The sequence below is a fragment of the Notoacmeibacter sp. MSK16QG-6 genome (genome assembly GCF_024158145.1).
In the GTDB taxonomy this organism is placed as follows: Bacteria; Pseudomonadota; Alphaproteobacteria; order Rhizobiales; family Rhizobiaceae; genus Notoacmeibacter.
Genome location: NZ_JAMYXM010000001.1, coordinates 1,538,715 through 1,594,638, shown reverse-complemented (window position 1 = coordinate 1,594,638; position 55,924 = coordinate 1,538,715). Strand labels below are relative to the sequence as shown.

Genomic DNA, 55,924 nt, shown 5'->3' with positions numbered 1-55,924 from the left:
GATCGGCGCCGATGTGGCGACCGTGCCGCCCTCCACGCTCCACACCCTCGTCAAGCATCCGCTGACCGACAAGGGCCTCGACGCCTTCACCGCTGACTGGAAAAAAACCGGACAGAGCATCCTTTGATCCCTGCCCCTCAGGCCTTCTGATGCAATGAGTGAAGTCCGCAAACGCGCACTCTTCGTCCTGCCCCATTTCGCCGGAGGCGGGGCGGAGCGCGCGATCACGCGATACGCCAAGATATTGCACGATGCAGGCTATGAAACGGTCGCCATCACGCTGACCGACCGGAAGAATTTTCCGCCACCGGATTTCCTGCGACACATCGTCCTGCCAAAGGTGAAACGGGGACTGTTTCACCGCCGCAGAACGGCCGGGGCGATGTGGGACGCGATAGCCGATCTCGGCGGCCCGGACAGCTTTTCGATCAAGATGTCCAGCCTGCCTGTCGCCGACCGAATCGTTGCGGTTCTGCCGGAGTGCGGCTTCATCTTCCGGCTGGCCAACGACCATTTTACCGAACATCTGGAAAGCCGTCGCATCGGCCTCATGTCGCGCCGGCGGCGCTTGAAGAAGCTCTACGGCGATAAGCCGCTGCTGTGCGTGTCAGAGGCAATGGAGGATGCGGTCCGACGACTTTTCAAAAGAAGCGATCGACGCATCCGCACCATTTACAACCCGTTCGACTTCGAAGCGATCCGTACACAGTCGAGAGACGAAGATACGGCAATTCCGGATGACAGCTACATCATCCATGTCGGCCGTAGCGCACAGGCCAAGCGCCATGACATCCTGCTGAACGCCTTCAAGGCGAGCGGGACGGATCGCAAGCTGGTCCTTCTCGGCAAGATCAAGGATCACGTCACAGACCAGATCGGCGCATTAGGGCTGACAGAAAACGTCATCTGCATTCCTTATCGATCCAACCCCTATCCTCTCATCCGCAACGCAGATGCGTTGATTCTTTCATCCGAACGCGAGGGATTGCCCGGCGTCCTGATCGAATCGCTCATCGTCGGCACACCGGTGGTCAGCACAGATTGCCCCTTCGGACCGTCCGAGATTTTGCAAGGCGCACAGCGTGCTTTTCTTGTTCCGAACAAGGATGTGGAGGCCTTGGCGACGGCCATGCAGAAGATCGTGTCCGATCCGCCGCCCTATCAGGAGAATTGCATCGAAAAATTCCGGGACACCCATTTCCTGGCCGAGATCGAAGACTTCGCAACCTCTCTCGAACAAACGACCTGACCATGAAAGTCCTTATCATCGGCGGATACGGCTTGATCGGAGCGGCCTGCTTGAGGGCTCTGAGACAGGCCGGCTTTGCAGTCACAGGTGTGGGACGCGATGTCGATGCAGCACGAAAAGTCGATCCGGATGGCGAGTGGATCATCCGCGATGTCACGAAGCTCTCGGTTGAGGACTGGCAAAGGCTTACCGCCGATAAGGATGTGGTGATCAATGCATCTGGCGCACTGCAGGATGGCGCGCGCGATTCGCTGCATGCCATTCACGTCACCGCCGTCGAGCGGCTGACCGAAGCCTTGGCGGATACGTCGACGCGCCTTGTTCATATATCGGCGGTCGGCGCTTCGCAGACGGCAAAGCTTGATTTCTTTGCGACCAAGGGTCAGGGCGAGACGATCATTCGGCAATCCTCAGCCGATTGGGTGATTTTACGGCCTGCTCTCGTTATCGGCCAGGAAGCCTATGGCGGCACCGCCCTTTTGCGCGCGGCGGCGGCGCTACCCATGTTGGCTCCGCACTTCATTCCGGATGTTACCGTGCAGACCGTCTTTCTGAACGATGTCGCGCAGGCAGTGGTGCAGGCGGCAAGAGGTGAAATACCTCACGGCACTTTGGCCGATCTGACCGAGCCGGAGGGGCGCTCGCTATCGGCAACCATCCGGACCATCCGTCGCTGGATCGGATTTGCCGATCCGCGCGCTACAATTCCGGTTCCGACAGTGTTTATGTCCATTCTGGCGAAATGCGCCGATGCGCTCGGTTATCTCGGCTGGCGCTCGCCTTTGCGCAGTAATGCGCTCGCCGCCCTCGCCGATGGCATAGAAGGCGACCCGGACGCGTGGCTAAAGGCTGGAGGCACACCCTGTCGCTCCCTTGATGAAACTCTCTCCGCCATGCCGGCAACGGTTCAGGAGCGTTGGTTTGCCCGTCTCTACTTGCTGTTTCCGCTCGGAGTCGCGCTGCTTTCGGTCTTCTGGATACTGTCTGGCATCATCGGCGTCACGGAGTATGACCGGGCAGCGGCGATACTAACGACTCGCGGAATGAGCGGTGGTCTGGCTCCTACCGCAGTGTTCGCGGGATCGATTATGGACATTGCACTGGGTCTCGCTATTCTTTGGCGGCCTTGGGTGCGCGCGGCCTCTCTCGGCATGGTAATTGTTTCTCTTGGCTATCTGGTTGGCGGCTCGATGATGACGCCGGACCTCTGGGCCGATCCGCTCGGCCCGTTCGTCAAGGTGCTGCCCTCCCTCGGCCTAGCCCTTTTCGTCGCCGCAATCGCCAAAGATCGATGAGCTACCAGCTTCTCCTTTATCTGCATGTGATTGGCGCCACCGTCCTCCTCGGCACGGGCGCCGGCATCGCTTTCTTCATGGTGGTGTCCCATCGCAGCGGTAGTGCCGTCTTGATCGCGCATGTCGCTGGAATCGTAGTGTTGGCCGATATGGTCTTCACAGCCACGGCAGCGATCGCACAGCCTATCACCGGCTACCTTCTCGTTCGTGAAGCTGGCTGGTCCCTTTCGGAAGGTTGGATCGCGCTGTCTCTTGGCCTCTATTTTCTCGTCGGTGCATTCTGGCTGCCGGTTGTCTGGATGCAGGTCCGAATGCGCGATCTCGCCCGCCGGGCGGCTGATCAGGGCGCGCCATTGCCGAATGCCTATTATCGTCTCTATAGGGTCTGGTTCGCCTTCGGCTTTCCTGCCTTTTTTGCCGTGCTGGCCATCATCTGGCTGATGCTGACAAAACCCGAACTCGCCGTCTGGATGCGTTAGCGCTTCGAAGTTCAAGAGGTTTCATCAACCGATGATCGCTGCGCTCTGGCCGGTTTTCGCCCTGATTATGATTGGCTTTCTGTTGCGCCGGGCGAGCTTTCCCGATCCGGCGTTCTGGCCCGCCGCCGAAAAATTGAATTATTTTCTTCTATTCCCGGCGCTGCTCATCCTCAGCCTTTCCAAAGCTCCGCTAGACGATCCAGCGATCCTTAATCTCGGCGGCGCGATCCTCATCACGATACTCATCGTCACGGCCCTCACCGCTCTGGCAGCGCGGATTCGGGGCTGGAATGCCGCTCGCCATGGGCCGCTGCTCCAAGGCTTGATCCGCTTCAACACCTATCTCGGTCTGGCCATCGCGGGAAACATTGGCGGACAGGAGGCGATAAGCCGTGCCGCAGCGCTCCTCGCCATCGCCGTTCCGACTGTCAATGTCCTATCGGTTCTGGCGCTCGCCGGTGAACGCGGGGTTGGCGCCAAAGCGCTTGTCAGGCCGCTCCTGACCAACCCTCTGATCATCGCCTGCCTGATCGGGATCGGCCTGTCGCTCAGCCGACTTGGCATGCCGCCCTATAGCGAAGAGATTTTCGATTTTCTGGCGCAGTCCAGCCTGCCGCTCGGCCTGCTCTGCGTCGGTGCGGCGCTGAAGCCCGCTGCCGCGCGCCGCGAAACCGTGACCCTACTGACGAACAGTGTCGCGCGGCTTCTGGCCGTGCCGGCGCTGGCCTTCGCCATCGGCACGGCGATGAGCCTTGCCTCGACTGATATGCTGGTTCTGATCACCTTCACCGCCATCCCGACGGCGGCGACGGCCTATGTTCTGACGACGCAGATGAAGGGTGACGGCACGTTGATGGCGGGCATTACAACAGCGCAGACGGTGATGGCTGCCCTGACACTCCCGCTCGTGCTTTACTGGTTTGTCTGACAGCGACAGACGAAATGCATCATTCAATCCGGATCGCCCAGCGCAGCTCGCCTAGCTGTTTTTCCGTCGCTTGGCTTCCGCGATCAGTCGCTCGATACGTTTCTTTTCACTGGCATCGAAAGCGTTTTGCGCCTTTTCATGCAGACGGCCCAGCCGTTTGGTAATCTTGCGTGACTGAGCTTTCAGCGCTTCGCATGTCGGCTGCGGTGGAATGGCTTCCAACTCTTTCTCCAATAGTCGGACAAACGCTTTGGCGATTTCCACATGAGCCTTTTCATGGGCACGGGCGTAAGCGGCGAACCCCTTCCAGTTGCGCCGAAGGTTCCTGTCCTTTGTGAGCGCCTCCTCGCGCCATCGCGGTAGAGTGATGTTTGCATCGATGCCGAACTTTGCCCGGCGGATGCTGCAGCGACCGCCCCGGCGGTCGAGGTCGAGAGCCAGGGGCTTCATGCTAATGGCCGCCGTCGCAATCGCTTTGCCGCGATGCGTTTTAGGCCCTTTTCGGTCGATTTCCCTGTCGAGTTCTTCCGAACTTTTGCCGGAGATTTCGTAATAACTCGTCGAAACATTCGTTGTGGTGCAGCCGCTGACGACCAGACACAGCGCAAACAGCGATCCGGCCAGACGGAGACGATTTTTCAACATGCAGACGATGCCCCAACTGTCGACTGGCTTCCATTATCGAAGCCATAGCCGCTCGTAATTCCCTGCGCTACTTCGCCAGCACTTGCGGCGGCGCGTAATTCTTCAGCTTCGCGTTCAGCGCCAGAACGATGATCCGCGCCAGTTCACGCGCAGCATCTTCCTCGGCGTCCTCCTCGGCAGATCGCAAAGCATAAAGCTGGGTCGACCGATCATATTGCGCAAAGGCGCGGCGTTCGCCCGTGGCCACGATCTCGCCCGTTTCGATGATCGTGAGCTTGTACGTCCCGCGAAGTTCGACCTGACCGGCGAATGTCCGGCTGATCTCACCATCGGCGACCGGCGCGGTATTCGAGGTCCGTACTCTCTTGCGCAGATCGACATCGAGACGGAAAGGCGCGGCGACCGGTTGGCTGCGCCCGCCATTGATCAGAAAGACCAGTTCGTCGCGCAGCATGAAACCGGCCCGTCCGCTGATCGTCGAGACTTCGATCGGCAGTCGATTGGTGGTGACACCGCCGCCAGTTCCGTAAAGCGGCTGTGCGGTACAGGCCGCCAGAACCATCAGTCCCAAAGCGCCAAGTGCTATGCGAATGGCAGACTGGACGCGATCATACGACCACATTGACGATTCTCCCCGGCACCACGATCACCTTCTTCGGGGCGCCACCATCAAGCATCTTTTGCACGGCGTCGAGAGCAAGAGCGGCTGCTTCGACCTCTTCCTTGGGCGCATTCTTCGCCACTGTGACATCGGCGCGCTTCTTTCCGTTCACCTGCACGGGCAATGTCATCGTGTCGTCCTCGATGAGGCCGCTCTCATAGGACGGCCACGCGGTTTCGGCCACCATCTGCTCGTGGCCGAGCATCTGCCAGCATTCCTCGGCTAGATGCGGCATCATCAGCGCCAGCATGGCGACCAGCTTGTCGGCTGCATCGGCGAGCGCGGCCAGCGTCTCAGGCTTGGCTTCGCCCTTGGCTGCCGATTGCAGGGGAGCCGAAAGACCGTTCACCAACTCATAAAGCCGGGCGACCGCCTTGTTGAAGGCGAGCTTCTCGATGTCTTCCCCTACCGCTTTGACCGTCCGGTGCGCCGCCTTTGAAATATCTGCCGCCTCGCCGTCCGTCGCGGCCTTCGCCGCGACTGCTTGCAGGGCGGGAGCCGCTTCAGAGAGCAGCCGCCAGACCCGCTGAACGAAGCGATGCGCGCCCTCCACGCCGCCCTCCGTCCAGATGACATCGCGCTCCGGCGGACTGTCCGACAGCATGAAGAAGCGTGCCGTATCCGCGCCGTAGGAAGCAAGGATTTCCTCAGGATCGACGACGTTCCGCTTCGACTTGCTCATCTTCTCGATGCCGCCGATTTCGACCGCCTCGCCGGTGGCGATTAGCACCGCCTGTCGATCGTTCCCCTCGCCTTCGACGCGCACTTCGGCGGGCGTGACATATTGCCCGTCTGCCGCTTTGTAGGTTTCGTGAACGACCATGCCTTGCGTAAAGAGACCCTTGAACGGCTCTTTCAGATCCAGATGGCCGGTCGCCTTCATCGCCCGCGTGAAGAAGCGCGAATAGAGCAGATGAAGAATCGCATGTTCGATCCCGCCAATATACTGATCGACCGGCAGCCAGCGATTGGCCATCTCCGGTTCGGTCGGCGCATCGGCATGCGGCGCGGTAAAGCGCGCGAAATACCAGGATGAATCGACGAACGTATCCATCGTGTCGGTTTCGCGCTGGGCCGGCCCAGCGCATTTCGGACAGGCGACATCGCGCCAGGTCGGATGGCGGTCGAGCGGATTGCCCGGCCTGTCGAACGAAACGTCCTCCGGCAGCTTCACCGGCAGGTCCGCCTTCGTTAGCGGAACGGTGCCGCAGCTTTCGCAATGCACGACCGGGATCGGACAACCCCAGTAGCGCTGGCGCGAAACGCCCCAGTCGCGCAGCTTGTATTTGACCTGCCGCTCTGCGATCGGGCGGCCGTCCAGCGTCTCGGCGGCAAGCCTGTCGGCCACCGCATTAAAGGCCGCGTCGCTGGTCATACCGTCCAGATCGCGCGAATTGATCATCACCCCGTCGCCATCATAAGCGGATTGGGAGATGTCGGGGCTCTCGCCTCCCGGCGCGACGACCGGCGTGATCGGCAGATCGTATTTGGTGGCGAATTCCCAGTCGCGCTGATCGTGGGCGGGGCATCCGAACAACGCGCCCGTGCCGTAATCCGTCAGAACGAAATTGGCGACCCATACCGGGACTTTCCAGCTTGGGTCGAGCGGATGCTCGACGAAGAGGCCCGTATCGAAGCCTTTTTTCTCGGCCGTCTCCAGCGTCGCGACCGACGTGCCCATGCGCTTGCAGTCGGCATTGAATGCGGCGAGGTCGGCATTGTCTTCCGCCAGCTTCTGGCTGAGCGGATGATCCGGCGCGATAGCCATGAAGGATGCGCCGTAGAGGGTGTCCGGCCGCGTGGTATAGACTTCGATCTCGTCGAAACCCTCTGGCGCACTGTCGGTCAGCGCCCAGCGGATCTGCAGCCCCTCGCTCTTGCCGATCCAGTTTCTCTGCATGGTCCGGACCTTGTCCGGCCAGTTCGGCAAATCGTCGAGCGAAGTCAGCAGGTCTTCGGAGAAGTCCGATATTTTGAAGAACCACTGGACCAGCTCGCGCTGCTCGACATCGGCGCCGGAACGCCAACCCTTGCCATCGATCACCTGCTCATTGGCGAGCACCGTCATGTCGACCGGGTCCCAGTTCACCCGGCTCTTCTTGCGGGTAACAAGGCCGGCATCCAGCATATCGAGAAACAGCATCTGCTGGCGGTGATAGTAATCGACGTCGCAGGTCGCGAATTCACGGCTCCAGTCGAGAGACAGGCCCATGCTCTTCAGCTGACCGCGCATCGTGTCGATATTGGCGTAGGTCCATGTTCCCGGATGGGTCTTATTGGCCATAGCCGCGTTCTCTGCCGGCATACCGAAGGCGTCCCAGCCCATCGGGTGCAGGACAGCGAACCCCTTGGCCCGCTTATAACGGGCCACGACATCGCCCATCGTGTAATTGCGCACATGGCCGATATGGATGCGACCGGACGGATAGGGAAACATCTCCAGCACGTAATAGGTTTCGCGCGGATCGTCCTTGTCGGTTTCGAAGAGCTTTTTATCCTCCCAGGCGGCCTGCCATTTCGGCTCAACGGTTCGGGAATTGTAGCGCTCGGTTGCCATGGTCGGAGCTTTTCTATCTTTCAGTACTGGCAGATGATCGGCGGATGCTTGACCACGCTTTGCGAAAAGCGTCAACCGTCGCGGCATTTTGAAAGGGGAGCAATGACAATGAGTGAGACGGCCGAAAGGCTCGATGATGTGAAACGCGCCATGAATGCCTCTGCTGAAGAAGCAGGCCGCCCGGCGTCCGACATCACGCTCGTCGCCGTTTCGAAAACGCATGACGCCGAGACGATCCGCCCGGTTCTCGATGCCGGCCAGCGTATCTTTGGCGAAAACAGAGTTCAGGAAGCGCAGGGCAAATGGCCGGCCTTGCGTGAAGACTATCCCGACACCGAACTCCATCTGATAGGACCGCTGCAAAGCAACAAGGCCGCAGATGCCGTTGCACTTTTCGATGTGATCGAAACGGTCGACCGCGAGAAGATCGCCAGGGAACTGGCAAAGGAGATCGAAAAGCAGGGCAAGACGCCGCGTCTGCTGGTGCAGGTCAATACCGGCAAGGAAGAGCAGAAGGCCGGCATCATGCCGGAAGACGCCGTTGCCTTCGTCGCCCGATGTCGCGACGAATACGGCCTGACAATTGACGGGCTAATGTGCATTCCGCCCGTTGACGACAATCCCGGCCCGCATTTCGCGCTTTTAGACAAGCTGGCCAACGAGGCCGGGCTTTCAACGCTTTCCATGGGTATGAGCGCGGATTTCGAAACGGCAATTCGCTTTGGCGCAACCCATATCCGCGTCGGCTCCGCCATCTTCGGCGAGCGGGATTACGGCTGAACGTCCTGCTATCGGCACGTGCCGCCTCCATGAAATGGCTCGATGACGATCACCACTAACGCCCGGCCCCGATTGGCAGCGATCACGGTCCGATAATTCTCCCTTCGCCCTTGACCATCCTACTTCAATCCGACTAGACCATACTTGTTATGTTATAACATAACTAGACAACGAGGATTGGATTCCAGAAAATGAATATCGATTTCATGAAACAGGCGGGTTCGCTCGCCCTCTTGGCAGCCCTGCTCGTCGGAGCACCGGCATTTGCCGAAGACAGGAAGGCCGACGAAACGTCGGCGCATGCGCATTCCCACGATAAGAAGGATGCCAAGACCGATATCTACAAGGGCTATTTCGAGGACAGTCAGATCGAGAGTCGCACGCTCGCCGACTGGCAGGGCGACTGGCAGTCCGTCTACCCATATCTTCAGGATGGGACGCTGGATCCCGTCATGGCCCACAAAGCGGAGTCGGGTGACAAGACCGCCGAGGAATACAAAACCTACTATACGACCGGCTATCAGACGGATGTCGACCGCATCGTAATCGATGGCGAGACGCTTACCTTCTACAAGGATGGGAATCCGGCCAAAGGGCAATATGCCGATGACGGCTACGAAATTCTCAATTACGAAAAGGGCAATCGCGGCGTCCGCTACATCTTCAAGAAGACCGGTGGCGACGAGGACGCACCGCAGATCATTCAGTTCAGCGATCACCGCATCACGCCTGGCGAAGCCGATCATTACCATCTCTATTGGGGCGACGACCGGCAAGCTCTCTTGAGCGAACTGACCAACTGGCCGACCTACTACCCCTCATCGCTCAATGGCGAGCAGATCGTCGAAGAGATGACGGCACACTGATCTGGCACCGTCGGCTTTGAAGAGGCGGTTGGTGGTGCGGACAATCCGTTTCGCCAACCGCCACGATGAACGATTCCGCTCAGTGCAGTTGGATTTCCCCGGCCACGTTTGTCCATTCGCCCGGCCGGATCAGCCGACGATGACAATAACGGATGGAATGCAGCGGACCGTCCAGCTTTTCCTGCCAGAAATGAAGAAATTTCTTCATGGCCGGAAAGCGCGGCGCCACATCATATTCCTGCCAGAGATAAGTTTGGAGGAAGTCGGGATGATCCGGCATACGATAGAGAATTTCCGCCGTAGTCAGCCCGTAGCCTTTGAGCATGAGTTCCATTTCGCGCTGATCGCTCATTGCCTGCCTGCTCCTATTCTAATCGATGAATCGATTGAAAACCCGACATGGTAAACAGACTATTAATTCCCGCTAATTCCCTTTACTTGCCAGACTGTTGCTGTTCATGAAAGAAGACTGCTAACAAGCCGCATGCCAAACGGCTCATCGGTCGCCGCAACAGGTGAGAGACAGCCAATACTCACCGAATGTCCAATTGGAGAGCGGCCGGTCACGCGCTAGATGAGGCGAAGAGACCGGGGCGAAGATGAACGCCCGGCGGAGAGATGGCGGCTTGTCGCCGAAACCTGTTGGAGGGAGGAAATTCCATGAGTGACGTACAGGTGCATCCGGTTCAGGATGCATGGAAGCAGCGTGCCCTTGTCGATGCCGAACAGTATGAGGAGATGTACAAGCGCTCCATCGACGATCCGGAAGGTTTCTGGAAGGAGCACATGCAGCGCCTCGACTGGATCAAGGAGCCCACCAGGATCAAGGCGGTCGATTTCAACTACCCCGACATCTCCATCAAATGGTTCGAGGATGGCGAGCTGAACGTCTCCGCCAATTGCGTGGACCGCCATCTCAAGGACAAGGGTGAACAGACCGCCATTATCTGGGAGCCAGACAGCCCGGATGAAGAGGCGCAATTCATCACCTACAAGCAGCTCCATGCCCATGTCTGCAAATTCGCTAACGTTCTGAAAGAAATGGGTGTCGGCAAAGGCGACCGTGTCGTCATTTATCTTCCGATGATCCCCCAGGCCGCCTACGCCATGCTTGCCTGCGCGCGGATCGGCGCCATTCACTCCATCGTTTTCGCCGGCTTCTCGCCCGACGCCCTGGCCGACCGGATCAACGATTGCGACGCCAAATTGCTCATCACGGCAGATCTGGCGCCGCGGGGCGGCCGCAAGACGCCGCTGAAGACCAATGCCGACAAGGCGTTGGCCAAATGCGGCGACGACGTCAAATGCCTCGTCGTCAAGCGTGTCGGCGACGGGGTCGATATGACGGACGGCCGCGATTTCTGGCTCCATGAGATGGAAGACAAGGTCGGAAACGATTGCGAACCGGAGGCGATGAACGCCGAAGATCCGCTCTTCGTCCTCTACACCTCCGGCTCCACCGGCAAGCCGAAGGGCGTGGTTCACACCTCGGGCGGTTATCTGGTCTGGACCTCCATGACCCAGGAGATCGTCTTCGACTACCATCCGGGCGATGTCTACTGGTGCGGCGCCGACATCGGCTGGGTCACCGGCCACAGCTATATCGTCTACGGACCTCTCGCCAATGGCGCGACAACGCTGATGTTCGAGGGCGTGCCAACATATCCGGACGCTTCGCGCTTCTGGCAGGTCATCGACAAGCACCAGGTCAACCAGTTCTACACGGCTCCGACAGCGATCCGCGCGCTGATGGGCAAAGGCGACAGCTTTGTCGAAGGTCACGATCTTTCGACGTTGAAAGTACTCGGCACGGTCGGCGAACCGATCAACCCGGAAGCCTGGGAGTGGTATTTCCATAAGGTCGGCAAGGGCAAGACACCGATTGTCGATACATGGTGGCAGACCGAAACGGGTGGCCATCTCATCACGCCGCTACCGGGTGCAACGCCCCTTAAGCCCGGTTCGGCCACGAGACCGTTCTTCGGCGTCAAGCCGGTCATGCTGGAGGCGGAAAGCGGCAAGGTGATCGAAACCACCGAAGCGGAAGGCGTCCTCGCAATCGCCGACAGCTGGCCGGGCCAGATGCGCACGGTCTATGGCGATCACGAGCGCTTCGCCAACACTTATTTCCAGCAATATCACGGCTATTACTTCTCCGGCGATGGCGCCCGCCGTGATGCCGATGGCTATTACTGGATCACCGGCCGCGTCGATGATGTCATCAACGTTTCCGGCCACCGCATGGGCACCGCCGAGGTCGAGAGCGCTCTTGTCTCTCATCCGAAGGTCTCCGAGGCGGCCGTCGTCGGCTATCCGCACGATGTTAAGGGTCAGGGCATCTATTGCTACGTCACATTGATGGCCGGCGAGGAAGGCAGCGACGAATTGCGGAAGGAATTGCGCAATCATGTCCGCGAGGAGATTGGTCCTATTGCTTCGCCCGACATGATCCAGTTCGCCCCGGGCCTGCCAAAAACTCGCTCCGGCAAGATCATGCGCCGCATCCTGCGCAAGATCGCCGAAGACGATTTCGGCAGCCTCGGCGACACCTCGACACTTGCCGAACCGGAAGTCGTCGATGATCTGATCGACAACCGGCAGAACAAGAAGAGCTGAGCTTCTTTGTCGAGTGAATAGAAGGCGGGCAGCGGCCCGCCTTTTTCATTTCCACAATCGAAATCCGGTTATGCCGACGTCGGGCGGGCCGTTCGGTTTCTGGCCTGCCCCGCCATTCGAGATAGTCCAGCAGGCTAAAATCGGCTCGATATCGACAGAAGCGACGAGCGCGAATAGCGCTCTTGATCATAAATAGCATGCTGTTTATATTTTAAATAGCGCGCTATTGAAAAGGCTTATTGCATGTTCGATAAACATTACTCGGCGGGTTATCTGGCCAGTCACATGGCGCGTCTCTTCGCGATTGCCCTGCAACGCCAGATCGCCCCGCTCGATCTGGCCCCAGCCCAATTCATGACATTGCTGGAATTGTGGGAGGAGGACGGTCTAACGCAGGTCGAGCTCGTTAAGCGGCTTGATGTAGAGCAGGCGACCATGGCCAATACCCTCAAGCGCATGGCGCGCGACGGGCTGATCGAGCCGAAGCCGCACCCGAAAGACAATCGCGCTCGACAAATCTGGCTGACCGAACGGGGGCGCGAGCTTCGAGAAGCAGCCACCGATGCAGCGTCAGTCGTCAACGAGACCGCTCTTGCAGGCCTGACCCAATGGGAGCGGACAGCCCTTATCGAACTGATGCGCAACACCATCGCCAATCTGCAAAAGGCGCAGCGGCCATGAGCGCTCCCTATCCGGAGACACCCGACGGACGATATTTCGTCGCCAAGGGCCGGCTATGGCGGAAATCGGACCCGCACCTTCCCGAGGAAGAGCGGCAGGCGGCGGTCAACGATTTGATGGCAGCCCGCCGCGCCGTTCGCGATGCGCGCGACGGCGATGCCAGACACGCAGCACGCCAACGGGTCGATGCCGCTAAACGCCGTCTCGGTGAACGTGGTCCGGTCTGGTGGAACGATGACGCCCCTGACGAGACTCGCAAAGCCCCGTGGAATACCTCTTACGCCGATTGGTGGAACGCGCTGACCACCGAGGAAAAAGCGAAAGGCAACCCGCAACGCTGATCCGACGCCGAGGCGCGCTCGACCGCGGGCGTGTCGCGCAAACCGATCAGTGCCTAAAGTGGCGCATCCCGGTCATCACCATGGCTATGCCATGCTCATCGGCCGCCGCGATCACCTCGTCGTCGCGCATCGAACCGCCCGGCTGGATCACCGCCGTCGCACCGGCTTCCACTGCAGAGAGCAAACCGTCCGCGAAGGGGAAGAAGGCGTCTGAGGCAACGACCGAGCCCTTCGAAAGCGGCTCGGAAAGGCCCGCTGCCTCGGCGGCGTCCGCGCTCTTGCGAGCCGCGATGCGGGCGCTGTCCACCCGACTCATCTGCCCTGCCCCGACACCCACCGTCGCGCCATCCTTGACGTAAACGATGGCGTTGCTCTTCACATGTTTGGCGACACGGAAGGCAAAACGCAGATCGGCCATTTCCTGCTCGCTCGGCGCACGTTTCGTCACCACCTTCAGATCGAGATCGTCGATCCGCCCGAAATCCCGATCCTGTACCAGAAGGCCACCGGCGACGCTCTTTACCATCGCACCTCGCGCGGCGGGGTCCGGTAGCCCGCCTGTCAGAAGCAGGCGCAGATTCTTCTTCGCCGCGATGATGGCCTTCGCCTGATCATTCGCGTCCGGCGCGATAATGACCTCGGTGAAAACCTTGACGATCTCCTCGGCGACCTCGGCGTCGAGCGCCCGGTTCAGCGCGACGATACCGCCGAATGCCGACACCGGATCGCAACGCAGTGCCTTGCGATAGGCGTCCACGAGCGTCTGCCCCTCCGCGACGCCGCAAGGATTGGCGTGCTTGATGATGGCGACGGCAGCGGTCTTTGCCGGGTCGAACTCCGCCGCCAGTTCGAAGGCGGCATCCGTATCGTTGATATTGTTGTAGGAGAGCGTCTTGCCCTGCACCTGGGTGGCCGTTGCCACACCCCGCCGGTTGGTGCCGTCACTGTAGAATCCGGCGCTCTGATGCGGATTTTCGCCGTAGCGCATAACGGCGGCCAGCCTGCCGCCAAATGCGCGATATTCGGGCGCGTCGATCTCCAGCGTCTCTGCGAACCAGCCGGAAATTGCCGCATCGTAGGCCGCTGTACGCGCGAACGCCTTGCCAGCGAGCCGCTGGCGAAACGCATAGGTCGTCGCGCCTTCATTCTCGGCCATCTGCGCCAGAAGCGGCGCGTAATCGGAGGGGTCCACAATGATGGAAACATAAGCGTGGTTCTTGGCCGAAGCGCGTACCATGGCCGGCCCGCCAATATCGATATTTTCCACCGTCAGCCCGTACTCACCGCCAGCGGCGCGCACTTCCTCGAACGGGTAGAGATTGATGATCGCCAGATCGATCGCGCCGATCCCGTGCTCGTCCATCGCGGCCTTGTGATCGGCATCGTCGCGGATCGCCAGCAAACCGCCATGCACATTCGGATGCAGCGTCTTGACGCGGCCATCCATGATTTCGGGAAAGCCGGTGACCTCCGACACATCCTTCACCGCGATCCCGGCCTCGCGGATCGCCTTGGCCGTACCGCCGGTCGACAACAATTCCACGCCGCGCCCCGCCAGCGATTTGGCCAGATCCAGAAGCCCCGTTTTGTCAGAAACGGAAAGAAGGGCGCGGCGGATGGTCACCCGATCGGGCGGAGTGATGGCTTTTGCGGCGACGGCCATGGAGCGGATCCTGTCGATGATTCTGCGAGCTGGAAAGGCGGGCTTGCTTGGCGTTCAGATGGAGATGGCGCGCCCTAGCACGATGCCCGTCCAATGGCGAGGCAGGTTTATTCGACCATCACCAGTTTCTGCCAAACGGCCTCAGCCCTCATAGACGAGGCCCCACTCTATCGTCAGCGGTGCCGCCGCATCGGCAATCGCGATCTCGATCTGACGGGTGGCAACAGGACCACCGCTCCTGCCGAGATAGAGACTGTCGGTCAGCGCAGCCTCTTGGCCATCGACGACGAAGCGCCAGCGACAGCCGCCATTCACCGCAAGCGTTATGGAGCCATCGCGATCCTGCCAGGCATTCACCGCCGGATGCAGATGGAACCGGAGTGTCACCGGCGCGCCGATCTCGATGGAAGGTTTCTGACTGGACGGCAGGAGTCGATCGATCCCGCCGAGAGAGCGGCCATCATTGGCCAAGACCAGCGAACGCTCATGCAGAACACCAAACGGCTCCGCATAACCGTCGTGGCGCATCGCCGCCGCATAAGCGCCCTTGCGCTCCACCGTCACGTGGATAGGTCCGATCAGCGGCCGGCCTACCCATTCCAGCAGTCGACCCGCCTGCGCGAATTGCGCCGAAGAGCGGTCGCCGACTGTCAGCGTCGAATGCGCTGCGGTCACGCGCGACAGGCCGAAGACCGTGGATTCCGGATCACGCGCTGCCCCGCAATTGACGATCAACGGATCGCCATCGACAGAAAACTCAAAGGAAAGCGCCCCGGCGTGGGCGTGACCGGCAAAGTTCAGCGGCGGCGGCCCGCCGACATCGGCCAGAAGCACGCTGCCGCCAGCCGACAGGCGAAGATAATGAGATGCGGCGGCGAGCCCTGCTGGCTGGCCCTCTACATCGTCCTCCGCCAGAAGCGCGCGAATCCAGGCCGGATCGACCCAACCTCCGCCATTGAAGCGGGCCAGCCGCCCGTCTCCCATGTCGAAGAAACGCAACAGGACGAACAGGCGTTCGATGGCTTCATTGATCGCCTGAGGCGGCGCGCGTCCCAGATTGCCGTAAGCCTGACGGAGCAGCAGTAGGTCGTCCAGAACAGCCGGCAGAGCGGATGGATCGCGGCTGACGTGACCGCCATCGGCGAGCATCTGCGCATTCAGTTCGGAGATGAAATTCTTTTGCGCTTTTTCAAGCCGTCTTTTGCCATCGGAAAGGCAGAGTGCGAGCGCTAGAAGGGCGGCGCGACCGCGCAATCGGTCGAAGGGCTCTGGCGCCGGTGAGATTGCCCGGCGCAGCCATCGGCCATGACGGACAAAGCCGCGCCCCAGAACAGAAGCAAAGCGGGAATCGGCGCCGCGGAAAAGGAGCGGCGCGCTTCGCAGCCATTGCAGCACGCGTTCCGCGGCGATCCCCACATTGCGTCCGTTTCTCGTCATGAAAAGAGGGCGCGAAAGATAAGTCTCGACGAGGAGCCGCGACTGCGCGGCCGCCAGATCGCTGTTGGCCGCCTGAAAATCTGCAAGCCAGCCGAAACGCTCCAATTGGCGCTGCCACGCATCCGGCACATCGGGCTGGTCGAACGGCCCGTCCGCGCCGACCGCTATGGTATGGCCGGCCAGTTGCCATTCGCCTGAATAATAATCCCGCGCCTTCACTGCATCGCCTTTAACGAGCCGGACGGGCGAAAACAGAATGGCAGGCGGATTGGAAACGGGTCGCAGCGCGCGGATGCGGGCGAGCCTGCCGGTTCGCAAGGGACTGGTCAGCTGCCGGCCGGCAGCATCCGCAAAGAGGTGAAGCAGCGATCCGAAATTCCCGCTTATGGCCAATGCCCCATTTTCTCAAAATTCTCGATACAATGCGCCGTTTTACGCCGTCGCGCGGCTCACTACCAAGCGCTGCCGGTGGATAACTGCTTCAAATCCTGCGGAATCGTGCCGCGAAAAACCCATCGACACCACCGAGCGACGCCCAGTCGTCCGGCGTCGTACGCACCCAGCCATCAGATGTAACGGCGAATTCGAAACCCGGAAGCTCTTCTGCGGTCACGGGAACAGGCTCGATTTCACCACGCCCGGCGAAAGCACTGGCCACTGCTTCGCCTTCCCGATGATCGAGCGAGCAATTGGAAAAGACGATGATTCCGCCCGGTCTGACGAATTCCACACACCGTTCGAGAAGCTCGCCCTGCAATGCCGCCATTCTCTCCACCACGGCGTCGGATTTGGTCCACGGGATATCCGGGTGGCGGCGCGCCGTTCCCGTTGAGGAACAGGGCGCATCGAGCAGCACGGCGTCGAACGGTTCATCCGGCTGCCATTTGCGTAGATCCGATTGCGCGGCTTGAACGGAAAAGCCAAGCCGATTCAGATTGGCGTCCAGACGCCGCAGACGCGAAGCGGAAAGATCCACCGCCGTGACATTCGCGCCGGTCAGGGCGATCTGCGCCGTCTTGCCGCCCGGCGCCGCGCAAAGGTCCGCAACCCGCATTCCGGAAGACGCGCCTAGAAGACGCGCTGGAATGGTCGCGGCGGCGTCCTGCACCCACCATCTGCCTTCTTCAAAACCCGGCAATGTCGGAATTGGCGAAGTCTCCGCCGGCAGGCGCAGCGAACCGTTGGGCAGCAGCCGCGCGCCAAGACGGCCTGCCCAATCGGCTTCATCGCCCTTCAACGTGATATCGACCGATGCCTCCGCTCGATGGGCGGCGAGGATAGCAATCGCTTTGTCCATACCGTAATCGCGCCGCAGAGCCTCGGCGAACCAGTCCGGCGCATCGGTCGCCGCGGAGGCGATACGGTCACGCCTTTCCGCCGGCATTCTGGCCAGACCGCGCAACACGGCATTGACCAGAGACGCGAACCGCGACAAGCGCGGATCGGCATGAGCGGCCGTTACAGCGAGATCCACCGCAGCGCTATCGGGCACCGACAGGTGCACGATCTGCGTTGCCCCGACATGCAGCAGATGATCGAGCGCCCGTGCATTCGGCGGCAGCGGCCGGTCGAGCTTTGCGGCGATCAGGGCGGCGAGACTGCCTCGATAGCGAAGCGCGGTCAGCAGGATGGCGCGACACAGCGCCCGGTCACGCGCTTCGAGCGCCAGATAGGCCGGATTGCCGTTTTCGTCGTCGGTCAGCGCATCGAGCGGCGTGGCCTTGTCGACAACGGCCGCGAGCAACCGTGAAGCCGCAAGCCGAACGGCCAGACCCGGTTTGGCCGAAGGATCGGGCCGTTCTGACAATATGTGTGAATTCTTACGCGGTTTGGACCGGTTAACGGGCTTGGTGTTCACGTCCAGGGACCGCGGCGTTTCGCGCCGCCCCAAGGGCTCTGTCGGCCCGCGCCGGTCGGTACGCGCGCGCCTGCCCTTTCGATACCGGCGCGAGAAGCCGGCCCCGGCACACTCATCTCACCGGCCATTTCCTGAAGGGCGGCGACGCGATTGGCCGTCGCTGGGTGGGTGGAGAACAGATTGTCCATCCGCTCGCCTGATAGCGGATTTATGATGAACATATGTGCCGTCGCGGGATTGCGCTCCGCATCCATATTCGGAATGGCCTTTGCGCCGCCGGCAATGCGTTGCAGAGCGCTGGCCAGAGCGAGCGGGTCGCCGGAAATTTCAGCGCCGCGCCTGTCGGCGGCATATTCGCGTGTGCGGCTGATCGCCATCTGCACGATCATCGCAGCGATGGGCGCGACAATCATCGCAACCAGCATGCCGATAACGCCGAGCGGATTGTTGCCCCGGTTGCCTCCGAAGAAGAAAGCAAAATTGGCCAGCATGGAGATCGCGCCGGCCAGTGTCGCCGTAATGGTCATAATCAGCGTATCGCGATTTTGCACATGCGCCAGTTCGTGCGCCATGACGCCCGCCACTTCACGCTCGTCGAGCTGACGCAACAGTCCTGTCGTGGCGGCGACGGCGGCGTTCTGCGGATTGCGGCCCGTGGCGAACGCATTCGGCTGGTCGTTCTCCATGATGTAGATTTTGGGCATAGGCAGGCCGGCATTTTGCGAGAGCTGCTCGACCATTCGGTAAAGGCCCGGCGCGCTCTGGGCATCGACCTGTTTGGCTCCGTGCATCTTGAGCACCAGCTTGTCGGCATTCCAGTAGGAAAAGAGATTCATCGCGACCGCGACGCCGAACGCGATCATCATGCCGCCGCGTCCGCCGATTAGAAAACCGACGCCCATGAAAAGCGCGGTCATGAAGGCGATGAGCATCGCCGTCTTCACGTAATTCATCGAACCGGCCCGTCCTTTCTAGAGGGATGCACAGTGCTGTTGCAGGGATTATATGGGAGGCAGCAGTGAATTCATCAATCGAGGGCGCCATGACCGAGACAGGACAATCGAACGAAAAGGATGCGAGGCTTACGGAGAACGCAAGCCAGGCGCGCCGTTTCGAGGATCTACCCCCCGCCGCCCAACGCGCGTTGCAGGAAGCACAAAAGCGCCGGCAAGCCTTCGATGCTTTCGAGGACAGCATGCCGCGTGAGATCGACGGGCGCGGCGGTCGCGAGCCGGTTCGCTATGGCGACTGGGAGAAGAAGGGCATCGCTGTCGATTTTTGACGCCGGTCCGCATTGCTGTCAAAGCGTTGCGCATTGGTGACAGCCATAAGGAATATCTTCCGCTAGAACCCGTATCAGCCTGAAGATTCGCTGTGAAAAACGGATCGGGAACAACGCAGAGATTGGTACGGCATATCCATGTTTAGAGTCATGCTTCTGGCGACGGCGCTCGGAATTTCATCGACAACGGCCTTCGCGGCAGATGCGGTGGTTTACGATCCACCCGTGATGGAAGAAGGTTTTAGCTGGTCTGGACCCTATGCCGGCCTGCAACTGGGCTATGGTTGGGCCGATACGGACTGGACCTATCAGACTGGTGGCGACACCGTCGATGTCGATCCCGATGGCGTCTTTGGCGGGCTCTATGCCGGTTACAATTATCAGTTCGGATCGCTGGTTGCCGGTGCGGAAATCGAGGCGAATATTGCCGATATCGATGACGAGACAGATTGCCCTTCCGCCGCGTTCGACTGCCGTGGCGAAGTCAATGCCTTCGGTTCGCTGCGCGCCCGTTTCGGTTATGCCGCAGACCGCTTTCTCGCTTACGGAACCGGCGGCCTTGCGCTCGGTCACATGAAAATCGAAACCGAGGATCTCACCGGAAACGTCAACAATGAAGGAAAAGTCCTTCTCGGCTATACGGTCGGCGGCGGCGTAGAGACCTTGATCGGTTCCAATGTCGTGTTGCGCGCAGAATATGATTACTACAATTTCGAGGACGAAGATTTCACCGTGGACGGCGGCAACGAGATCGAAACCGACCTCGATATGCATACGATACGCTTCGGCCTAGCCTACAAGTTTTAGAGCCGCGAACCTATTCCGCGGGCGCGCCATAAACAACGATGGCGAGCCCCGTCACGGCAAGTACACAATAAAACGCCGCGAGGGCATGGCGCTCCTCGCGTCGTGCCCCCAGCGCCGCGATAGCGGATTGAATCGCGTAATAGAGAGCAAATCCGCGCGATGCATAAGCGATGATCTCGAACACGTCGAAGGCCCAGGTAAAGACGAGCCCGACAGCCACAAGCAGCACATAGGCCATACGGATTGAGACCCGGCCACCGCTCAGTTCTGCAACCAGCCCACCCGATCCGCCCGTATCGGCCACGGCAGCGCTGAACTGCGCGGCAAGCGCCGCCGCAGTCAGCAGGATCGGCAGAATAGGCGCAACGATTGCCATCAGTTGAATGATCGCGGTTTCGCTGAGCGGCACGGCGTCGGGCCGAAAAACATAGGCAATAAGCAGAATATAGATCAGATAGATGATTGTGGAGATGATCTGCGCCAGCCGCATCGAGCGGATACGGGTCGCCGCATCGTATTCATCGCCAAGGTAACGGGACGTTTCAAAACCCTGGACGGTAACGATCAGGCCGAAGGTCAGCGCGATGGCCGGCCATCCTGTCACCGTCGGCAGACTGACAATGAGGCCGCCAGTCGTGGCTTCGCCCACGAAGAACCAGGCAAGGCCTGCCAGCAGGCCGGCTATCATCGCAAGCTTCAATGATACCGAGAGCGTTTCCAGCCGCTCAAGCGCGCGAAAGCCCCAGATCCAGCCGACCGCGAGAATAACGAGCAGCATCGCACTGGTAAGAAGCCGCGCATGAGCATCGGAACGCCACGGCGTCAGCTCGGTGCCGAATGCGCCGAACAGATTCAAATAATAAGCGACCGAGATAAAATAGGCGAAAGCCAGAGACCACGACGCCGCCGTCTCCATCCATCGCTCATACCGGCTGCGGTCGCCTGTCGCCCGTCTTGCGATATTGAACCGAATGGCGCTGCCGAAACCCCACGCGCCCGCGCATAGCACCGCCATGACGAACGGCGCGTACCATCCGAACGAAACATGCAGGATGGGACCCAGCACCAGAAAACCGCTGCCGATGATAGACGCCAGCGGCGTGATAGTCGCGCGCCAGAGCGTCGCCCTTGCGATGCGTGGCCAGAACAGAAAGGCAGCGGATGCGGCGACGGCCAAAAGAATCACGATTGTGATCATGGTCCGATCCTTAGAACCTCTACCCGCACAGGAAAACTGTCTGACGGACAGAGGGCCGACGGCCGGGTCAGCGACCGCGTGGCTGACGCTCGGTCAACCCGCATCAGGCCCCTACCGGAACATTCGGGATTCACGGTTTATACAATCAGAGATAGAATCGTCTCATGCGATTCGCCTGCATGATCCTCTGCGCTATGGCGCTCTGCCCAGATGCGACGGCTGGAGATATCGTCTCCGGTCCGATTACCGTTTCGGTGGTCAATGTCATCGATGGCGACAGCTTCGTTGCCGATGCGCTGGTCTGGCCGGGCATGCGTCTTCGCTACACGGTCCGCGTCAAGGGCATGGACACGCCCGAAACGCGACGCGCCGGTTGCGAGGCAGAGAAACAGGCTGGCCTCGCAGCGACCCGACGCGCTGAGACCCTGCTACGCTCTGCGCCCATCACGCTCATCAAGGTGGAGGCGGACAAATATTATGGCCGCGTGCTGGCCGATGTGCGGATCGGCGGCGGTCGGGATATGAGCGATATCATGATCGATGGGCGCTACGCCCTGCCCTATCACGGCGGCAAACGCATCGACTGGTGCGGCGGCGGCGCAACCGCGGCGCGTGTGATCGACCGTATCGTCGTTGGCGCGACCGACTGATTTCTTCGAAGATCAGGCAATTTTCTCCGGAATGCGCGGCTTGTCCATGCGGGCCACCATCGACCCGTTGCCCGAACGTTCCTTTTGCAGAGCCGGCGCGGTCGCTCTCCTTTTCAGACGGCCCAAGAATTCCAGCCAATAGACAAGAGCAAAGAGCAGCGCACAGCCGGCGATCACCAGCAAAGCGTCCAGAACCGGTGCTGGCTCAACCACCATCCGCAAGGGCTGCAGCACCATGGCCAGCAATGTGCCGGCGATGAAAACCGGCAGCGCGTGCCGGCCCATAATCGCCAGCGGGTTGGCGAGCGGCCGGCGAAATAACTGCGAAAGCGGCGCGATGGCGACGATCAGATAGGCCGCTGCCAGCACATGAACCAGCCGGAAGGTCGAAAGAAAGGTCTTGTTGAACCCGGTCAGAACCTTGGGCAGGCCGAACGAAACGTCCACACCCCACAGCGGTATCCGCACCCATAGAAGCGAAAGGATCAGATAGCCGGCCGCCAGTCCGATCAACGCCGGGTGACGGGGCAAGGAGCCGCCGGCGCGGATATGCAAAATCGCTGCGACACCGATGAAGAAAAGAAATTGCCAGGAGAGCGGGTCGAGAAACCAGATCCCTTCCATCGGCCAGTTGGGCGGGCCGATCTGCAGCAATCCGCAGACGAGCCAGATCGCAAAACTGAGACCGAGCATGGCGCCGACATTACGCTTTCCAAGCAGCATCATCGGCGGCAGCATCAGCAGCATGACGACATAGATCGACAGAATGTTGTTATAGCCGAGCTGATGGGTCATCAGAACGATACCCGCAAAGGCTTCCGCGGGATGCTCCATGACTGGCCGGATGGCGATCTTCTCCATCAGATCGGGCCGGGTCCAGAGCGCGGCGAAGAAGCCGAAGCTGCCAAGCGTAAAAAGGGTCGTGCAGAGCTGCGAGACGTACAGCACCCCGGCGCGCCGCCAGGCCTTGATCGTCGCGGCCAATGCTTTGCCCGTCTGAAATTTGGAGGAATAGGCCATGCCTGCCGACAGGCCTGAGATCAGCACAAATGCCTCGGCCGCATCCGAAAACCCGAAATTCTTGTGCGTCAGGAACTCCAGCGGATTATGGGGGACATGATTGATGAATATCGAAAGAAGGATCAGCGCGCGGATCACATCGATCCGCGTGTCGCGCATTGATGGCACGGAAGGGGTCATGGAATATCGGTCTTTAATCCGTGGGATATGATGATCGGGCATGGCGCTTTGAAGGGCAAAAAAGCATCCATACCGGCCCTTCCCAAATGCAGTCCCTTGCTTGAGAGGTCATTTGCTAAAGCACTCTCATCATGGCGGCACAATGGCCCAGCGGGTGAAAATGCTTGGCGCAAAGAAAAAGGGCCCGCTTTTCAGCGGGCCCCGTGTTTCCGTTCATGGTGCGGTCGTCAGCCGGCCGATCGAAGTCGGCGAGGGCCGCACGTCATGCGCTGTCAGCGGGAAGACTGCTTCCCGTGAAGGCAATCCGCCGAGACCACATCACGGAACTGGTAAACACTCGACATCAGATCACCTCCTTTCATTCGTTGAACACGAATCGGAGTGTGGGGATTTTTGTCGCGCTGTGCAAGAGGCTGCAATCGCAAGGCCGACATGAAAAACCCGCCCGGATGGACCGGACGGGATGTTCTTGTTTCCTGTGATCGGAATGTCAGTGGTCGGTCGCGACACCAGCGCCGCGAGGCGTCCGGACACTTTCCACCAATTCCTTGATATGTGCCGGTACATCGCCCGTCATCTTCGAAACGACGATGGCGACGACGAAGTTGATCAGTGCGCCCACGGCGCCGACAGATGTCGGAGCGATACCGAACAGCCAGTTTTCCGGAACATCGGCGAGCTGATTGGTCTCCGGAATGAAGAACCATCCCTTGTAGACGAAGATGTAGATCACCGTGGACAGAAGCCCTGCCAGCATGCCGGCAATGGCTCCGGAACGGTTCACCGTCTTGGAGAAGATACCCATCATCAAAGCCGGGAAGATGGAAGCTGCGGCCAGACCAAAGGCAAGCGCCACCGTTTGAGCAGCAAATCCGGGCGGGTTGAGCCCGAGATAGGTGGCGACGCCGATCGTCACCGCCATGGCCACGCGCGCCCACATCAGCTCGGCCCGCTCAGAAATCGTCGGATTGATCGCGCCCTTGACGAGATCGTGACTGACCGCCGAGGCGATGGCGAGCAACAGACCGGCCGCCGTTGAAAGGGCCGCGGCGATGCCGCCTGCCGCCACCAGCGCGATCACCCAGCCCGGAAGCTGCGCAATCTCCGGATTAGCGAGAACCAGAATGTCGCGGTTGACGTCCAACTCGTTGCCTTGTGGCGAACCGGCGAGCGCGCCAGCCGCTTCCTCATTGGCGTCGTTGTAATAGTTGATCCGCCCGTCGCCATTCTTGTCCTCGAAGGTCAGAAGACCGGTGATCTCCCAGTTCTTCATCCATTGCGGACGCGCCTCATATTCCAGCGCCTCGGCCTGCGTGCCGTTCGGATAGACGGTGTCGATGAGATTGAGCCGCGCCATCGCTCCGACCGCCGGAGCGACCAGATAGAGAAGCGCGATGAACACCAGCGCCCAGCCGGCCGAATAGCGCGCATCGCGAACCCGCGGCACGGTGAAGAAACGGATGATCACGTGGGGCAGACCCGCCGTGCCAATCATCAGCGCCAGCGTGAACAGCACCATGTTGAACATGGAAGAGTTCAGCGCCGTATATTCCTCAAACCCAAGATCTGTCACCACCTGGTCGAGCTTGACCAGAAGCGACGTGCCATCGGACACTTCTCCAAACAGGCCGAGTGGCGGCAGCGGATTGCCGGTCAGTTGCAAAGAGATGAAGATCGCCGGCACCGTATAGGCGAAGATCAACACCACATATTGCGCCACCTGCGTGTAGGTGATGCCCTTCATGCCGCCAAACACGGCGTAGAAGAAGACGATGGCTGCGCCGATGAACAGCCCGGTCGCATTGTCGACCTCGAGGAAGCGCGAGAAAGCGACACCGACGCCTGTCATCTGACCGATGACATAGGTCAGCGATATAACGATCAGGCAGAAGACGGCGACGAGCCGCGCGGTTTTCGAATAGAAGCGGTCGCCAATGAATTCCGGCACGGTGAACTTGCCGAACTTGCGCAAATAGGGCGCCAGTAGCATGGCGAGCAGCACATAACCGCCGGTCCAACCCATCAGGAACGACGAATTGCCGTAGCCGGTAAAGGCAATGAGCCCGGCCATGGAAATGAAGGACGCGGCACTCATCCAGTCGGCGGCGGTAGCCATGCCGTTGACCACGGGATGCACGCCCCGGTTCGCGGCGTAGAACTCGGAGGTCGAGCCGGCCCGCGAGACCCAGGCAATAACGATGTAGAGGATGAACGATCCGCCGATGAAAATCAGGTTTAGCGCGTACTGGCTCATCGAACTTACTCCTCGTCGAAATCGTATTTGCGGTCCAGCGCGTTCATACGCCAGGCATAAATGAAGATCAGTGCGATGAATGTCAGAATTGATCCTTGCTGGGCGAACCAGAAACCGAGGTCTGTTCCTCCGATTTCAATACTCGAAAGCAATGGCCGCAAGATGATGCCGAATCCAAAGGACACCAGCGCCCATATAACAAGTAGGATGACCATTAGACGCTTGTTCTCAGCCCAATAGGCATCCGCTTTGGATGATTGTTCACTCATGAAAGCCTCCCCTCTTCGCTCATTGCGCCGATAAGCCGTGCTCCCACAGGCATCGGTCGCTCCACGAGCGCCACGATTGCTCTTTAACCGAAGCTGAGCGAAGTAGACCAGTCTTTTCGACCGATCTTAGACCATGTGTTGAGCCCGGATGGGTCTGCGCACGGAGGTTTTTTTGTTCGACTGTCAGGATCGGATACGCTGTCTGGCGCGCAAGCGGAAAGCTATGGCATAGCCTCCGTTTCCGAAGCTTCGCGCTCGCCGATCGACTGTCAGACCATCCCGCATGGCAGGAAATTTCAGAAGCTCTCGGCAACCGGACCGCCCTCTTGGCGTTGCTCTTTTATACGAAGAGATCAAAGGACTTTTGCCCCGATGGATATTATCCGTGTTCTTCTCGCCATTCTCGTGCCCCCGCTCGGTGTCTTCCTCCAGGTTGGCATTGGCCTGCACTTCTGGCTGAACCTGTTGCTGACCCTGCTTGGCTATGTGCCCGGCATCATCCACGCTCTGTGGGTTATCTTGCGTAAATAGGTCGGCGAGAGAAACTGATCGTCAAACTGTCATGATGGCGCAATAGCGCTGTCACGAGGTTCGGGAATCCTTACGGCGTTTTTCGCCAAAGGAGTCGTCCATGAACCGTATCAATCGCCTGACGCGCCGTCACTTTCTGGCTTCTGCCGGAGCTGGCGGCGTTGTCGCCGCATCGGGCCTCGCGCTGCCATCGTACCTCCGCGCCAATCAGGCGCCCACCTTCACCCATGGTATCCAGTCCGGCGACATCTCGTCGTCGTCCGGGATGGTTTGGGGGCGAGTCGACAAACCGGCCCGGATCCTTTTCGAGGCATCGACCACCGAAAGCTTCTCCAACCCAATCGCGATGGCGCCGCTTAATGCACTGCCGGACAGTGATTATGCGGTGAAGCGAATGATGACCGATCTGCCGGTCGATCAGACGATTTTTTATCGGATGAAGGCCGCTGACCTTTCCGACATCAACATGGTTTCCGAACCCATTACCGGGTCCTTCCGGACCGCTCCCACTGAGAAACGCGACATCCGCTTCGTCTGGTCGGGCGACACGGCCGGGCAGGGTTGGGGCATCGACGAGACCGGCATGAAAACATACGCCACCATGGCCAGGCACGAGCCGGACTTCTTCATCCATTCCGGCGACACGGTTTACGCGGACGGACCGATGAAGGAGAGCGTCGATTTGCCGGATGGCCGCGTCTGGAAGAACGTCATCCTTACCGACGAAAAGCGCAAAGTTGCCGAAACGCTGGACGAATATCGCGGTCAGTGGAAGTACAACATGATGGACAGCCATTTGCAGGCTTTCAACGCCGCTGTCCCGACCTTATTCCAATGGGACGACCACGAGGTAGTCAACAACTGGTCTTCCGCGAAGAATCTATCTGCCGACGACCGCTACAGCGTCAAGGATATCCATGTGCTGGCCGCCCGCGCCAGCCGCGCCTTCCACGAGATGACTCCGATCTCCTACGCGCCGGCCGAGCCTGGCCGCGTCTACCGAACGATCAATTACGGCCCCTCGCTCGATATCTTCTTTCTCGATCTTCGATCTTACCGAGACGGCAACAATACCGGCCTGCAGAACGCGAAAGGCGACGGCACGACCCTTCTCGGCGAAACGCAGATCGCCTGGTTGAAAAACGCGCTAAAGCAGTCGACCGCGACCTGGAAGGTGATTGCCTGCGACATGCCGATCGGCCTTCTGGTGTGGGACACGATCAACGAAACGACGAAATATGTCGAGGCGGTCGCCAATGGAGACAATGGCATGCCGATGGGCCGCGAAATGGAGATTGCGGACCTTCTAAAATTCATCAAGGACAACGACATTGCCAACACTCTATGGCTTACAGCGGACGTGCACTACACCGCAGCCCATGAGTACCATCCGGATCGAGCTGCCTTTCAGGATTTCGAGCCCTTCTGGGAGTTCGTTTCCGGCCCCATCCATGCCGGAACATTCGGCCCGAACGATCTGGACATGACATTCGGACCGGAGGTGAAATTCGTCAAAGCGCCGCCGGAAGGCGAGGCCAATCTACCGCCCTCGGCCGGGTTACAATTCTTCGGCATGGTCGAAATCGACGGCGACACGGAGCAGATGACGGTCAGACTAATGGATCGCGACGACAACGAACTCTGGCAGACGACGATCGATCCCAAAACGAGCTGAAGCGTGTCCCGAAAACATATCCGCCGGCGATTATGGCCGGCGGACAATTGCCGTCTATTCCGCAGCGGCCAGCGCGCGGGGCTGTCGCGACAAGCGGTCGAAGAAAGCCCGCAAATGACCGGCCATGGCTTCGGCTTGGCACGTCGGATTGTCCTTGATGAGCAGGTTGATCGTATAGTCGCCCATTGCAGGCAGGCCATCGTCCTCCCCAAGAATACGCACCTCTCCTCCCGCAAAGGCGCGGGCTACGGGCGCTATCGCCATACCTGCCTTAACTGCTGCCCGTTGGCCGGATGTGTGGGCGCACAGATAGGCGACGCGGTAGTCACGCCCGGCAGTCTCAAGGGCTTCGACCGCTCGCCGGCGCCACACACAACCCTCTTCCCACATTGAAATCGGCAAAGGATCGCGCAGATGAGCCGTCCCGCCAAAAGCTCCGATCCACACCAACGGCTCACGGATCAGCAGATCGCCATGAACTTCTTCGCCTTTGAGCTCGTCGCATGAGATGACCGCAAGATCGATACGCCCTTCTTGAAAGAGCCGACGCAGTTCGGCGCTCTCTTTCATAATCACGTCGACAACGACGCCGGGATGGCTTTCGGAAAACTTCTTCAGAACGTTCGGCAGAACCGTTTCACCATAATCATCGGGCAGACCGAGGCAGAGACGTCCGGCCATTTCCGGTCGCAGGATCGTGTCGAGCGCCGCGCGGTTCAGTTCCAGCATCTGCCGCGCGTAGCGAAGAAGCGTCTCGCCGGTCGCGGTAAGATGCACATGCCGCGGTCCCCGTTCCAGAACCGCTGTTCCGAGCTGTTCCTCAAGCCGCTTCATCTGCATGGAAATCGCCGACGGTGTCCGACCTACGGCATCCGCCGCCTTGGCGAAGCTGCCGGTTTCGACGATAGCGACAAAACTGCGCAGCACATCGGCATCCAGCAAGGGCGCGCCAAAAGGCGCGTTCTGGTCGATCAAATTCATTGATCATTCTCTCAATACAATTCGTTTGATTGAACGATAGCCTGCTCGTACCGTCCCCGCAAGTCGAAAGGAAATATGGAGACGGAACAATGGTTTTCGGTATTGAATGGGCCAGAACGCAGCTTCATCAGGCGCGCAGTCGCCATAACCATCGAAAGCTTCAACGCGCTATAGAGGCGATGCCCGTTTGGCAAAAGAAAGACATCGGATGGCCGGTGGATGACGAGGCAGCCGGCAGTTCGCCCTCGGAGCGAAACGGGCTCGCGGAGAGACAGGACTGGCCTGGTGATTTCCGCGTTCACTAATCTCATTCCGCCTTTATCGGGCGATACGCGGAGCAATTGAATGATCCTAGGCCAACCAACGGTCATCGCGCAATGGCTGGTCTTGCCAAACATCCCCTGCTAAGCCACCGGTCGGTCTAGCAGGGGATTTTTTCATGGAACATCGCACGCTCGGCGCAGACGGCCCTCTCGTTATGTCGGTGGGTCTCGGAGCCATGAGTTTCGGCGGCATGTACGGCGCGACGACGGAAGAAGCGAGCCGCGCCACAATGGCTAAAGCGCTAGAAATCGGCGTGAACCACTGGGATGTCGCAAATATCTACGGCGGCGAAGGTGTCTGCGAAAACATCCTCGGACGATTCTTCAAGGATCACCCCGATGCCAGGTCTCGTATCACTCTGGCTACCAAAGGCGCGATCATTCCGGGTCCACCACGTCAGATCCGAAACGATCCGGAATATATGCGCGGGGAACTGGAAAAATCGCTCGAACGCCTCAGCACCGATCATGTCGATCTCTACTATATTCACCGGCGCGATCATGACACGCCTATCGAGACGATCATCGAGGTCATGGGCCGCTGGGTCGAGGAAGGGTTGATCGGAGGGATTGGCCTGTCCGAATGTGCGCCTTCCACCCTGGAACGCGCCGCATCCGTTTTTCCGATCCGCGCCGTTCAGAGCGAATATTCGCTTTGGACCAGGCTTCCGGATTTAGGCATGATCGATCTTTGCAGACGGCTTGGCACCGCCTTCGTGGCCTTTTCTTCGGTCGGGCGAGGCATGTTCGGCGAGAGCCCGCTCACGCCCGAACAATTTCACAAGGGAGATTTTCGCCGCGCCAATCCCCGCTTCAGCGCCGAGAATTTTCCGAGAAACGAAGAGAAAGTCGCTGCATTTCGCGCTCTGGCCACCGAGATAGGGTTGCCGGCGCCGGTTCTCGCCAATGCCTGGGTATTGGCGCGCGCGCCGCATATCCATGTCATCCCTGGCACGCGAAGCCCGGTTCATCTGGAGCAGAATGCCGAAGCGGCTGCCGTTACGCTGACGACAGAACAAATGGCGGCGATCGAAACCGTTCTGCCGGCAGGGTTCGCCCATGGCTCGCGCTATGCGTCGGGTCAAACGATGGGTGTCGAGGATTATTGCTGATGGCGGCGAGCCCTCGCTCGATCACCATCCTTGGCGCCACAGGGTCGATTGGCGTTTCAACGCTCGATGTCCTTCGTCATATGGAACCCGAAGCGTTCACTATCGAAGCTTTGACAGGCGCATCGAACATTCCGCTTCTGGCCCAACAGGCAAAGGCCTGTCACGCGCGTCTCGCTGTCACGGCAGACGAAGCTCGGTATCACGATCTTCGAGACGCTCTTTCCGGCACTGATATTGAGGTCGCAGCCGGGCGACAGGCCGTGATCGAAGCGGCCAGCCGACCCGTCGACGTCACCATGGCTGCAATTGTCGGCATTGCCGGCCTCGCACCGACCTTGGCCGCAGTGCGTCATGGCGGAACGATCGCGCTGGCCAATAAGGAGTGTTTGGTCTGCGCAGGTAGCCTTTTCATGCGAGAGTGCGAAACGCATGGCGTGACACTCCTGCCAGTCGATTCCGAACACAATGCCATCTATCAGGTGCTGGCCGGGCAGAGACGCGAAGCGGTGCAAAGCATCATACTCACAGCATCTGGCGGCCCCTTCCGAACCTGGGGCCGCGAAAGAATGGCCAATGTGACCGCACAGACGGCGGCGGACCATCCCAATTGGTCGATGGGTCTGAAGATTTCCATCGATAGCGCCTCTATGTTCAATAAGGCGCTGGAGATGATCGAAGCACAGCACCTGTTCACGCTGACGCCTGAGCAGGTCGAAGTGATTGTCCATCCGCAATCCATCGTCCATTCCATGGTGCGCTATTGCGATGGCTCGGTTCTCGCTCAGCTTGGCCCCGCTGATATGCGCATACCTATTGCCTATGCCCTGGCCTGGCCGGATCGCATGGAGTTACCCGCCGATCGGCTCGACTTTACCGCATTGTCCCGGCTTGATTTCGAAGCGCCGGACGAAGCCCGGTTTCCAGCCATTATGCTTGCCCGCCGAGCCCTCGCCGAGGGGGGGGCATCCGGAGCCGTTCTGAATGGCGCCAAGGAAGCGGCACTCGACGGCTTCATAGAAGGGCGCATCGGCTTCCTCGATATGGCCGATCGTGTGGAATTGGCGATGGAAAGCCTGGCCGGCCTGCCAGAGCCGCAAACGCTGTCGGAGGTGGAAGCGTTAGACCGGCAGGCGCGCACCATCGCGCGCGGATAGACTTCCAGACTTAGCGAAATACTATCCTACAGCGCCGTCCTTGGCGCGCGGATCATCTGGCAACGACTTCGCCGAGAAAACAGTATCAACTGCTCTTTGCCCAGCAAGTGTCATGACTGTCAGCACCACAAACAGAAAAGCGGAATATTGAAACCATAAGGCCGGCGACACCAGCGCATCGGCCATAATGGCGCAGGCGGCAAGTGCCATGGCCGTCACATAAGGGTCGGGCATTTCGGCGCGCACGATCTTCAGGACACGCAGAAGAAAGAGCGTCGCCAGTGTCGCCATCGCCACCCATCCGACCAACCCGACTTCGTAGAAGATCTGGAGCACGATGTTGTGAGCATTGCTCAAATGCCTGATGCCAGGTGTTGCGTAGTCGACACCGCCAAAACCGAAGATTGGCTGCTGCAGCGAGAGTTCAATAATTTCGTTCCAAATCCGCGTTCGGCCGCTGCTACTATATCGAAAAACACTCAGTGATCCTGAGGCTCCAGATGGTTCGGTGGTGCTAAGCCATTGGATGACCGGCGGTATAAGATTGGCGATCAGCAGCCCAAACGCGATGACACCGACAGTTGTCGCAGCAATACGCAGATGACGAAAGCCTGGTGATAGGAGGGCCGCAAGCATACCGACTGAGACCAGCGCAAAGATTGTACTGCGCGAGCCTGTATATCCGCTCAATATGCTTATAAAGAGCGCTGCTGCCAGAAAGGCATAGCGTCTTCGCCAGCTTTCGAACGGCAGGGCAAAGGATATGATTGCGCACATCAGCGCGGGCACGAAGAGACGTGTAGAAGCGCGCACATTCCCAAAACCGAGCAGGTCGTTTTTCTTTAGCTTGGCAAGATGACCAAGCCCGAAATGAAACGTAAGGGCGAAGACCGCATAAGCAAAAGCACCGACAACCAGCGCTATCACCATCCCTCGCACCGTGATGTCGATAACCCTGCCTGCTACGGCGCCGTAGAATACCAGTGCGAATAGAAAGATCAGCGTCCAGCGCCATAGGCAGCGTGCAATCTCGTCGGCGGGACCGTCATAGGGATTAAACAGAAAATGTCCTAGGAGGACCAATAGAGGAACGGCCATCAGAGCCAGAACACACCAGTTGAAAACTCTCCAGCTCTTAAGTGCTCCCCACAAGAGCAAGGCAATCAGAACGACTTCGCAATAGCCAGTGAATTCACGTCGGACCCGGTAAGTCTGATAGTCTTCCAAATCGAGAAGGATATCAGCAATGGCGAAAGACAGCGGCAGCGCGGCTATGATGAAATAGATCAGGTAGCCGCACCACCGATGAAACGGCCGCCCTGACGACGAAACTTCGCTGTTCATTTATCCCCACCGCGCCTGCCCGGCACTTATCACTTTCGGCTTGAACCAAGCCGAAAGATCAAAGTCAACCGTTGCGCCCGATCGTTTATTTGGACGCCGCGAGATCGGTTCGGGATGTGTGGCAAGGAAGCATTCTGTCTCGCCTGGAGACAGAACGCCCGGATCAGCTATCGCCGGCTAAATTTCGCTCCAGAAAGTTGCCGAACGACATCCAGCTCTTTTCGTCGGCCCGCTCCTGATACCGATCGGAGCCAAAAACGGTGAAGGCATGCGGCGCGCCGGAATAAACCTCCAGCTCATAAGTCACGCCCGCTTCCTCCAATTGCTTCGCCAGACCGGCGGCATCGTCGAGCGAGATCGAGCTGTCCGCCCCACCGTGGGCGATCAGTAGAGGCGGCGTGTCGGAAGAGTACGATTGCCCCTCCGGCGTGGTGAGCCCGCCATGGAAAGTCGCATAACCGGCGACGTTTTGCGCTTTGCCGGAGCGCGCCAGTTCCAGCACCGCCGCGCCGCCGAAGCAATAGCCCATCACCACAGCCTCACCTTCGCCGCCGCTCTGGCTCCGCGCTTCGTCGAGACCCGCGAGAATGCGCGTGCGCATCGCCTCCCGATCATCGTAAAGCTTAGCGGTCTCGGCCTTGCGCGCATCGACGCTTTCCGGCCTGTTGCCCTTGCCATAGAGGTCGAGCGCAAAGGCGTTGTAGCCCATTTCCGCCAGCATATCGGCGCGTTTCATTTCATAATCGTCGAGGCCGTCCCAATCGTGAATGACGAGAACCAGGCCCTTGGATTCTTCGCCTGCCGCAGCGTAATAACCTTCGTACTCCGCGCCGTCGGCCTGATAGGTTACGGCTTCGCCGGCCTGTGCGCTCATAGCACCGGCGGCCATCAGCCCCATCGTCATCAATATGGATCGCATATGGACCTCCTCTTTTAGCCATTGCTTGAAGAGATAGAGTGCGAGCGTTCGCCGACCAGTTGCGAGCGATCGGGCACTGCCCCTTTCGCGACGCAACATTTGCCGCTATATGCGCGCCAGCTTTCCCTTCTCCGACAGTTCTTCTTAGAAAGTGCGCCACCATGGCCCTGCGCAATATCGCCATCATCGCTCACGTCGACCACGGCAAGACCACCCTCGTCGACGAGCTGCTGAAGCAGTCCGGCGCCTTCCGCGAAAACCAGCGCGTTGCCGAACGCGCCATGGATTCCAACGAGTTGGAACAGGAGCGCGGCATCACCATCCTGGCCAAAGCGACGTCGGTTGAGTGGAAGGGCACGCGCATCAACATCGTCGATACGCCCGGCCACGCCGATTTCGGTGGCGAGGTGGAGCGTATCCTCTCCATGGTCGATGGCGCGGTGCTGCTGGTCGACGCCGCCGAAGGGCCGATGCCGCAGACCAAATTCGTTGTCGGCAAGGCGCTCAAGGTCGGGCTGAAGCCCATTGTCGCGATCAACAAGATCGACCGGCCGGACGCCCGTCATGACGAGGTGCTCGACGAGATCTTCGACCTCTTCGCCAATCTCGACGCCGATGAGGACCAGCTCGACTTCCCGGTCCTTTACGGCTCCGGCCGCGATGGATGGATGGCCGCCGAGCCCGACGGCCCGACCACGGACGGCCTCGGCCCCCTCTTCGATCTCGTTTTGAAGCATGTGCCCGAGCCGACCACCGAAGCCGGCCCGTTCCGCATGATCGGCACGATCCTCGAAGCCAACCCCTTTCTCGGCCGCATCATCACCGGGCGCATCGCGTCCGGTACGTTGAAGCCGAACCAGCCGGTCAAGGTTTTGCACCATGACGGCTCGCTGAAGGAGACCGGACGCATCTCGAAGATCCTCGGCTTCCGCGGCCTAGAGCGCCAGCCGATCGACAGCGCCGAGGCGGGCGACATCGTCGCGATTGCCGGCCTTTCCGACGGCACCGTGGCCGACACCTTCTGCGATCCATCCGTCAGCGAGCCGCTGGAAGCCCAGCCCATCGATCCGCCCACCGTGACCATGAGCTTCATCGTCAACGATTCACCGCTCGCCGGCACCGAGGGCGACAAGGTGACGAGCCGCGTCATCCGCGACCGCCTCTTCAAGGAGGCCGAGGGCAATGTCGCGCTGAAGATCGAGGAAGCGGAGGACAGGGATAGCTTCTACGTCTCCGGGCGCGGCGAATTGCAGCTCGCCGTCCTGATCGAGACCATGCGCCGCGAAGGCTTCGAACTCGCCGTCAGCCGCCCGCGCGTCGTCATGCATAATGACGAGGCCGGCAATCTGATGGAGCCGATCGAAGAAGTCGTCATCGATGTCGACGAGGAATATGCCGGCACGGTCGTCCAGAAGATGAGCGAGCGGAAGGGCGACATGATCGAGCTGCGCCCCAGTGGCGGCGGCCGCCAGCGTCTCGTCTTCCACGCCCCGACGCGCGGACTGATCGGCTATCAGAGCGAACTTCTCACCGATACGCGCGGCACGGCCATCATGAACCGCCTGTTCCATGAATATGCGCCCCATCGCGGGCCGATCGGCGGGCGCGTGCAGGGCGTGCTCATCAGCAACGACAATGGCGAGGCGGCCGCCTACGCCCTCTTCAACCTGGAAGATCGCGGCCCGATGGTCATCGAGTCCGGCGAGAAGGTCTATCAGGGCATGATCATCGGCATTCACACCCGCGACAATGATCTGGAAGTGAATGTGCTGAAGGGCAAGAAGCTGACGAACATGCGCGCATCCGGCAAGGACGAGGCGGTGAAGCTCACCCCGCCGATCCGCATGACGCTGGAACGCGCCCTCTCATGGATTCAGGATGACGAACTGGTCGAGGTGACGCCGAAGACCATCCGCCTGCGCAAGCTCTATCTCGACCCTCATGATCGCAAACGCGCTGAGAAGGTGGCGAAAGCGGGCTAACCGGGAACGAGCGCCGCGCCGGCCAGCACCGTCAGCGGATCGCCGATGACCGGCATCCAGCTTAGCAGCAGCGTCCAAACCCATAGCGCCGGTAGAACCGGCAAAGGCCCGCTTTGCCTCTGGCGCTCACATGTTCGCCGATGAAGCGTCACACTGGGATATTCTGGAAGCGTTCTTCCCGACAGACCGCATCAATCATAGCGAGGCCTATAGCTTGGGCAACGGCAAACACACGAACTGGGTGTAAAGCTATTTCTCCCAACTGCGCCTTATGGTTCGGAGGCAGCAAATGGCGTCAGCCACAAATGCCTATACCAGTACCCAGCCAACGCGACATTGTGCGAAGATTACCGCCACCGCGGCAATGGTAGGAACGCTTTCAGTCTGATCGGCAATGCGCTTCTCTCCCCGGCAAGCTGGACGTGGTGCGGGTACTGGCGGGTACTGGCAGCAATAATTTGCTTGACAAACGAAAAATCGACTGCGACAAGTTAGACACGTCGTACTGATTGAGTTTCTTAAGGCGCGGTGCGATGATTGAGTTTCAGCCAAAAATTCAGAAGATTATCGAACTGCTAGTCTATTTGGCTGAGCGGCGGCCGGGCTGCGATATCTACCAAGTAGTCAAGCTGTTTTATCTCGCTGACCGCCGCCATTTCGAGCGCTTTGGAAGGCCTATTTCGTTCGACCGTTATTTCGCCCTTCCTTACGGCCCCGTTGCTTCAATAGCGATGGATCTGGTGAACGGTAATGCCTACGCCTTAAGGGAAGCTGGAATAAAAAGACTCCCAATCGATATAACTTTTGAACATCGAGGAAATCAGTACGAAGCTCCGGTCCTCGGGATGCCGCATCGAGAGTTTGACAGAACTTTATTTTCCAAAAGCGATCTTTCAATTTTTGACGAGATAATAGAGGAGTACGGCGACAAAGATTTCGATGAACTATACAATCTGACGCACTCTCATCTTGCATACAAAGAAGCGTGGGAGAATAGACGCGAGCCCGGCACGAAACGTGCGGAGATGTTTTATGAAGAGATGATAGAGGATGACGCTCGTCGTACGCAAATCTCTTCTGATATCAATCAAGTAGCTCAGCGCATGTAGGCAGCGCATGAAAATCGGAGAGGCCTACAAGTGGATTACAGAGAGGGCTGTAGGTTATGACCTGCGGCCAAAGATTCATGTTTATATTGGCCCTTCTGACTGGTCTATCGATAGAGACCATGCTTTTCTATTTGTGAATTCTGCTGATTACGGCGGGTGCTGCCCAATATATGCTGAAAATCACGAATTCCTTGAATATGACTCGTATATTTCGTGCCAATCAATAGTCACGTACGACGCTGGCGAATTGCCAGATCCTATGGAAGCGATTGGCCGCATAGATAAGGCCACAGCGACCCGCCTTCTGGCGTCCATTGAAGACAGCTTCATCATGGAACAACGGCAAATCAGCTTTTGTTGCGGCTTGTTATCTCGCGCTCTCAACCCGCGCTAAGGGTTCGATGACATTCCCGCGCTCGTCGGCGCCCTTGCTAACGGGCTCTACTTCGGCGGGAACCAGCATACACCATCCGCCCCATTGCGTGTATCCACGCGGCCCGCGTTTCGTATCTTCGTAAGCGTCTGCATGATCTTGTCGCCCAGCGCGACCTAAAAGCCTCCTCGTTCACGTCCCATCCTTTATCGGCAGAAATTCGAAGAGCTAAGCTCCATCTAAAACTACCGCATTTGATCTCGCAACTACTCCCCCTTCACCAAATCCGCTGCATCCGCCTCCAGCGCAGCAGCAATCTGGTCGAGCGTTTCCAATGTGACGTTCATCTGTCCAGCTTCGATCCGGCTGACATAAGCCTGATCCGCGCCGATCCGCATGGCGAGTTCCTCCTGCGACACCTTCAATTGCTGCCGGCGCCGCCGAACTGCCTGACCGAAACGCTTCTTGATCTCCATGAGAAAGAAGGAGCGGTCGGTGGTTGAAAAGTTCTATGTATCATAATACATATTTTATCGATGTTCATCGCTGAAAGGCGGAACCATGGACGACTATAATTTCCGCGCCGATCTGCTCGATACGTTCCAGTCCGCGCCGGACGCGATCAAGGCGCTGATGCTGATCCTGCCTTTGGTCTTCGCGCTCGGCCAGCTGGCCGTGATGCTGCATCATTTCCGCGCCGCGCGGCGCCTGGAACGGCATTACGCGATAGAGCGCGCCGCGCACGAAGCCGAATGGGAGCGGATGATGGAGGCGACGCTGGCCGATCTGCGCTGGCAGGAGAATGGCGGGACGGGCCGCCCGCCGCGCCCGCTGCGCAAGGACGAGCGCTTCGACCCGACGCTGATGCTGGGTCGGAATTGACGGCGCGTTCCACCTCCCCCTTGAGGGGAGGTCGGAGAGGCAAGCGAAGCGAAGGCGATCCGGGTGGGGGTATTCGCCGAGCCCGGTCAGCCAGAACACCCCCACCCGAAAGACGCTGCGCGCTTTCGACCTCCCCTCAAGGGGGAGGTGGGCGTTTCCTGCCCCGCCATGATGACGTTCGAAGGTGCCGGGCATGGATCCTCGGATCAAGTCCGAGGATGACGAAGCTGCTATAGAAGTGCCAAGTCCTTCAACGCCGCGATGCGGAGCCGCTTTTGACACCCTATCGGAACGTTCAGGCCCAATAACACGGTCGTCATCCTCGGACTTGATCCGAGGATCCATGCCGGAACGATGGCGCGCTGCCGACGCGGTCGAAATATTCTTATCCACCCCTTCTCAACCTCTCTTATCCTCCTCGCCACTGCCTTCCAGGAGCGACGGGATCGCGAACCGGAGATGTCGTGGGGGCGGGGCGAGCGTAGCGCGCCGATGGCGAATCCGTGGTCATCGGCGGTGGGGTGTCAGCAATCCCCTTCGGCTACGGGTTTGCGACAGCCGGGACCGTTCGAGCCTGCGGGCAAGGGACCGGCGGCGGGGTTCGGCCACGGGGGGTTCTGCCACCGGGAAGGCCGCCCGTCACAGCGGTGAACGCCACAATTCGCCCGGATGGCGGCCGGAAGGTCGCACCCACACACAACAGATGACGCGTTCTTTCGGCCGCCATCCACCGCTCCACTCCTCATTGGCCAGACGGCGCAAGGCCGGGCGTGGCGGCATTCGCGCGCGCTTGTCATAAATCAACCGACCGGCGCTTTGCTTTTCAGCGCGCCGGGGGCAGACTGGCGCAATGGCGACGAAAGAGACCGGCGAGCAGGACACCAAGACCTACTGGGCGGAAGAGCGGACCGACTGGGCCGAGGACCGCACGGTGCTGGCCAATGAGCGCACCTTCGCCGGATGGATGCGCACGGGCCTTGCCGCCGTCGGCATCGGCCTCGGCACGCAGGCGATTTTCCGCGCCGCCGAACCGACCTGGGTCGCCAAGCTCGCCGCCAGCGGTTTCATCGCCGTGGGCGTGCTGATCTTTTTCCTGGCCTGGAAGAATTGCTGCGGCCTGCTCGACCGGCTGGACTGCCATGCCGCCGAGCCCATCCCACGCCGCCATCTCGGCACGGTCGCCGCGCTGTTCGGCGTTGCCAGCGCCATCGTCGCCGTCGTGCTCTGGCTGATCTGATCGGTGCCGATCTGAACTGGACTTGCATGGCGCGGCGCGCAGGCGCAAAAGGCGTTTCATGCGCCGAATCGACATCGACACCTGGGACCGCGCCGGCCCGTTCCGGCTGTTCGCCACTTATGAGCGCCCGCAATACGGGCTGACGGCGCGGCTCGACGTCACGCGCCTGATGCATGTGCTGAAGCCCGCCGGCCACCGGCCCTTCATCGTCATGCTCCACGCCTTCTGCCAGGCCGGCAATGCGGTGCCGGCTTTTCGCCAGCGCCTGCGCGGCGGCATGAATGGCGAGGCGCTCAGTGCGGTCGAGCATGAGCGCATCGGCGTCTCGCCCACCGTGGCGCGACCGGATGGCAGCTTCGGCTTCTGCGCTGTGCCCGCCGCCGATGATTACGCCGCCTTCGCGACGGATGCCGCCGAGCGGATCGCACGGGCGGCGGAGGATGCGGGGCTGGACGATCCGGCGGAGGGCGATGGCTGGCTTTATCTGAGCTGCACGCCTGCCGTCGATTTCACCGCGCTCACCAATGCGATGCGCGATCGGCGTGATTGTGTGCCGCGCATCGTCTGGGGCAAGTTCGTCGAGAACGGCGTGGGCCGCTGGTCCTGCGCGGTGTCGGTCGAGGTGCACCATAGCCTCGTCGATGGCGGGCACATCGCCGCTTTCCTGGCCGAAGCGCAAAAGATCATCGACACGCTGGACGCGTAGGCGCCGGACCTGCCCTGTCAGTCACGCGCCATGGCGTGATATTCGGAGTTCGGCGCCATTTCCGTCGCGCTCGCCAGCCGGTTGCTCATGGCGTAAAAACCGGTGACGGAGGCGATGTCGAAAATATCGCGTTCGGAAAAGCCGGCATCGCGCAGCGCCTGCCGGTCCGCTTCCTCCATTGCGGCCGGGGTCACGCTCAGCTTCTCGGCAAAGGCCAGCATGGCCTTCTGACGATGTGGCAGATCGGCCGCCCGCCAGTTCTGCGTGATCGTTTCCGCCAATGCCGGATCGCCGGTGAGCTGCCGCAGCGCCGCGCCATGGGCTGTCAGGCAGTAATGGCAGCGATTGATCGCCGAGACCGTGACCGCGATCATCTCGCGCTCGGCCTTGGTGAGGCCGGAAGGCGCCAGCATCAGCCCATTGTAGAACCTGGCGAAAGCGTCCAGCCGCTCGGCATCGAAAGCGTGGGCGACGAGTACATTGGGCACAAGGCCGAGCTTCTCTTCACATTTGTCGAAATAGGTTGCGACCCCCTCGGGCAATGGCTCTTCCGGCGGCAGATCGATGGCCATGGCCCTTGGCAGCCCGTCTTGCCGCCATTGCCCTTCCGGTATCGGCTGCTTCTCCTTCGCATCGGCCATTTTGTATCCTCCATCCGCGTCTTCTTCGACGATCCCCCTACCATCTGCCGCCGCAACGTGGCAGGCAGGCACCGGTGGAAAACGAAAGCGCCGGAGGACGGCCGCCATGAACGACGGCGCATCGACTGCGACCAGCGAACCAATTTCAACGAAGCCCATGGAGCGCGCCGGCAAACGCGGTCTATGGGGCTGGATGTTTTTCGACTGGGCGGCGCAGCCCTTCTTCACCGTCGTCACCACCTTCATTTTCGGACCCTATGTGGTGAGCCGACTGGCCGATGATCCGGCCACGGGCCAATCCGCATGGGCATTCGGCGTTGCGGCAGCGGGATTGATCATCGCGGTGCTATCGCCCGTGCTCGGCTCGATCGCCGATCAGAGCGGGCGCAAGAAACCTTGGATCGCCGGCTTTGCCGTTCTCAAGGTCGCCATGCTGCTGACGCTATGGTTTGCCGCTCCCGGCGCATCGCTGGTCTGGGTCGTGGCCGCCTTCGCCATTGCCACCATCGCGGCGGAGTTTTCGATTGTCTTCAACGATTCCATGCTGCCGCGCATCGCCACTGCCGAGCAAGCGGGCCGGGTCTCGAACACGGCCTGGGGTCTCGGCTACGCTGGCGGGTTGATCGTCCTCGCCTTCACCATCGCTCTTCTGGCGGCGAATCCCGAAAGCGGACGAACACTGATCGGCATCGAGCCGCTTTTCGGTCTCGATCCGGCGGAAGGTGAAGACGCCCGCATTACCGGCCCGATGGCGGCGATTTGGTACCTCATTTTCATTCTGCCAATGTTCCTGTTCACCCCGGACGCCAAGCGCCGGAAACTGAAGCTTGGCAGCGCCGTGCGTGGTGGCCTTGCAGAATTGCGGTCGACCTGGACCGAAGTGAAACGCCAGCCTGGCATCGCACGATTTCTGGCTGCCCGGATGATCTACCAGGATGGCGTGAACGCCCTGATCGCGCTGGGCGGGACCTACGCCGCCGCGCTCTTTCTGTGGCCGGTCATGGAGATCGGCATTTTCGGCATCATTCTCAATCTGACCGCAATCCCGGGCTGCCTGCTTGCCGCCAGGCTCGACAAAACGCTCGGGTCGAAAAAGCTGGTGATCGGGTCGGTCTGCCTGCTTTTCATTGCCGCGCTCGGCATCGTCTCGACCAAGGCCGGGTCCACGCTGTTCGGCGTCATTCCATTATCGACCGACGATAGCGGCGGCCTGTTCGGGACCGCAGCCGAGAAGGCCTATATTCTCTACGGTCTGTTGATCGGCCTCACCTTCGGTCCGGTTCAGGCATCCTCACGCGCATGGATGGCGCGGAGCGTGCCGGAGGAAGAGGCGGGCCGCTGGTTCGGCTTCTACGCCCTGTCGGGCCGCGCCACAAGTTTTCTCGCCCCTCTCCTTGTCGGCATCGTCACGACGGTGAGCGGATCGGCGGCGCTTGGCATGTCGGTTATTCTGCTCTTCCTGATCATCGGATTCGCCATCGCCGTACGAACGCCTTATCCCGCTGCCGATCCCCAAACTCTGTTGCGCATTGGCTGAACGGCGCGTCGATGGTTAACAGGGGTTTAACCCTTCGGCCCTAGGCTGAGCGCATTATGGCGGGGTATGTCCCGCCCGCTTTGCCATGGGGAAATCCGAGCGATGAGCGACATTCACGACCGTTACGCCTTCGATATGGAGGATGCCGATGAAAGCGCGGTCCGGACTTTTTTGCGCAACGCGGTTGGCCGACTCTTCGGTCTGGCAATTCTGGCTTTCGTTGCGTTCGGCGTCGTGGCCCTTTCCTCCTGGCATGTCGACGACCCCTCCTTCAGCCTGGCGACCGAGCGCCTGGCAAAAAACACCATGGGCTTTCCCGGTGCGGCCTTCGCCGATATCGCCGTCCAATTCCTGGGGCTTGCCACCATCGTGGCGCTTCTGCCCGCGATTGCGTGGGGCTTCCTGCTCGCGGCGGCTCGTCCGATCGACAAAAAGGCGATCCGCCTGGCCGCATGGCTTGGATGTATCGCCCTCGCGGCAGCCGCACTGGCTTGCCTTCCGGTCCACCGGGCGTGGCCGATTCCCTCCGGTCATGGCGGCGTCATTGGTGACATGATGCTGCGTTTGCCGGCTTTCGCTTTCGGACGACCGGTGGCCGGTTGGATCGCGGTCGTGATCGGCCTGCTGACCAGCGCCGGCGCTATCTGGCTGTTCACGCGCGCGGCAATCTGGTCGCTTCTGCCGGCTCTGAAGCCGAAACTCCCCGAAATTGAGGACGAGCCGGAAACCGCCGACGATTGGGACCTCGACGAACCGCGCGATGAACCGCTTTGGCGCAGGGCTTCGCTGGCCTTGCTCGGCGCCCTTACCCACACATTCTATAAAATACGGGCGGGCAGGAAGCGCAGCCGAATGGCGCAAGCGAATCGCGAACGCCTTGAGCCGCCTCGTCTACGGCCTGCCAATGACCGACCGGCCCAGCGCCAGCCTGCTGTCGACTGGAATGACGAGCGGGAGCAGGAATTGCCGGATATGCCCCCGGACGGCCTTCTGATCGATGATGAAGACGCCGCCTATCTGGAAGATCGCAAGGAAGCGTCCGCCGATACCGATGAGCAGGACGCTCCATGGGATGAGGATGACGGTTTCCTCGAAGATGAGGACGAGGCCTTTGCCGATGCGGAACCGGATGAAAGAGTGGTGCCATTTCGCCCGCAACTCGTTCATTCCAGCGAGAAGCAGAAAAAGGCTGAAAAACCGGCCGCGCCGGCAGCGACAAGGCGTGCGGCAGCCAAACCGGCCCGTAGCGGCAAATTCGAATTGCCTTCGCAGCGCTTTCTAGCCGAGCCGAAGAAGCAGCAGAGCGGCATCCGCGTGACCGAAGCGCAGCTGGCCGACAATGCCCGCCAGCTCGAAGCCGTTCTCAACGACTTCGGCGTAAAGGGCGAGATCATGACGGTGCGCCCCGGCCCGGTCGTAACGCTCTACGAATTGGAGCCGGCGCCCGGCGTCAAATCGTCGCGCGTCATCGGTCTTGCCGAAGATATTGCCCGCTCCATGAGCGCCATTGCAGCGCGCGTCGCCGTCGTGCCGGGCCGCAATGCGATCGGCATCGAACTGCCCAACGATCACCGCGAGACCGTTTATCTGCGGGAAATCATCGGCAGCAAGGACTTTCAGCAGACCAAGAGCAAGCTCGGGCTGTCGCTTGGCAAGACGATCGGCGGCGAAGCCGTCATCGCCGATCTCGCCAAGATGCCGCATCTGCTGGTCGCTGGCACCACCGGCTCGGGTAAATCCGTGGCGATCAACACGATGATCCTGTCGCTGCTCTACCGTATGACGCCGCAGCAGTGCCGCCTCATCATGATCGATCCGAAAATGCTCGAATTGTCGGTCTATGATGGCATCCCGCACCTTCTGTCGCCGGTTGTCACCGATCCGAAGAAGGCCGTCGTCGCGCTCAAATGGACGGTGCGCGAGATGGAAGAGCGCTATCGCAAGATGAGCAAGGTGGGCGTTCGCAACATCGACGGCTTCAACAGCCGCGTCGGCGAAGCAAAAGCCAAGGGCGAGACCATTACCCGCACCGTGCAGACCGGCTTCGACCGCGAAACCGGCGAAGCCATCTACGAGCATGAGGAAATGGATCTCGATCCAATGCCTTACATCGTCGTCATCATCGACGAGATGGCTGACTTGATGATGGTCGCGGGCAAGGAGATCGAAGGCGCGGTGCAGCGTTTGGCGCAGATGGCTCGCGCCGCCGGCATTCACGTCATCATGGCGACCCAGCGCCCCTCGGTCGACGTTATCACCGGCACGATCAAGGCCAATTTCCCGACCCGCATCTCCTTCCAGGTGACCAGCAAGATCGACAGCCGCACCATTCTCGGCGAGATGGGCGCTGAACAATTGCTCGGCATGGGCGACATGCTCTACCAGGCCGCGGGCGGCCGCAGCCAGCGCGTCCATGGACCGTTCGTTTCCGACGAAGAGGTCGAGACCGTCGTCAATCATTTGAAGACGCAGGGTGTGCCGGAATATCTCGACTCGGTGACCGAAGATACCGACGATGAGGACGAAGGCGCGGGCGGTAGCGGCGGCGGCGGTGGAGATGGCCCCGCGACTGACAGCGACGATCCCTACGATCAGGCAGTCGCGGTCGTCCTGCGCGATGGCAAGGCTTCCACCTCTTACATCCAGCGTCGCCTCGGCATCGGCTACAATCGCGCCGCCACCATTATCGAGAAGATGGAGGAGGAAGGCGTGATCGGTCCCGCCGACCATGCAGGCAAACGCGAGATCCTCGTGCCGCGCGACGAGTTCGACGATTGATCCGGTCGGCAAAATGAACGCACAGCGCTCGAAACGTGCCATCCTGTTGCCTATCTATGCGGCTATCGGTGCGCCGAAGAAGAGGACGACGCCAATCACGAGGACTTCCATGATTAAGACCAAGCGCCGCTTCAAGAGTCTGGCCATTCTCCTGATCGGAGCAGGTATTGCTCTCGGTGCCGGCATTCAGGCTCAGGCCAGCCAGACCGCGCAGCAGATCGCCAACCATTTTGCTTCGGTCAAGACGATGAGGGGCGAATTCGTCCAGTTCGGCCCGCGCGGCGAACAGACTGCGGGCACTTTCCAGATCGCGCGGCCCGGCAAAATTCGCTTCGACTACGAGCCGCCAGCGAAATTCCGGGTGATCTCAGACGGTCGCAACCTTCTGCTCAACAATCAGAAGCTCGACACGTTCGACCTCTATCCACTGTCCAAGACGCCGCTGAAGCTGCTGCTCAACAATAAAATCAATCTGTCGGGGCGGCAGGTGCAGAGCATCAAGGAAGAGCCTGATCTGGTGACGGTCGTGATGGCCGACAAAAGTGTCTTCGGCAATTCGAAGATCACGATTATGTTCGATCCGAAGACAAACGCGCTGCGCCAGTGGACGGTGACGGACAATCAGGGCAAGGACACCACGGTCATGCTGTTCAACGTGCAGGAAGGCGCGCGTGTCGATACTTCGCGGTTCCGCATCGATTACAGCAAATATAACTGGCAGGCCGGTAACGAGGCCGCCAGTAGCGCCAAACGCTGAACGATAGCCATTCGGCTTTTTGGCCGAAACCATTTGGATAACCTGCAAAGGCCCGCAAAAAGCGGGCCTTTTTCGTTGCATGAGTGAACATGCGCAGTCAATTTGCGCCCGAACTTGGGAAAATCGCGAAACGCAATGTCACTATCCATCGCCACTTGGAACATCAATTCGGTCCGCCTTCGGCTGCCGCTGGTCGAAAGTTTTCTGGCTACCTACGCCCCGGATGTGCTCTGCCTGCAGGAAACCAAGTGCCCGGACGACAAATTCCCCTTCGATGCCCTGCGGCAAAAAGGCTACCAGGCAATCGAGGTGAATGGCCAAAAGGGCTATCACGGCGTGGCGACACTCTCTCGCAGGCCGCTTAGGCTGGTCGAAAAGCGTGAATATTGCGCCAAGGGCGATTGCCGGCATCTCTCCGTCATCGTCGAGGAAGGTGACAGGCGGATCCTGCTGCATAACTTTTATGTGCCGGCGGGCGGAGATGAGCCGGACCCGGAGATCAACCCGAAATTTCGTCACAAGCTCGATTTTCTGGAAGAGATGCAGGGCGTCCATGCCGAGGATGACCGGGCAGATGCATCCGTTCTCGTCGGCGATCTCAATATCGCGCCGCTCGAGACCGATGTCTGGAGCCACAAGCAGCTTTTAAAGGTGGTCAGTCACACCCCCATCGAAACCGATACGCTGGAGCGTCTGCGCGTCGGCAATGGCTGGGCCGATCTCATGCGCACCATCATTCCGCCGGAAGAGAAGCTCTACACCTGGTGGAGCTATCGGGCGCGCGACTGGAATGCGTCCGACCGGGGCCGCCGGCTCGATCATATTTGGGGCAGCCCGGAGCTGGTGCCGCACCTGACCGGATTGGATGTTCTGCGCGAAGCGCGTGGATGGGAACGACCGAGCGACCATGTGCCGGTCATTGCCCGTTTTAATTTCGATTGATTGGTGCCGGGTCTGCGGAAACGGTTTAGCTGACCGCCCGAACTATGCCCTGCCAAAAGAGCGATCTGTCAGAACCGATGCAAGTCAGGCGGGATCGTCGAACCGGCTCGAAAGCGCGCCTATACGGGCCGTCATGGTCTCAAGACGTCGGCGGATGGTCTCATGCATGGTGGCGGCAAGCTCGGGATATTCTTCCAGAACCCGGCGCAGCGTGGTGCGATTGAGACGCAGAACACTCGCAGGGCCGTCCACGACCTTGGCCGTTCCCGGCCGCGTCGTCGTTGCGATCAGCGACAGTTCTCCCAAAACAGCGTCGCGCCCCAGCATATCCTCGTGGCGATCCGCGCGGGCCTTCAACGCGATTGTGCCGGACCGGACGACATAGGCGCTATCGGAATTGGCGCCTTCGCGGAACAGTTCCTGTCCCTCTGCCAGATCGATGACTTCGCTGGCGAAAGCGAGAATACGCAACTGTTCCGCGTTCAGCGATGAAAGCAGCGGGATTTGCGACAGGGCGGCGATGTCGTCTTGAAGAGCCATGCATGTTCGCTTTTGGGAAGGGTTCGGCGCCGCTTCTATCACGCAAGCGGCAGATCAGGGAACCAGCTTGTAGCCGCCGCCTTCGGTCACGATGATTTCGCAATTGGACGGATCGCGCTCGATCTTCTGGCGCAGGCGGTAGACATGCGTTTCCAGCGTATGGGTCGAAACGCCGCTATTATAGCCCCAGACCTCTTCCAAAAGCGTGTCCCGCGTCACCACCCGCTGGTCGGCGCGGATCAGGTAGCGGATGATATTCGCTTCTTTTTCCGTCAGCTTGATCTTGCCGTCATTGCGGTCGAACAAGGCCTTCTGCTTGGGCTTGAACGTGTAGGGCCCGACCGTGAAGCTGGCGTCTTCCGATTGGTCGAACTGGCGCAATTGCGCCCGGATGCGCGCCAGCAGAACCGCAAAGCGGAATGGCTTGGTGATGTAATCGTTCGCGCCCGATTCCAGCCCGAGGATAGTATCGGAATCGGTATCCTGCGCGGTCAGCATGATGATCGGCGTGCGCAGCCCGTTCTTGCGCAGCATTTTGACGGCCTCGCGTCCGTCGAGATCCGGGAGGTTGACATCCATGATGATCAGATCGACCACATTGGTGCGCGCCATATTGATTCCAGCCGTCGCGGAATCGGCTTCGATGACCTCGAACTCATCATAGAGGCCGAGCTGCTCGACGAGCGTCTGCCTTAATGTATCGTCGTCATCGACGACGAGAATGGTTCGCGTGGTCATGGGCGCCTCGGAGACATAGGGTGAAAAAATACTGCGGATACCGGAAGACTCAAGCCCTAGGAAACACCAAGCGCGTTAACGTTCCATTCACTGGCAGGCGTTTTCGGCGCGCGCCGCTTGTCGTCAACCGCTCGGCGGGCGCTATCCATCACGGTCGCCTGCACCTCGGCCCGCTCAGTTTTCGCTGTGCGCTCGGCCATGCCGGCATCGTGTCGCGGAAACGTGAAGGCGATGGCGGAACCCCTCTTGGCCGTCACCCGATCCTGTTCGGCTACCGCCGCTCAGATCGCGGCTGGCGGCAAACCGGTCCGCTCTCGCTTTATTCGATAAAGCGCAATGATGGATGGTGTGACGCGCCAGACCATCCTGCTTATAACCGGTTAGTCCAACGGCCTTTCGCGGCAAGTTGCGAGAAAATGGCGCGTGCGGATCGGCTTTATGATTGCTGTGTCGTACTCGATTATAATTACTGCCGGCGCGTGCGCCATGGCGGCAGCGCAATCTTCTTCCACCTCGCCGAGAAAAACTATCCTCCGACCGAAGGATGCATCGCGATTGCACCACGGGACATGGCGCGCCTGCTACCCTATCTGACATCTGGCCGCATGCTGATCGTGCGGCGATAGCTGAGGTGGTCTGATGGCGCGCGCTTTTTTGATCGTGATGGATAGTTTTGGCATCGGCGGCGCGCCGGATGCCGCCGAATACTATAATGGCGAGCATAGCGATGACGGAGCGGCGACCTTCCAGCATATCGCCGAAGCCTGTGCGCAAGGCCGCTGCGACACAAAGGACAGAAGCGGCCCATTGCGCGTGCCCAACCTGAAAAAGATGGGGATCGGCCATGCCGCCCATCAGGCGACGGGAGAGTGGCCGGACGGGTTTTCAGAAGAAACTGACCTCATTGGTCGAGCCTGCGCGGCGACCGAGGTTTCCAAGGGCAAGGATACGATCAGCGGTCATTGGGAGATCGGCGGTGTGCCGGTGCCGTTCGACTGGGGCTATCTGCCGAAGACGATACCCACCCTGCCCGACGATGTGCGCGACGGCATGATCGCCGCTGCCAACCTGCCGGGCATCCTCGCCGATCGTCACGCCGAAGGACTGGGCGTCATCGAAGAATTCGGACAGGAGCATATCGAAAGCGGCAAGCCGATTGTCTACACCTCGGCCGACTCCGTGATCCAGATCGCCGCCCATGAGAAACACTTTGGGCTGGAACGGCTCTACGATCTGTGCGAAGCCACCCGCAAGCTTGCTGATAAATACAAGATCGGCCGTGTTATCGCCCGCCCCTTTTTGGGTGAAAATCCCGAAACGTTCGAACGCACCGGCAATCGAAGGGACTATTCTGTGCCGCCGCCCGAACCGACGGTTCTGGATCGGCTGGAAGGCGCCGGCCACGCTGTGCGGGCCATTGGCAAGGTGGCCGATATTTTCGCCCATCGCGGCGTCACCGATACCCGCAAGGTGTCCGGCCACCCGGCGCTGATGGAAGAAACTCTCAAGGCGCTCGACGAACTGCCCGATGGCGGCTTTGCTTTCATCAATTTCGTCGATTTCGACCAACTCTATGGCCACCGGCGCAATCCGGCCGGCTATGCCGCCGCACTGGAATGGTTCGATGCAAGGCTTCCGGAAATTCTGGGTGGGTTACGCCCGGACGATCTTCTGATCATCACGGCTGATCATGGCAACGATCCCACCTGGACGGGCACCGATCACACGCGCGAACGCGTTCCGGTGCTCATGACCGGCGCGGAAACCGCGCCGGGGCTTGCCGTAATGCGCGAAACCTTCGCAGATATTGGCGAGACAATCGCCAGCCACCTGCGCATTCCGAACGGAACACATGGCCAGCCGATCGGTCGGGTCTGATTGGTTGAGATGATTAAACGCCCATCCAGCCGAGAATAGCGCCCTGTATCAGCGCGACACCGAGCCAGTGCCCTGCATCGATCACGGTCAGGGTCCAGGAGAACCCCTGATAGCGCTGGTTCACCGCGATAGTCGTCAGCATGAAGCCCAGCCACGCCAGAAGACCCGATAGCAGCCCTTCGGATATACCCATCGCGCCGTCCGTCGCATGAAAAATGATTCCGGTCAGAACCCAGGCCATCACCAATTCGGCGACGAAGGACACGATGAAGGGCGTAGGATCCTTGCGGTTCATCGCTTCCGTATTGACGCGGGCGACGCGTATCCATGGCTTCGAAAGCGCCATGTACCATGCCGCTCCAAAGGCGAACGCGGCGATTGCCGCGACAAAAATGGCCAGCCAGTTCACAGTCATGATCGCCTCCCTCAACGAATTCCGCCAAGCTGGACCGACTGAGACGGCGGGTCAATGACACGCTGTCAGCTTAGCCGTATCGCACCCGCAAATCGTCGAGCACCTCGCTATCGATGCGCCCGTCATAATGAATCCGGTTATCGTAATTGGCTTCGCCCATGAAGCGGGCCAAACCATCCGTATCGGCTTCGACCCAGCCATCGCCGTCAGATGTTTCGTAGCCCTGCCGCTTCATAAGCGCCTTCAGGAATTCGGCGATCTCACCTTCGATTGTCACCATCTTATCGGGTTCGGAGGAAAAATAGGACAGCCGATGAAGTTTGAAGCACCGCGCCAGTTCTTCAATCGGCTCCTCATGATCGTAGATATTGATATCGACCATGCGGTCGGAGAGGCCCCCATAGCCGCCTTCCTCCTTGACAACGAGAAGGCCGGCAGCCTGTTGGCCGCGCAACTCGCCGCCCGCATCCCGTCCCGCCCGCAGCGCCGCGATCAATCTGTCGGGTAATCGCAGTTCACACGTCGCCTCGTATGCCATGATCATCGCAGTCAGGACGTTTTCGCCAGCGAGGGCATTTCCGCCGACCAGACATTCCTTGCCCGGTATGCAAGCGGCAAAGCCGTTCCAATTGTCCATCGCGGCACCGGTATGACCAACCCCTTCGCCATGCATCGCCATGACGCCGAACTGCCGCTCCGAGACGCCGTCGAGGTCGCGCACCGCGATAGTAACGGCTTCATCTGCTTTCGCACCGCGCCCGATCAGATCGAGGATCTTGGCGGCGGCCGACGGATCGGCGAAGCCCTGCGTCGTCACCGCGCCGACACCACCGCGCCCGTGCAGAACGACCGATGAAACGCCAGGAAACTTTGATTGGACGGCACAACCGATTTCGCCCCTGTCCCTGTCGCGGCCGATAATCGAATAGGTCATGAGTGATCTTGTCCTTTCCACTGCCAAACCGTCGTGCGCTTTATCTCAGCATCCTCAAGTGCACGGCTTACCGGAACCTCATAGCAAGCCATTTCAATGATGCCCCGCTTTGGCAGATAGGCCCGACCCGGATCGCCGATCAAAACCCGCGCCCCGCGGGAGGCGAGGGTATCGAACCACGGCGTGAGCGTTTCGGCCATTGATTTGTCGTAAAAAACGTCGCCGGCAAGAACGATAGGCCACCCCTCGTCGTGTCCGACTAAATCGTTTTCGGTAAATTCGACTGCAACATCATTGGCCCGAGCATTGAGCCGAACGGCGGCGGCGCAGAAAGGATCGACATCGGCGGCAAGAACACGCGCAGCGCCAGCTTTCATTGCGGCAATCGCGACCAGTCCGCTGCCCGTGGCGAAGTCGAGAACGGATTTTCCGGAGACGATCTCGGGGTGATCGAGCAGGAATCGGGCGAGTCCCTGCCCACCGGCCCAGGCAAATGCCCAGAAAGGCGGGGGTAGACCAATCGCTTCAAGCTCGTCTTCTGTCTTCTGCCAGAGCGCGATGGCTTCATCGGCGAGATGAAGTGTGATTTCGGGCACGTGCGGTGGTCTATGCGGCACGGTGTTGGCCAGAATGAACGCTTCCGCACTGGCTGGCGTCACCATATCGACTTGCCGCGCCGCGCCCGGTCAGACCGGCTTCAGGCTGTCGGGATCGATGCCGCCCATCCGGCAGACTTCAGCCCACTCATCCGCCTTCACCGGCTGCACGGAAAGGCGCATCGAGGTTACCAGGGACATCTCCGAAAGGGCTTCGTTCGCTTTGACATCTTTCAGCGTGACCGGGTCGGGCATAGGTGCAAGAGCGCGGATATCGACGCATTCCCAGCGCGCATCGTCGGTCGTTGAGTCCGGATGGGCAAGTGCGCAGACTTCGCAAATTCCAACGACCTCCAGCCCCTTGTTGGAATGGTAGAAGAAGCCGCGATCGCCCACCTGCATCGCTCGCATATTATTGCGCGCCTGATAGTTACGGACGCCGTCCCACTCCTCTCCCCGCTTGCCTTTAGCAACGAGGTCGTCCCAAGAGAACTTGAACGGTTCGGATTTGAACAGCCAGTATTGCATCAGGCCGCGTCCTGTGGGTTGCCGACAACCCATTTCCACGCCTTGATCTCGACTGCGGAGAAAAGTCCCGCTTTGGCGTAGGGATCGTCGGCGGCTATCGCTTCTGCGGCCTGGCGGTCGGGCGCCTCGACGATTAGCATGGAGCCGGTCATTGCGCCGCTATCGTCGAGAAAAGGTCCCGCAGCGACAACCTCCCCATCACCCGGATAGGATTTCAGCCAGGCCAGATGCTTCTCGCGCGTCTCCATGCGAAGAGAAACGCTGTCCGGCTTGTCGGTGCAGATAAGGGCGTAGTGCATGAACTCTCTCTCCGGTTGGGTCAGATATGGTCTTCGGGCTTGACCGGCCGCGCCATCAGGCTGGCGACCAGTTCGCGGACGGAGCTTTCACCTGCCAGAAGAGCCACAGTGGCATCGATGATTGGCGTATCGATATCATATCGATCGGCGAGTTTTGCCGCGATCGAAGCGGTTGCGACGCCCTCCGCCAGCTTTAGCCCGTCAGTGGATTCGCCGCGTCCCAGGGCGGCACCGTAGGTGAAATTGCGCGACTGTTCCGAACTGCATGTCAGAATGAGGTCGCCAAGACCAGATAGCCCCATCAGCGTATCTGCCTGTCCGCCAAGCGCGACGCCGAGGCGCCGCAACTCAACGAAACCGCGTGTCACGAGTGCGGCCCTGGCGCTGGCCCCGAGATTGGCGCCAGCGGCTGCGCCGACCGCGATCGCCAGCACGTTCTTCAGTGCCCCGCCGGCCTCGACACCGACAAGATCATCGGTGGAGTAACAGCGGAAAGCCGGGGCACTGAGCATCTCGGCAAGATGCTGTGCCAGTTCACCGTCAGCTGAAGCCACGGTGACGGCGGTCGGCAGGCCACGGACCACATCGGCGGCGAAGGATGGGCCGGAAAGAGCAGCAAGCGGCGCATCGGGCAAGGTTTCTGCGGCCAGCTCACTCACCAGCTTTCCCGTGTCCTGCTCGATCCCCTTGGCACAGAGAACCAAGGGCGTGCCCTTCGGCAGATCGGCAGCAGCCTCAGCGAGCACCGTACGCGTCGCTTGAGCTGGGACCACCGAAAGAACGAGCGCTGCATCCGATAAAGTGTCACTCAGCGAGTCCGACGCGTTGAGCGTCGGCGGGAGGAGCACATCGGGCAGGTAGCGGCGATTGGTGCGATGATGGTCAATTTCTGCGGCAAGCGCGCTATCACGGGCCCATAGACGCACTTCGTGGCCCGCATGGTGGGCGGATACGGCCAATGCCGTGCCCCACGCGCCAGCACCCAGCACCGCGACAGGACCTTTTGTTGGTTCAACGCTGCTCACGCCTTGGCTCCTCTTTTCCCCGATCCCACGACAGGTGTGGCGCTTTCGTCCAATGGCCAGCGCGAACGCGGCGCCATTGCGAAAACCGCTTCAGGATCGGGCGTCAATCCCGCCAGCAGCCGCTCCATACCGGCATGAGCGATCATCGCGCCATTATCGGTGCAGAGCGCCAATGGCGGCGCAACAAACCAAAACCCTTTTTCCCGGCAAAGGGCCTCCAGCCCGTTCCGCAGAAAGGAATTGGCGGCGACGCCCCCGGCGACGACCAGAACCGGCGACGCAACCGAGGGATAATCGCGGGCAAACCGGTCGAGCGCGCGGCCAACCCGGTCGCTCAGCGTATCGCGCACCGCTGCCTGAAAGGAGGCACACAAATCGGCGACATCCTTTTCACTGAGCGGCGCGACGCTTTGCGCCGCCTGACGCACTGCGGTCTTCAGTCCCGAAAAAGAAAAGTCCGGACGATCCGTTCCCTTTAAAGGCCGCGGCAGCGGAAAGCGGTCTCCATCCCCGGCAAGCGCCGCCTTCTCCACATTTGGCCCGCCTGGATAGGGAAGGCCAAGCAATTTCGCTGTCTTGTCGAAAGCTTCTCCGAGCGCATCATCGATTGTTGTGCCGACCCGTTCGTAATCGCCCACGCCACGGACGAGCACAATCTGCGTATGGCCGCCGGAGACAAGCAGCAGCAGATAGGGAAAAGCCAGCCCGTGCGTCATGCGGGCAGTCAAGGCATGGCCTTCAAGGTGGTTGATCGGCAAAAGCGGCAGGTCAGCCCCAAAAGCCAGCGCCTTGGCCGTGGTAAAGCCCGCCATGAGCCCGCCGATGAGACCGGGGCCTGCCGTCACCGCGATGGCATCGAGATCGGGAAGTTCAACGCCAGCATCCTGAAGAGCCGCTTTAATGATCCCGTCGAGTGCGGCGACATGAGCGCGTGCGGCAATCTCCGGCACCACGCCGCCAAATGCCGCGTGCTCTTCGATCTGGCTCAGGACGATATTGGAAAGCAGCCGCGTCTCTGGCGCGTGACCGCCATCGGAGCCCGCCCCCGACAGCACGGCGGCAGCGGTCTCATCGCAGCTTGTTTCGATACCGAGAACCAGAAGCTCGCCGGCACGTTTCGGCGGAACCGTAACAGGGAATTCAACTTCAGCGGCTGGGTTGTCGGGCATCTTCGCTCGGTTTATGGCAACGGCGGCGCGGCATGCGCCGAGCGGCACCTAACACGGACGGCATGGCGATGGAAACGGACCTTATCCGCATCGGAACCCGCGGTAGCGATCTTGCGCTGGCTCAGGCGCACGAGACCCGTACCCGGCTGATGGCGGCGCATGGTCTGCCAAAAGATGCTTTCGAGATCGAAGTCGTCTCCACTGCCGGCGACCGCATTCAGGACCGCCCGCTGGCCGAGGTCGGCGGCAAGGGCCTTTTCACGATGGAGATCGAGGAACGCCTCTCCGATGGCCGCATCGATCTGGCCGTGCATTCGGCCAAGGACATGCCAACCGAACTGCCGAATGGCCTCCATCTCTCCTGTTTTTTGCCGCGCGAGGATGCGCGCGACGCCTTCATTGGGCATTCGGCGCAAAAGCTGCTGGATTTGCCGCAAGGGGCCACGGTCGGCTCGTCCTCGCTTCGCCGACAGGCGCTTCTGCGGCGAATGCGTCCCGACCTGAACGTCGTTCTGTACCGCGGCAATGTTCCGACCCGACTGCGCAAACTCGCAGCCGGCGAGGTCGATGGCACGATGCTCGCGATGGCCGGCCTACGCCGCCTCAACCTGGCCGATCAGGTCACCGAGGCACTTCCGCTGACGAGCTTTCCTCCTGCGCCGGGCCAGGGCGCCATCTGTATCGAAAGCCGGATCGGCGATGAGCGGGTCGACGCCTTGCTCTTACCCATCGCCCATGAGGAAACGGCGTCTGCGCTCGCTTGCGAGCGTGCCTTTCTCGCAGCGCTGGACGGTTCGTGCCGGACCCCGATTGCTGGTCACGCCCGTTTTTCTGATGGCAAGATCCTCTTTTCCGGCATGATTCTGACACCGGATGGCAGGGATGCCCATGAGATCGAGACGGACGGCCCCGCCGCCGACGCTGCAGCGATAGGCCGGCAAGCCGGCGAAGAACTGCGCCGTCGGGCCGGGCCGGACTTTTTCGCCAGCTGGACCTGAACCGTGGCGCGCCGGCTGTCCGTACTCGTTACCCGCCCGATGCCGGGGGCCGAACGGACGGCGCGAGCCATTAGGGAGCATGGCCACGACGCCCATCTCCTTCCT

56 protein-coding genes and 3 pseudogenes (1 of these 59 running past the window's edge) are annotated in these 55,924 nt (G+C 60.2%); 31 read left to right on the top strand and 28 right to left on the bottom strand.

Features of this window, described 5'->3' with window-relative positions; translation table 11 throughout:
• From NIM86_RS07720 to NIM86_RS07700, 5 genes and pseudogenes are all read left to right on the top strand, one after another.
• Window positions 1-127: pseudogene (locus tag NIM86_RS07720) on the top strand (fructose-6-phosphate aldolase); the annotation flags it as partial.
• A gap of 27 nt (window positions 128-154) precedes the next feature.
• Complete coding sequence (locus NIM86_RS07715) at window positions 155-1,249, top strand: glycosyltransferase (protein WP_253380613.1); 1,095 nt, start codon at window positions 155-157, stop codon at window positions 1,247-1,249.
• A 2-nt stretch (window positions 1,250-1,251) separates the two neighbouring features.
• Entirely contained in the window at window positions 1,252-2,544 is a 1,293-nt protein-coding gene (locus NIM86_RS07710) for an SDR family oxidoreductase (protein WP_253380611.1), read from the top strand.
• Window positions 2,541-3,023 carry a DUF2269 domain-containing protein gene (locus NIM86_RS07705; protein WP_253380609.1) on the top strand — a complete coding sequence of 161 codons (483 nt, stop codon included), beginning with the start codon at window positions 2,541-2,543 and terminating at the stop codon, window positions 3,021-3,023. Before NIM86_RS07710 ends, NIM86_RS07705 begins: the two co-directional genes overlap by 4 nt.
• A gap of 31 nt (window positions 3,024-3,054) precedes the next feature.
• On the top strand, window positions 3,055-3,951 hold the full coding sequence (locus NIM86_RS07700) for an AEC family transporter (RefSeq protein ID WP_253380607.1): 897 nt from the start codon (window positions 3,055-3,057) through the stop codon (window positions 3,949-3,951).
• A gap of 51 nt (window positions 3,952-4,002) precedes the next feature.
• Here NIM86_RS07700 and NIM86_RS07695 read toward each other — a convergent pair whose 3' ends face one another.
• The 3 genes from NIM86_RS07695 to leuS form a co-directional block, all read right to left on the bottom strand.
• Entirely contained in the window at window positions 4,003-4,596 is a 594-nt protein-coding gene (locus NIM86_RS07695) for a DUF922 domain-containing protein (protein ID WP_253380605.1), read from the bottom strand.
• 67 nt (window positions 4,597-4,663) lie between these two features.
• Window positions 4,664-5,218: an LPS assembly lipoprotein LptE gene (gene lptE / locus NIM86_RS07690; protein WP_253380604.1), complete on the bottom strand. Its 555-nt coding sequence runs from the start codon at window positions 5,216-5,218 to the stop codon at window positions 4,664-4,666.
• Entirely contained in the window at window positions 5,205-7,814 is a 2,610-nt protein-coding gene (gene leuS, locus NIM86_RS07685) for a leucine--tRNA ligase (RefSeq protein ID WP_253380603.1), read from the bottom strand. Before leuS ends, lptE begins: the two co-directional genes overlap by 14 nt.
• A 108-nt stretch (window positions 7,815-7,922) precedes the next feature.
• Between leuS and NIM86_RS07680 the strand changes: the two genes are divergently transcribed.
• Window positions 7,923-8,594, top strand: a complete 672-nt coding sequence (locus NIM86_RS07680; protein ID WP_253380601.1) for a YggS family pyridoxal phosphate-dependent enzyme — start codon at window positions 7,923-7,925, stop codon at window positions 8,592-8,594.
• A gap of 191 nt (window positions 8,595-8,785) precedes the next feature.
• Window positions 8,786-9,460 (top strand): metal-binding protein ZinT, encoded by a 675-nt coding sequence (locus NIM86_RS07675; protein WP_253380599.1) that lies wholly within the window; start codon window positions 8,786-8,788, stop codon window positions 9,458-9,460.
• Between the two features lie 79 nt (window positions 9,461-9,539).
• Here NIM86_RS07675 and NIM86_RS07670 read toward each other — a convergent pair whose 3' ends face one another.
• Complete coding sequence (locus NIM86_RS07670; protein WP_253380597.1) at window positions 9,540-9,812, bottom strand: usg protein; 273 nt, start codon at window positions 9,810-9,812, stop codon at window positions 9,540-9,542.
• Between the two features lie 308 nt (window positions 9,813-10,120).
• Here NIM86_RS07670 and acs point away from each other — a divergent pair, with 308 nt between their 5' ends.
• From acs to NIM86_RS07655, 3 genes are all read left to right on the top strand, one after another.
• Window positions 10,121-12,076, top strand: a complete 1,956-nt coding sequence (gene acs / locus NIM86_RS07665) for an acetate--CoA ligase (protein ID WP_253380595.1) — start codon at window positions 10,121-10,123, stop codon at window positions 12,074-12,076.
• A 243-nt stretch (window positions 12,077-12,319) separates the two neighbouring features.
• Window positions 12,320-12,757, top strand: coding sequence for a MarR family winged helix-turn-helix transcriptional regulator (locus NIM86_RS07660; RefSeq protein ID WP_253380593.1), 438 nt, complete (start codon window positions 12,320-12,322; stop codon window positions 12,755-12,757).
• A complete protein-coding gene (locus NIM86_RS07655; protein ID WP_253380591.1) occupies window positions 12,754-13,098 on the top strand; it encodes a hypothetical protein in 345 nt (114 codons plus the stop codon). The genes NIM86_RS07660 and NIM86_RS07655 overlap by 4 nt, the downstream gene beginning before the upstream one ends.
• A 46-nt stretch (window positions 13,099-13,144) precedes the next feature.
• On the opposite strand, the gene purH is transcribed toward NIM86_RS07655, so the two are convergent.
• The 4 genes from purH to htpX form a co-directional block, all read right to left on the bottom strand.
• Complete coding sequence (gene purH / locus NIM86_RS07650) at window positions 13,145-14,761, bottom strand: bifunctional phosphoribosylaminoimidazolecarboxamide formyltransferase/IMP cyclohydrolase (protein WP_253380589.1); 1,617 nt, start codon at window positions 14,759-14,761, stop codon at window positions 13,145-13,147.
• A gap of 141 nt (window positions 14,762-14,902) precedes the next feature.
• The gene (locus NIM86_RS07645) at window positions 14,903-16,591 is read right to left on the bottom strand and encodes a heparinase II/III family protein (RefSeq protein WP_253380587.1); all 1,689 of its coding nucleotides are present in this window, start codon (window positions 16,589-16,591) and stop codon (window positions 14,903-14,905) included.
• 88 nt (window positions 16,592-16,679) lie between these two features.
• Window positions 16,680-18,008: an RsmB/NOP family class I SAM-dependent RNA methyltransferase gene (locus NIM86_RS07640; RefSeq protein ID WP_371872859.1), complete on the bottom strand. Its 1,329-nt coding sequence runs from the start codon at window positions 18,006-18,008 to the stop codon at window positions 16,680-16,682.
• A 44-nt stretch (window positions 18,009-18,052) separates the two neighbouring features.
• Entirely contained in the window at window positions 18,053-19,009 is a 957-nt protein-coding gene (gene htpX, locus NIM86_RS07635) for a zinc metalloprotease HtpX (protein ID WP_253380583.1), read from the bottom strand.
• Window positions 19,010-19,098: 89 nt separating this feature from the next.
• Between htpX and NIM86_RS07630 the strand changes: the two genes are divergently transcribed.
• Together NIM86_RS07630 and NIM86_RS07625 are read left to right on the top strand one after the other, a co-directional pair.
• Window positions 19,099-19,338, top strand: a complete 240-nt coding sequence (locus tag NIM86_RS07630) for a DUF1674 domain-containing protein (protein ID WP_253380581.1) — start codon at window positions 19,099-19,101, stop codon at window positions 19,336-19,338.
• A gap of 138 nt (window positions 19,339-19,476) precedes the next feature.
• Complete coding sequence (locus tag NIM86_RS07625) at window positions 19,477-20,145, top strand: outer membrane protein (protein WP_253380579.1); 669 nt, start codon at window positions 19,477-19,479, stop codon at window positions 20,143-20,145.
• Between the two features lie 10 nt (window positions 20,146-20,155).
• Here NIM86_RS07625 and NIM86_RS07620 read toward each other — a convergent pair whose 3' ends face one another.
• Entirely contained in the window at window positions 20,156-21,343 is a 1,188-nt protein-coding gene (locus NIM86_RS07620) for a hypothetical protein (protein ID WP_253380577.1), read from the bottom strand.
• Between the two features lie 164 nt (window positions 21,344-21,507).
• Between NIM86_RS07620 and NIM86_RS07615 the strand changes: the two genes are divergently transcribed.
• Window positions 21,508-21,993: a thermonuclease family protein gene (locus NIM86_RS07615; protein WP_253380575.1), complete on the top strand. Its 486-nt coding sequence runs from the start codon at window positions 21,508-21,510 to the stop codon at window positions 21,991-21,993.
• 12 nt (window positions 21,994-22,005) lie between these two features.
• Here NIM86_RS07615 and NIM86_RS07610 read toward each other — a convergent pair whose 3' ends face one another.
• The 3 genes from NIM86_RS07610 to NIM86_RS07600 form a co-directional block, all read right to left on the bottom strand.
• Window positions 22,006-23,193, bottom strand: coding sequence for an OpgC family protein (locus tag NIM86_RS07610; protein WP_253380574.1), 1,188 nt, complete (start codon window positions 23,191-23,193; stop codon window positions 22,006-22,008).
• 490 nt (window positions 23,194-23,683) lie between these two features.
• Window positions 23,684-25,447: a sodium:solute symporter family protein gene (locus NIM86_RS07605; RefSeq protein ID WP_253380572.1), complete on the bottom strand. Its 1,764-nt coding sequence runs from the start codon at window positions 25,445-25,447 to the stop codon at window positions 23,684-23,686.
• Window positions 25,448-25,452: 5 nt separating this feature from the next.
• Complete coding sequence (locus NIM86_RS07600; protein ID WP_253380570.1) at window positions 25,453-25,716, bottom strand: DUF4212 domain-containing protein; 264 nt, start codon at window positions 25,714-25,716, stop codon at window positions 25,453-25,455.
• A gap of 372 nt (window positions 25,717-26,088) precedes the next feature.
• Between NIM86_RS07600 and NIM86_RS07595 the strand changes: the two genes are divergently transcribed.
• Both NIM86_RS07595 and NIM86_RS07590 read left to right on the top strand, forming a co-directional pair.
• Window positions 26,089-26,247 (top strand): YqaE/Pmp3 family membrane protein, encoded by a 159-nt coding sequence (locus tag NIM86_RS07595; RefSeq protein WP_253380568.1) that lies wholly within the window; start codon window positions 26,089-26,091, stop codon window positions 26,245-26,247.
• A gap of 100 nt (window positions 26,248-26,347) precedes the next feature.
• On the top strand, window positions 26,348-27,922 hold the full coding sequence (locus tag NIM86_RS07590; RefSeq protein ID WP_253380566.1) for an alkaline phosphatase: 1,575 nt from the start codon (window positions 26,348-26,350) through the stop codon (window positions 27,920-27,922).
• A 54-nt stretch (window positions 27,923-27,976) separates the two neighbouring features.
• Here the strand turns inward: NIM86_RS07590 and NIM86_RS07585 are convergent, their stop codons facing one another.
• A complete protein-coding gene (locus NIM86_RS07585) occupies window positions 27,977-28,903 on the bottom strand; it encodes a LysR substrate-binding domain-containing protein (protein WP_253380564.1) in 927 nt (308 codons plus the stop codon).
• 439 nt (window positions 28,904-29,342) lie between these two features.
• Here NIM86_RS07585 and NIM86_RS07580 point away from each other — a divergent pair, with 439 nt between their 5' ends.
• Together NIM86_RS07580 and dxr are read left to right on the top strand one after the other, a co-directional pair.
• Entirely contained in the window at window positions 29,343-30,338 is a 996-nt protein-coding gene (locus tag NIM86_RS07580; protein ID WP_253380562.1) for an aldo/keto reductase, read from the top strand.
• Window positions 30,338-31,492 (top strand): 1-deoxy-D-xylulose-5-phosphate reductoisomerase, encoded by a 1,155-nt coding sequence (dxr, locus tag NIM86_RS07575; RefSeq protein WP_253380560.1) that lies wholly within the window; start codon window positions 30,338-30,340, stop codon window positions 31,490-31,492. The genes NIM86_RS07580 and dxr overlap by 1 nt, the downstream gene beginning before the upstream one ends.
• 21 nt (window positions 31,493-31,513) lie before the next feature.
• Here dxr and NIM86_RS07570 read toward each other — a convergent pair whose 3' ends face one another.
• The gene (locus NIM86_RS07570; RefSeq protein WP_253380558.1) at window positions 31,514-32,836 is read right to left on the bottom strand and encodes an O-antigen ligase; all 1,323 of its coding nucleotides are present in this window, start codon (window positions 32,834-32,836) and stop codon (window positions 31,514-31,516) included.
• Between the two features lie 163 nt (window positions 32,837-32,999).
• Window positions 33,000-33,755 (bottom strand): dienelactone hydrolase family protein, encoded by a 756-nt coding sequence (locus NIM86_RS07565; protein ID WP_253380557.1) that lies wholly within the window; start codon window positions 33,753-33,755, stop codon window positions 33,000-33,002.
• 161 nt (window positions 33,756-33,916) lie between these two features.
• Between NIM86_RS07565 and typA the strand changes: the two genes are divergently transcribed.
• Window positions 33,917-35,737 (top strand): translational GTPase TypA, encoded by a 1,821-nt coding sequence (gene typA, locus NIM86_RS07560; RefSeq protein ID WP_253380555.1) that lies wholly within the window; start codon window positions 33,917-33,919, stop codon window positions 35,735-35,737.
• Between the two features lie 2 nt (window positions 35,738-35,739).
• On the opposite strand, the pseudogene NIM86_RS07555 reads toward typA, so the two are convergent.
• A pseudogene (locus tag NIM86_RS07555) lies at window positions 35,740-35,834 on the bottom strand (DedA family protein); the annotation flags it as partial.
• A 27-nt stretch (window positions 35,835-35,861) separates the two neighbouring features.
• On the opposite strand from NIM86_RS07555, the pseudogene NIM86_RS07550 reads away from it, so the two are divergent.
• Window positions 35,862-36,232 (top strand): annotated as a pseudogene (locus NIM86_RS07550) (transposase); the annotation flags it as partial.
• A 38-nt stretch (window positions 36,233-36,270) separates the two neighbouring features.
• Window positions 36,271-36,846: a Panacea domain-containing protein gene (locus NIM86_RS07545; protein ID WP_253380553.1), complete on the top strand. Its 576-nt coding sequence runs from the start codon at window positions 36,271-36,273 to the stop codon at window positions 36,844-36,846.
• A gap of 639 nt (window positions 36,847-37,485) precedes the next feature.
• On the opposite strand, the gene NIM86_RS07540 is transcribed toward NIM86_RS07545, so the two are convergent.
• Window positions 37,486-37,695, bottom strand: coding sequence for a helix-turn-helix domain-containing protein (locus NIM86_RS07540; protein WP_253380551.1), 210 nt, complete (start codon window positions 37,693-37,695; stop codon window positions 37,486-37,488).
• An 85-nt stretch (window positions 37,696-37,780) separates the two neighbouring features.
• Between NIM86_RS07540 and NIM86_RS07535 the strand changes: the two genes are divergently transcribed.
• The 3 genes from NIM86_RS07535 to NIM86_RS07525 all read left to right on the top strand — a co-directional run bounded on the left by NIM86_RS07535 (window position 37,781) and on the right by NIM86_RS07525 (window position 40,044).
• Entirely contained in the window at window positions 37,781-38,101 is a 321-nt protein-coding gene (locus NIM86_RS07535) for a hypothetical protein (RefSeq protein WP_253380549.1), read from the top strand.
• A gap of 850 nt (window positions 38,102-38,951) precedes the next feature.
• Window positions 38,952-39,338 carry a YidH family protein gene (locus NIM86_RS07530; RefSeq protein ID WP_253380547.1) on the top strand — a complete coding sequence of 129 codons (387 nt, stop codon included), beginning with the start codon at window positions 38,952-38,954 and terminating at the stop codon, window positions 39,336-39,338.
• Between the two features lie 58 nt (window positions 39,339-39,396).
• Window positions 39,397-40,044, top strand: coding sequence for a CatA-like O-acetyltransferase (locus NIM86_RS07525; protein WP_253380545.1), 648 nt, complete (start codon window positions 39,397-39,399; stop codon window positions 40,042-40,044).
• 17 nt (window positions 40,045-40,061) lie between these two features.
• Here NIM86_RS07525 and NIM86_RS07520 read toward each other — a convergent pair whose 3' ends face one another.
• On the bottom strand, window positions 40,062-40,685 hold the full coding sequence (locus tag NIM86_RS07520; protein ID WP_371872839.1) for a peroxidase-related enzyme: 624 nt from the start codon (window positions 40,683-40,685) through the stop codon (window positions 40,062-40,064).
• 106 nt (window positions 40,686-40,791) lie between these two features.
• Between NIM86_RS07520 and NIM86_RS07515 the strand changes: the two genes are divergently transcribed.
• The 4 genes from NIM86_RS07515 (at window position 40,792) to NIM86_RS07500 (ending at window position 46,699) form a co-directional block, all read left to right on the top strand.
• A complete protein-coding gene (locus tag NIM86_RS07515; protein WP_253380543.1) occupies window positions 40,792-42,222 on the top strand; it encodes an MFS transporter in 1,431 nt (476 codons plus the stop codon).
• Between the two features lie 102 nt (window positions 42,223-42,324).
• On the top strand, window positions 42,325-45,000 hold the full coding sequence (locus NIM86_RS07510) for a DNA translocase FtsK (RefSeq protein ID WP_253380541.1): 2,676 nt from the start codon (window positions 42,325-42,327) through the stop codon (window positions 44,998-45,000).
• Window positions 45,001-45,109: 109 nt separating this feature from the next.
• A complete protein-coding gene (locus NIM86_RS07505; RefSeq protein WP_253380539.1) occupies window positions 45,110-45,757 on the top strand; it encodes an outer membrane lipoprotein carrier protein LolA in 648 nt (215 codons plus the stop codon).
• 135 nt (window positions 45,758-45,892) lie between these two features.
• Window positions 45,893-46,699, top strand: a complete 807-nt coding sequence (locus NIM86_RS07500; protein WP_253380537.1) for an exodeoxyribonuclease III — start codon at window positions 45,893-45,895, stop codon at window positions 46,697-46,699.
• Between the two features lie 84 nt (window positions 46,700-46,783).
• Here the strand turns inward: NIM86_RS07500 and NIM86_RS07495 are convergent, their stop codons facing one another.
• Genes NIM86_RS07495 through NIM86_RS07485 form a run of 3 tightly spaced genes read right to left on the bottom strand, consistent with a single transcriptional unit; the run spans window position 46,784 to window position 48,177 of the window.
• Window positions 46,784-47,239, bottom strand: a complete 456-nt coding sequence (locus NIM86_RS07495) for a cyclic nucleotide-binding domain-containing protein (RefSeq protein WP_253380535.1) — start codon at window positions 47,237-47,239, stop codon at window positions 46,784-46,786.
• A gap of 54 nt (window positions 47,240-47,293) precedes the next feature.
• Window positions 47,294-47,977, bottom strand: coding sequence for a response regulator transcription factor (locus NIM86_RS07490; RefSeq protein ID WP_253380533.1), 684 nt, complete (start codon window positions 47,975-47,977; stop codon window positions 47,294-47,296).
• Window positions 47,978-48,033: 56 nt separating this feature from the next.
• Window positions 48,034-48,177, bottom strand: a complete 144-nt coding sequence (locus NIM86_RS07485) for a hypothetical protein (RefSeq protein ID WP_253380531.1) — start codon at window positions 48,175-48,177, stop codon at window positions 48,034-48,036.
• On the opposite strand from NIM86_RS07485, the gene NIM86_RS07480 reads away from it, so the two are divergent.
• Together NIM86_RS07480 and NIM86_RS07475 are read left to right on the top strand one after the other, a co-directional pair.
• Window positions 48,121-48,603 (top strand): L,D-transpeptidase, encoded by a 483-nt coding sequence (locus NIM86_RS07480; protein ID WP_371872858.1) that lies wholly within the window; start codon window positions 48,121-48,123, stop codon window positions 48,601-48,603. The genes NIM86_RS07485 and NIM86_RS07480 overlap by 57 nt on opposite strands.
• Before the next feature lie 13 nt (window positions 48,604-48,616).
• On the top strand, window positions 48,617-49,855 hold the full coding sequence (locus NIM86_RS07475) for a phosphopentomutase (RefSeq protein WP_253380527.1): 1,239 nt from the start codon (window positions 48,617-48,619) through the stop codon (window positions 49,853-49,855).
• Window positions 49,856-49,868: 13 nt separating this feature from the next.
• On the opposite strand, the gene NIM86_RS07470 is transcribed toward NIM86_RS07475, so the two are convergent.
• From NIM86_RS07470 to tsaD, 7 genes are all read right to left on the bottom strand, one after another.
• Window positions 49,869-50,270: a DUF1761 domain-containing protein gene (locus NIM86_RS07470; RefSeq protein ID WP_253380525.1), complete on the bottom strand. Its 402-nt coding sequence runs from the start codon at window positions 50,268-50,270 to the stop codon at window positions 49,869-49,871.
• A gap of 70 nt (window positions 50,271-50,340) precedes the next feature.
• Window positions 50,341-51,204, bottom strand: coding sequence for a DUF1028 domain-containing protein (locus tag NIM86_RS07465; protein WP_253380523.1), 864 nt, complete (start codon window positions 51,202-51,204; stop codon window positions 50,341-50,343).
• Window positions 51,201-51,866 (bottom strand): methyltransferase, encoded by a 666-nt coding sequence (locus tag NIM86_RS07460; RefSeq protein WP_253380521.1) that lies wholly within the window; start codon window positions 51,864-51,866, stop codon window positions 51,201-51,203. Before NIM86_RS07460 ends, NIM86_RS07465 begins: the two co-directional genes overlap by 4 nt.
• 24 nt (window positions 51,867-51,890) lie before the next feature.
• Entirely contained in the window at window positions 51,891-52,328 is a 438-nt protein-coding gene (locus NIM86_RS07455) for an EVE domain-containing protein (RefSeq protein WP_253380519.1), read from the bottom strand.
• On the bottom strand, window positions 52,328-52,627 hold the full coding sequence (locus NIM86_RS07450) for a YciI family protein (RefSeq protein WP_253380517.1): 300 nt from the start codon (window positions 52,625-52,627) through the stop codon (window positions 52,328-52,330). Before NIM86_RS07450 ends, NIM86_RS07455 begins: the two co-directional genes overlap by 1 nt.
• Before the next feature lie 20 nt (window positions 52,628-52,647).
• Window positions 52,648-53,652 (bottom strand): NAD(P)H-dependent glycerol-3-phosphate dehydrogenase, encoded by a 1,005-nt coding sequence (locus tag NIM86_RS07445; protein ID WP_253380515.1) that lies wholly within the window; start codon window positions 53,650-53,652, stop codon window positions 52,648-52,650.
• The gene (tsaD, locus tag NIM86_RS07440; protein WP_253380513.1) at window positions 53,649-54,821 is read right to left on the bottom strand and encodes a tRNA (adenosine(37)-N6)-threonylcarbamoyltransferase complex transferase subunit TsaD; all 1,173 of its coding nucleotides are present in this window, start codon (window positions 54,819-54,821) and stop codon (window positions 53,649-53,651) included. The genes NIM86_RS07445 and tsaD overlap by 4 nt, the downstream gene beginning before the upstream one ends.
• 62 nt (window positions 54,822-54,883) lie before the next feature.
• On the opposite strand from tsaD, the gene hemC reads away from it, so the two are divergent.
• Window positions 54,884-55,819, top strand: a complete 936-nt coding sequence (hemC, locus tag NIM86_RS07435) for a hydroxymethylbilane synthase (protein ID WP_371872857.1) — start codon at window positions 54,884-54,886, stop codon at window positions 55,817-55,819.
• Between the two features lie 3 nt (window positions 55,820-55,822).
• Window positions 55,823-55,924, top strand: the 5' portion of a protein-coding gene (locus NIM86_RS07430; protein WP_253380509.1) for a uroporphyrinogen-III synthase. The gene runs 600 nt beyond the window's last position; 102 of the gene's 702 nt are visible here — the first part of the coding sequence; its start codon is at window positions 55,823-55,825; its stop codon lies off the right edge, out of view.

Bases quoted from the DNA above. Each gene is read 5' to 3' on its own strand.
- NIM86_RS07715 (WP_253380613.1), top strand. From the start codon at position 155: ATGAGTGAAGTCCGCAAACGCGCACTCTTCGTCCTGCCCCATTTCGCC.
- NIM86_RS07710 (WP_253380611.1), top strand. From the start codon at position 1,252: ATGAAAGTCCTTATCATCGGCGGATACGGCTTGATCGGAGCGGCCTGC.
- NIM86_RS07705 (WP_253380609.1), top strand. From the start codon at position 2,541: ATGAGCTACCAGCTTCTCCTTTATCTGCATGTGATTGGCGCCACCGTC.
- NIM86_RS07700 (WP_253380607.1), top strand. From the start codon at position 3,055: ATGATCGCTGCGCTCTGGCCGGTTTTCGCCCTGATTATGATTGGCTTT.
- NIM86_RS07695 (WP_253380605.1), bottom strand. From the start codon at position 4,596: ATGTTGAAAAATCGTCTCCGTCTGGCCGGATCGCTGTTTGCGCTGTGT.
- lptE (WP_253380604.1), bottom strand. From the start codon at position 5,218: ATGTGGTCGTATGATCGCGTCCAGTCTGCCATTCGCATAGCACTTGGC.
- leuS (WP_253380603.1), bottom strand. From the start codon at position 7,814: ATGGCAACCGAGCGCTACAATTCCCGAACCGTTGAGCCGAAATGGCAG.
- NIM86_RS07680 (WP_253380601.1), top strand. From the start codon at position 7,923: ATGAGTGAGACGGCCGAAAGGCTCGATGATGTGAAACGCGCCATGAAT.
- NIM86_RS07675 (WP_253380599.1), top strand. From the start codon at position 8,786: ATGAATATCGATTTCATGAAACAGGCGGGTTCGCTCGCCCTCTTGGCA.
- NIM86_RS07670 (WP_253380597.1), bottom strand. From the start codon at position 9,812: ATGAGCGATCAGCGCGAAATGGAACTCATGCTCAAAGGCTACGGGCTG.
- acs (WP_253380595.1), top strand. From the start codon at position 10,121: ATGAGTGACGTACAGGTGCATCCGGTTCAGGATGCATGGAAGCAGCGT.
- NIM86_RS07660 (WP_253380593.1), top strand. From the start codon at position 12,320: ATGTTCGATAAACATTACTCGGCGGGTTATCTGGCCAGTCACATGGCG.
- NIM86_RS07655 (WP_253380591.1), top strand. From the start codon at position 12,754: ATGAGCGCTCCCTATCCGGAGACACCCGACGGACGATATTTCGTCGCC.
- purH (WP_253380589.1), bottom strand. From the start codon at position 14,761: ATGGCCGTCGCCGCAAAAGCCATCACTCCGCCCGATCGGGTGACCATC.
- htpX (WP_253380583.1), bottom strand. From the start codon at position 19,009: ATGAATTACGTGAAGACGGCGATGCTCATCGCCTTCATGACCGCGCTT.
- NIM86_RS07630 (WP_253380581.1), top strand. From the start codon at position 19,099: ATGACCGAGACAGGACAATCGAACGAAAAGGATGCGAGGCTTACGGAG.
- NIM86_RS07625 (WP_253380579.1), top strand. From the start codon at position 19,477: ATGTTTAGAGTCATGCTTCTGGCGACGGCGCTCGGAATTTCATCGACA.
- NIM86_RS07620 (WP_253380577.1), bottom strand. From the start codon at position 21,343: ATGATCACAATCGTGATTCTTTTGGCCGTCGCCGCATCCGCTGCCTTT.
- NIM86_RS07615 (WP_253380575.1), top strand. From the start codon at position 21,508: ATGCGATTCGCCTGCATGATCCTCTGCGCTATGGCGCTCTGCCCAGAT.
- NIM86_RS07610 (WP_253380574.1), bottom strand. From the start codon at position 23,193: ATGACCCCTTCCGTGCCATCAATGCGCGACACGCGGATCGATGTGATC.
- NIM86_RS07605 (WP_253380572.1), bottom strand. From the start codon at position 25,447: ATGAGCCAGTACGCGCTAAACCTGATTTTCATCGGCGGATCGTTCATC.
- NIM86_RS07600 (WP_253380570.1), bottom strand. From the start codon at position 25,716: ATGAGTGAACAATCATCCAAAGCGGATGCCTATTGGGCTGAGAACAAG.
- NIM86_RS07595 (WP_253380568.1), top strand. From the start codon at position 26,089: ATGGATATTATCCGTGTTCTTCTCGCCATTCTCGTGCCCCCGCTCGGT.
- NIM86_RS07590 (WP_253380566.1), top strand. From the start codon at position 26,348: ATGAACCGTATCAATCGCCTGACGCGCCGTCACTTTCTGGCTTCTGCC.
- NIM86_RS07585 (WP_253380564.1), bottom strand. From the start codon at position 28,903: ATGAATTTGATCGACCAGAACGCGCCTTTTGGCGCGCCCTTGCTGGAT.
- NIM86_RS07580 (WP_253380562.1), top strand. From the start codon at position 29,343: ATGGAACATCGCACGCTCGGCGCAGACGGCCCTCTCGTTATGTCGGTG.
- dxr (WP_253380560.1), top strand. From the start codon at position 30,338: ATGGCGGCGAGCCCTCGCTCGATCACCATCCTTGGCGCCACAGGGTCG.
- NIM86_RS07570 (WP_253380558.1), bottom strand. From the start codon at position 32,836: ATGAACAGCGAAGTTTCGTCGTCAGGGCGGCCGTTTCATCGGTGGTGC.
- NIM86_RS07565 (WP_253380557.1), bottom strand. From the start codon at position 33,755: ATGCGATCCATATTGATGACGATGGGGCTGATGGCCGCCGGTGCTATG.
- typA (WP_253380555.1), top strand. From the start codon at position 33,917: ATGGCCCTGCGCAATATCGCCATCATCGCTCACGTCGACCACGGCAAG.
- NIM86_RS07545 (WP_253380553.1), top strand. From the start codon at position 36,271: ATGATTGAGTTTCAGCCAAAAATTCAGAAGATTATCGAACTGCTAGTC.
- NIM86_RS07540 (WP_253380551.1), bottom strand. From the start codon at position 37,695: ATGGAGATCAAGAAGCGTTTCGGTCAGGCAGTTCGGCGGCGCCGGCAG.
- NIM86_RS07535 (WP_253380549.1), top strand. From the start codon at position 37,781: ATGGACGACTATAATTTCCGCGCCGATCTGCTCGATACGTTCCAGTCC.
- NIM86_RS07530 (WP_253380547.1), top strand. From the start codon at position 38,952: ATGGCGACGAAAGAGACCGGCGAGCAGGACACCAAGACCTACTGGGCG.
- NIM86_RS07525 (WP_253380545.1), top strand. From the start codon at position 39,397: ATGCGCCGAATCGACATCGACACCTGGGACCGCGCCGGCCCGTTCCGG.
- NIM86_RS07520 (WP_371872839.1), bottom strand. From the start codon at position 40,685: ATGGCCGATGCGAAGGAGAAGCAGCCGATACCGGAAGGGCAATGGCGG.
- NIM86_RS07515 (WP_253380543.1), top strand. From the start codon at position 40,792: ATGAACGACGGCGCATCGACTGCGACCAGCGAACCAATTTCAACGAAG.
- NIM86_RS07510 (WP_253380541.1), top strand. From the start codon at position 42,325: ATGAGCGACATTCACGACCGTTACGCCTTCGATATGGAGGATGCCGAT.
- NIM86_RS07505 (WP_253380539.1), top strand. From the start codon at position 45,110: ATGATTAAGACCAAGCGCCGCTTCAAGAGTCTGGCCATTCTCCTGATC.
- NIM86_RS07500 (WP_253380537.1), top strand. From the start codon at position 45,893: ATGTCACTATCCATCGCCACTTGGAACATCAATTCGGTCCGCCTTCGG.
- NIM86_RS07495 (WP_253380535.1), bottom strand. From the start codon at position 47,239: ATGGCTCTTCAAGACGACATCGCCGCCCTGTCGCAAATCCCGCTGCTT.
- NIM86_RS07490 (WP_253380533.1), bottom strand. From the start codon at position 47,977: ATGACCACGCGAACCATTCTCGTCGTCGATGACGACGATACATTAAGG.
- NIM86_RS07485 (WP_253380531.1), bottom strand. From the start codon at position 48,177: ATGGCCGAGCGCACAGCGAAAACTGAGCGGGCCGAGGTGCAGGCGACC.
- NIM86_RS07475 (WP_253380527.1), top strand. From the start codon at position 48,617: ATGGCGCGCGCTTTTTTGATCGTGATGGATAGTTTTGGCATCGGCGGC.
- NIM86_RS07470 (WP_253380525.1), bottom strand. From the start codon at position 50,270: ATGACTGTGAACTGGCTGGCCATTTTTGTCGCGGCAATCGCCGCGTTC.
- NIM86_RS07465 (WP_253380523.1), bottom strand. From the start codon at position 51,204: ATGACCTATTCGATTATCGGCCGCGACAGGGACAGGGGCGAAATCGGT.
- NIM86_RS07460 (WP_253380521.1), bottom strand. From the start codon at position 51,866: ATGGTGACGCCAGCCAGTGCGGAAGCGTTCATTCTGGCCAACACCGTG.
- NIM86_RS07455 (WP_253380519.1), bottom strand. From the start codon at position 52,328: ATGCAATACTGGCTGTTCAAATCCGAACCGTTCAAGTTCTCTTGGGAC.
- NIM86_RS07450 (WP_253380517.1), bottom strand. From the start codon at position 52,627: ATGCACTACGCCCTTATCTGCACCGACAAGCCGGACAGCGTTTCTCTT.
- tsaD (WP_253380513.1), bottom strand. From the start codon at position 54,821: ATGCCCGACAACCCAGCCGCTGAAGTTGAATTCCCTGTTACGGTTCCG.
- hemC (WP_371872857.1), top strand. From the start codon at position 54,884: ATGGCGATGGAAACGGACCTTATCCGCATCGGAACCCGCGGTAGCGAT.